Here is a 55,683-nt window from a genome sequence, read left to right on the forward strand (position 1 = left end):
GGCGGGGGCCGCGGCGGCAGGCGCGGGCGGGGCGGCCAGCGGGGCGGGCGCGGACGGGGCGGGCGCCGCGGCCTCGGCTGCCGGCAGGGCATCGGTCTCGCCCTCCGGCGTCGCCGGCACGAGAAAGGCCCAGATCAGCACCAGCCCGATCAAGAGCAACCCGAGCAGGGTAACCAGAGCCGGCGGGCCGCGCCTTCGCGCCGGCGCCATGGCGACCTTGGCGGTGCCGTGCAGGGCGCGGGCGCGCGGGCTCAGCACATGCGGCGCAGCGGTCTCGGCCGACGGGTGGCGGATGACGCTGTCAGGATCGGCGCCAGCACCGGCATCGGCATCGGCATCGGCATCGGGCCCCGGCGCGGCGGGTTCAGCGGCAGCGGGTGCCGCATCGGCAGCGGCTGGCTCGGCAGCCTCGCCGGGGACATCCGTCGCCGCCTGCCCGGCCGGGCCAGGCTGGTCGGGCGCATCGGCGGGCAGGTCATCCTCGGCCTCGGCCTCAGGGGGCGCGGGGGCGGATTCGGGCGCCCTGCTGTCCGCCGCCAGGTCGAGATCGACCCCCTGCGACCCGCTGTCCTCCCCGGCGGGTTCGTCACTGGCCTGCGGCGCTGCATCTGCCAGCGGCGCTGCATCTGCCAGCGGCGCGGCAACGGCCTGCGGCGCGGCAACGGCCTGCGGCGCCGGCCGGTCCGCGTCAAGGTGGAATTCCGGCTCGCCGCCACCATAGGCGCCGCTCTTCGGCATGGCGCGATAGCCCTGGCCCAGAAAGCCGAACTGCGCCGCAAAGTCATGCGCCTCGCGCAGCGTCTTGCGGGCCACGGCGGCGACGCGCACATCCGCGCCCTCGCCCTCCCAGTCGAAGGCCAGGTCCTCGATCGCATAGGGGGTGAGCCCGTCCAGCGCCCGCCCGACCGCCTGGCTGCGGTCGCCGCCGGGGGCCAGGTTCAGGGTGGTGTAAAGGATCTGGTCGTCGGGAATGATCAGGATCACCGGCAGTTCGACCTCGGCGCCCGCGCCCGTTGCCAGGCCGCGCAGCCGGTTGAAATCAGCCTGGAACGTGTCGGAATCGAACTCGACCGAGCCAAGGTGGCGCCAGGCCGGCAGCGCCGCGCCGCGGCCCTGCGCGCCGGCCCGGTCACGGCGCTGCAGATGCACGGCGTCCTCGCTGAAGGAGAGGGCGTATTCGGTAGCGGAATCAAGCGTCATCAGAGGCTTTGCCTTGCGGTTCCGGGCGCCGGGGCGCGTGTTCGATCAGGATGTTACCGGACTAGCCCAGAACGTGTTCGGTGAAAAGCCGAACACCTTATTGTGAGGCATCCGAATCGCGATTTCCGGCGTTTCACCGGCTCACCAGGCAACCCGGGGCCGGCACACCGCCCGCGCCCCGCTGAGGAGAAAGACCACATGCCCCGATTTCGGCCCCTTCTGACCGCCGCGACGCTGCTTGCCCTGACCACGGCCCCGCTGCTGGCCCAGGCCCAGCCCGCCAAGCCGCAGCATCAGGACATGGGGCATCAGATGATGAAACAGCGCGCCCCCTCGGCCCGGCTCAGCGTCACCGGCCAGGGCCATGCCACCGCCCAGCCCGACATGGCGATGATCACCCTGGGCGTCAGCACCCAGGCCGCCACCGCCGCCGAGGCGATGGAGGCGAACGCCAGCCAGCAGGGTGCGGTCATCGGCACGCTCAAGGCCCAGGGCATCGAGGCGCGCGACATCCAGACCTCCGGGCTGAACCTGGCGCCGCAGATGGATTTCTCGGTCCAGGGTCAGCCGCCGAAGCTGACCGGCTATGTGGCGCAAAACAGCGTCACGGTGCGGGTGCGCGACCTTGCGGGACTGGGCGCGGTGCTGGACAAGCTGGTGGCCTCTGGTGCCAACCAGATCAGCGGCATCTCGTTCCTGCGCGAGGACATGACCGCGGCCGGGGACGCCGCGCGCAGCGCCGCCGTCGCCGACGCGCGCCACCGCGCCGAGATCATGGCCGAGGCCGCCGGCATGAAGCTGGGCCGGCTGGTCGCGCTCTCGGACAGCCGCATGATCGAGGGGCCGCGCCCGATGATGGCCATGGCCGCCGAGGCACGCAGCGCCGGCACGCCGATCGAGGCCGGGGAGCTGGAGATCAGCGCCAATGTCACCGCGGTCTTTGCCATGCGCCCGGCCGGCGAGCCCGAGGCCGGACAGGATCCCGAGCCCGAGGCCGAGGCCGGCGAGGCCCCGGCGAACTGATCGGGCCAACCGAGCCAGACCTGCGGCGCGGCGGTCATGCCGCCGCGCCAGCCTTCCTCAGGCCGAGGCCGCGGCCAGCGCCTGGTCCAGATCCGCGATGATGTCGCGGGCGTCCTCGACGCCGATCGACAGGCGCACCACGTCCGGGCCGGCGCCGGCGGCGACCTTCTGCGCCTCGCTCAGCTGGCTGTGCGTGGTCGAGGCGGCATGGATGACCAGCGAACGCGCGTCGCCCAGGTTCGCGACATGGCTGAACAGCTTGAGGCTGTCGACCAGCTTCACCGCCGCCTCGTAGCCGCCCTTGACCGAGAAGGTGAACAGCGCCCCCGCGCCTTTGGGACAGACCCGGCGCGCCGTGGCGTTCCAGGGCGACGAGGCCAGCCCGGCATAGGTGACCGAGGTCACGCGCGGGTCGTTTTCCAGCCATTCCGCGACCTTCTGCGCATTCTCGACATGGCGCTGCATGCGCAGGCCCAGGGTCTCGATACCCATCAGCGTGTAATGCGCCGCCTGCGGGTTCATGGTCATGCCCAGGTCGCGCAACCCGATGGCGATGCCGTGGAAGGTATAGGCCAGCGCGCCGAAGGTCTCGTGGAACTTCAGCCCGTGATAGGCCGGCTCGGGCTGCGAGAGGCTGGGGAACCTGTCCGAGGCCGACCAGTCGAAACGCCCGGAATCGATGATGGCGCCGCCGGTCACCGTGCCGTTGCCGGTCATGTATTTCGTCAGGCTGTGCACGACGATGGTGGCGCCCAGGTCGATCGGCCGGCACAGCCAGGGCGTGGCCAGCGTATTGTCCACGATCAAGGGCAGCCCCGCCGCATCCGCGACCCCGGCCACGGCGGCGATGTCGGTGACATAGCCGCCCGGATTGCTGATCGATTCGCAGAAGATCGCCCGCGTGTCGCCGTCGATCGCCGCGCGCAGCGCCGTCAGATCGTCGAAATCGACGAATTTGCACGACCAGCCAAAACGCCGGATGGTCTGGCTGAACTGGGTGATGGTGCCGCCGTAAAGCCGGGTCGAGGCAATGATGTTGCGCCCCGGTCCCATCAGCGGGAACAGCGCCATGATCTGCGCCGCATGACCCGAGGAACAGCAGACCGCCCCCGCCCCGCCCTCGAGCGCGGCGACGCGCGCCTGCAGCGCCGCCACGGTCGGGTTGGTCAGGCGCGAATAGATGTAGCCGACCTCCTGCAGGCCGAACAGCCGCGCGGCGTGGCCGGCGTCCTGAAACACATAGGCGGTGGTCTGATAGATCGGAACCTGCCTGGCCCCGGTCGCGGGATCGGGCGCCGCGCCGGCATGGATGGCGGCGGTATCGAAACCCCATTCTTCGGACATGTGATCGTCTCCCTTGCTTCGCGCCGAAGACTGGCGCATGGGCGCGGGGATTGCCACCGCAATCGCGGCCGGTGCGACAGATTTCCCGCGCCGCAAGGCCGCTGCGGGTCAGGGGCGGGTGCCGCCCGGCTCGGCGGCCAGCGCCTTGTCCAGTTCCGGCAGGAAGCGGTTCTGGAAATCCTCGCGCACTAGGGGCCCGGCGTGGCGATAGAGGATGCGGCCCTCGCCGTCGATGATGAAGGTCTCGGGCGGCGCAGTCACCCCCCAGTCGATCGCCACCCGTCCGCGCGGATCGGTGGCCAGGGCGTGATAGGGATCGCCCCCCTCGCCCAGAAAGCCCTGGGCGGCGCGCTCGGGGTCCTTCAGATCGACGCCATAGACCGGCAGCCGGGCTGAAAGCTCCATCAGCGTCGGATGCTCGGCGCGGCAGGGCGGGCACCAGCTGGCCCAGAAGTTCACCAGCTTGACCCCCGGCTGGCGCAGCATGGCATCGGTCAGCTGCAGCTTGCCCGGCAGAGTGCTGTCGCCGACCGGCGGCGCCTCGCGCCCGACGAAGGCCGAAGGCAGCTCATCGGGGTTGCCGCGCATCAGCGCCCAGCCCGCGATGCCGGCAAAGCCGGCAAAGACCAGCACCGGCAGCACCATCATCGGCGAAATCCTAGCCACGGCGTTCCTGCTCCTCAAGCTGGCGGCGGGCGCGGGCGTTGGCCAGCACCGACTGCAGGATGATCCCGGCCAGCAGCACAAGGCTGACGCCATAGGCGGTGGCGACGGTGGTGGCGTATTTGCCCAGTTCGATCATGCGCGGTTCTCTCGTGCCAGCAGCGCGGCCAGGCGGCGGCGGCGGATCTCGGTGCGGGTGCGGATCAGCAAAAGCGCCAGGAACAGCAGGAAAAACCCCGCCATGGTCAGGTAAAGCGGATAGCGATAGACTGCCGACATGCGCTCGCCCGGGGCCAGGGACAGCGAGGCGCCCTGGTGCAACCCCTGGTTCCAGAAATTCACCGCATAGCGCGACAGGACCGCAAAGACCGAGCCGACAAGGCACAGAACGCCGGTCAGGTCGGCGGCGCTGTCGGGATTTTCCACCGCCTCCCAAAGCGCCATGTAGCCGAGGTAGAACAGGAACAGGATCAGGAACGAGGTCAGCCGCGGGTCCCATTCCCACCAGGTCCCCCACATCGGCTGGCCCCAGATCGCGCCGGTGATCAGCGCGATCAGCGTCATCACCGCGCCCACCGGCGCCGCGGCCTTGGCGGCCAGCGCGCTGACATGGTGGCGCCGGATCAGCCAGATCAGCGAGGTGACCAGCATCATCATCCAGATGTTGATCGCCATCAGCGCGGCCGGCACATGCAGGAACATGATCTTGACCGTCGCGCCCTGCTTGTAGTCCTCGGGCGTAAGGAACCCCCAGACCAGCCCGGCGACGGTGCAGACCGCCGCGCCCGCGACCGCCCATGGCAGGATCGCGCCCGAGGTGCGCATGAACTTGACGGGGTTTGCATATTCCCAGATCGACATGCGTGTTCCCTAAACCCTGCTCAGCCGCCGCTCAAGTGCGCAAAGGTCGCATTCACCGCAGATTGACCCTGAGCGCCGCCGAGGCGGCAAAGGGCATCAGCGCCAGCACCGCAAGCGAGATCGCGGCCAGAAACACCAAGGGCGTCACCGGGTCCGCCCCCGCGGCGCCGCGCCGCACCGCCTCGGCGCCAAAGATCAGCGTCGGCACGTAAAGCGGCAACACCAGCAGCGACAGCAGCAGGCCGCCGCGGCGCAGCCCGACCGTCACCGCTGCGCCGAAGGCCCCCAGCATCGACAGCGCCGGCGTGCCCAGCGCCAGCGAGGCGACCAGCCAGGGATAGGCCGGCCCCGGCAGATGCAGCAAAAGCCCCAGCACCGGGGCAAAGACCACCAGCGGCAGGCCGGTCGTCAGCCAATGCGCCAGTGCCTTCACCGCCACCGCGCCCTCCAGCGGCAGCGGCGCGGTGGCCAGCAGATCAAGGCTGCCGTCCTCGTGATCGAGGGCGAAGATGCGGTCCAGCGACAAGAGACAGGCCAGAAGCGCCCCGACCCACAGGATGCCCGGCGCGATGCGGGCCAGCGTGCCGCCCTCGGGGCCGACGCCAAAGGGGACCAGCGTGCAGACGATCAGGAAGAACACCAGCGCCAGGCCAAAGCCGCCGCCGGCGCGGGTGGCCAGGCGCAGGTCGCGAGCCAGCAGCGCCTTCATGCGAAAGCCTCGTTGAAGCCGGCGGGGCGGGCGTCGCGGCGTTCGGGCCCGGCGCGGAACGGCGTCAGGTCCAGCACCGCCGCCTCGGGCAGGCCAAGGTCGATATGGCTGGCGATCAGCGCCGCGCCCCCCCGCCCCAGATGGTCGCGCAACACCCCGGCGAACAGCGCCACCGAGGCCGTGTCCAGCGACACGGTGGGCTCGTCCAGCAGCCAGACCGGCCGGCCGGTGACCAGAAGCCGCGCCAGACCCAGCCGGCGCTTTTGTCCCGCCGACAGCGCATGCGCCGGGCGCCGCGCCAGATCGCGCAGGTTCAGCCGCTCCAGCGCCGCATCGATGTCGCGCCCGCCAAAGACCTCGGCCCAGAAGCGCAGGTTCTCGCTCACGGAGAGCGCCGATTTCAGTCCGTCGGCATGGGCGGCATAGGCCAGGCTGTCGGGCGCGGCCTCGACGCGACCCGCGACCGGCGGCTGCAGGCCCGCCAGCGTGCGCAAGAGCGTGGTCTTGCCGATGCCGTTCGGCCCGCGCAGCACCAGCGCCTGCCCGGCTGCCAGCGCAAAGCCGACACCTTCCAGCGCCCGCAGCCCGCCGCGCGCCACCGCAAGGTCATGCGCGGCCAGCAGGCTCATATCGGCAAGAGCGCGCAGGCGACGCGCCGCCCCTCGGACAGGGTGACGTTGTAGCTGCGCGCCGCCGAAGGCGTGGCCATCGGTTCAGGCATGATGCCCGCCGCCTCGAGCGCCGCGACCAGTTCGCGCGGCGGCAGCGCCACATCGGCGCCCATGCCCAGGAACAGCACATCGACCGATCCGGCCAGCGCCAGCAGCGCCGGCGCGTCGCCAAGCCCGGCCCAGTCGCGCGCCCCGCCGGCCGCGACGATCACCGCGCCGCGATGCACCCGGCCCGCGACGCGGAAGAAGCCGGGGCCGTAGCCGTCCACCGGCACGCCGCCCGCAAAGTCGCTGGGCACCAGGCTGACCATCAGGGCGCGTCCCGGAAGGCGGCGGGGATGTCGTCCATCGGGCCCTTCTCCGCGGGATCTGGCTTGGACCAGTCGCGCTTGACCCCCAGCCACAGCACGATGTTCTTCGCGACATAGATGGTGGAGTAGCAGCCGACGAACACGCCCCAGAGCATGGCAAAGACAAAGCCGCGGATCACGTCGCCGCCAAAGACCATCATCGCGCCCAGCGCCAGCGCCGTGGTCACCGCGGTCATGATGGTGCGCGACAGTGTCTCGTTGCAGGTCAGGTTCATCACGTCGAACAGCGGCATGGTCTTGAACTTGACCAGATTCTCGCGCAGCCGGTCGAACACCACCACGGTGTCGTTCACCGAATAGCCGAGCGTGGTCAAGAGCGCCGCGATGGTGGTCAGGTCGAACTTCAGCTGGAACAGCGAGAATATCCCCACCGTCAGCAGCACGTCATGGATGATCGAGATCACCGCCCCCAGCGCGAACTGCCATTCGAAGCGCAGCCAGATGTAGAACATGATGCCCAGCGTCGCGGCACCCACGGCGTAGAACGCCGTCCAGATCAGCTCTCCCGAGACCTTGGGGCCGACCGATTCGACGGCGGCGAAGCGCACCTGCGGATCGACGGCCTGCAGCGCTGCCTCGACCTCGTTCAGCTGCTCGGGCGTCACCGATCCGGTCTCGTCGGTGGTGCCGATGCGGATCATCGCCACATGCTTCGTCTCGCCAAAGCTGGGGTCGAAGACCTCGGTGATCGACACGTCGCCCAGATCCAGCGCATCCAGTGCCTGGCGATAGTCGCCGACCTCGAAGGCAGTCGGGCTTTCGGTGCGGATGGTGGTGCCGCCCTTGAAATCGATGCCGAAGTTCAGCCCCATGGTCAGGATGACCACCACCGACAGCACCATGGCCAGCGCCGAGACGCCGAAGGTCAGCCATTGCCAGCGGAAGAAGTTGAAATGCGTCTCGTCAGGGACGAGTTTCAGACGGAATGCCATTGCTCTGCTCCCTTACAGAATCAGCTCTTTGGGCTTGCGCCATTCCAGCCAGAACACGATCATCAGCCGCGTCAGGTAGATCGCGGTAAAGACCGAGGTGACCAGGCCGATGGTCAGCGTCACGGCAAAGCCCTTGACCGGGCCGGAACCCAGAAAGAACATCACCATTGCCGCGATGAAGCTGGTCACGTTGGCGTCGATGATCGCCGACATCGCCTCGTTGAAGCCGTCGTCGATGGCCTTGACCACGCGCTTGCCGCGGCGCAGTTCCTCGCGGATGCGTTCATAGATGATCACGTTGGCATCCACGGCCGTGCCCACGGTCAGCACGATGCCGGCGATGCCGGGCAGCGTCAGCGTGGCGCCGATCATCGACATCACCGACAGGATCAGGATGACGTTGATCGTCACCGCGATCGAGGCAAAGACCCCGAACAGCCCGTAGCTGGCGACCATATAGGCCACCACCGCCCCGGTGGCGATGATCGACGACAGCCGCCCGGCGTCGATGGAATCCTGGCCCAGTTCCGGGCCGATGGTGCGTTCCTCGAGGAAGGTCATCTCGGCGGGCAGCGCGCCGGCGCGCAAGAGCACCGCCAGCCGCGTCGAGGCCTCGACATCCATCGAGCCCGAGATCTGCCCCGAGCCGGTGGTGATCGCCTGCCGGATCACCGGCGCCGAGATCACCTGGTTGTCCAGCACGATGGCAAAGGGCTGGCCGATATTGGCCGAGGTATAGGCGCCAAAGCGCTTGGCCCCCGAGGGTCCAAAGCGGAAGTCCACCGCCGGCTGGCCGTTCTGGTCGAAACTGGGCCGCGCGTCGGTCAGGTCCTCGCCGGTGACCACCGGGCTTTCCTCGAGCAGGTAGAACACCCCCGGCTCGTCCATCGAGGGCAGCAGCACATTGCCCGGACCGGGCCGGGCATTGGCGTCCGTGGTGCGGCCGACGACCGGGTTGAAGGTCAGCTTGGCGGTGGTGCCGATCAGCTGCTTCAGCTCCTCGGCCGAGCCGATGCCGGGCACCTGGATCAGGATGCGGTCCTTGCCCTGGCGCATGATCGTGGGTTCGCGCGTGCCGACCTCGTCGATGCGGCGGCGGATGATCTCCAGCGACTGCTGCACGGTGCGCTCGTCGGTGGCGGCCTTTTCGGCATCCGACAGCTGCACGGTCAGGCGGTTGCCGGCGCCGGTGGCAACCTGGTCGCTTTGCCCCGCGCCGGTCAGCGAGGTGACGGGCGTGGCCAGGCCGCGGGCGATCTGCACCGCGCGCGCGATCTGGTCGGCATTGGCGATCTCGACCGCCAGCTGGCCCTCGGGCGCCTGCACGCGGCGCACGGCGCCGATCACGTCGCGCTGCGCCACCAGCGCGTCGCGCAACTCGGGCCAGAGCGCGTCCATGCGCGCCTTGTAGACCTCCTGGACATGCACCTCGCCCAGGAGATGGGCACCGCCGCGCAGATCGAGGCCGAGGTTCACCAGCCCCGAGGGCAGCCATGCCGGCCAGCCCGCGCGCGCGGCAAGATCCTCGGGCGTCTCGACGCCGCTGCGTTCGATATTGGTAACGGCGTCATTGTGCTGCTCGACCTTGCCATAGAACAGGTTGGGCATGGCATAGAGCAGGCCCAGGGCGACCACGCCCAGGATCAGCAGCCGTTTCCAGAAGGGAATGTCCAGCATGGCGGCGGCGGCCTTCAGCTGTTGGCGGCGATGGGCGCGGTGCGGTTCACCAGCCCGGTGACCGAGGAGCGCACGACGCGCACCCTGACGCCCGAGGCGACCTCGACCTCGAGCTCGGCGTCGCGCACGGCCGAGATCTTGCCGATCAGGCCGCCCTGGGTGACGACCTCATCGCCCTTCTTCAGCGCCTCGACCATGGCGCGGTGTTCGCGCACGCGCTTTTGCTGCGGGCGGATCATCAGGAAATACATGATCACGAAGATCAGGATCAGCGGCACGAAGGACATCAGGCTGCTGGCGCCCGCGGGTGCGGCGGCCTGGGCATGGGCGGGGGTCACGAACATGGATGGATCCCTTGGTCAAGCGTTCCGGGAGGTCCCCCGGCGGAATTGGCGCGCACCCTATCCGCGGGGCGGGGCGATGGCAAGAAAGCCCGCACCTGTCGCAGGCGTGGACATGCGCGCCCGGCTGTGGCAGGTCGGGCCGGACCCCTTGCGAAAAAGACGGCGACATGGAACAGGACAGGGCAGGCGCGCATCCGGCGCTGGCATATGAGGCAGGCGACCGCACCGGCATCTGCCGCCTGCTGGCGATCATGGCGGCGCTGCGCGACCCCAAAACCGGCTGCCCCTGGGACATCGAGCAGGATTTCGCCTCGATCGCCCCCTATACCATCGAGGAGGCGCATGAGGTCGCCGATGCCATCGCCCGCGAGGCCTGGCACGAGCTGCCGGGCGAGTTGGGCGATCTGCTGTTGCAGGTGATCTTTCACGCGCAGATGGCCGACGAGGCCGGCATGTTCGACTTTGCCGAGGTGGTGACGGCGATCTCGGACAAGATGATCGACCGCCATCCGCATATCTTCGCCGGCGAATCCCGCGACAAGACCGCCCAGCAGCAGATCCGCGACTGGGAGGCGATCAAGGCGCGCGAACGCGCCGCCAAGGCGGAAAAGGGCGTGCTGGACGGGGTGGCGCTGGGCCTGCCGGCGCTGACGCGCGCGGTCAAGCTGCAAAACCGCGCCGCCCGCGTCGGCTTTGACTGGCCCGGCCCGGCCGAGGTGCTGGACAAGATCCAGGAGGAAAGTCGCGAACTGGTCGAGGCGCGCGACAGCGCCGATCACGCGCATTTGACCGAGGAATTCGGCGATCTGATGTTCGTCATGGCCAATCTGGCCCGGCATCTGTCGATCGACCCGGAGGAGGCGCTGCGCGCCGCCAATGCGAAGTTCACCCACCGCTTCCGCGCCATCGAATCCGCGCTGGCCGCCCGGGGCCGGCGCCCCGAGGACAGCGATCTGGCGGAAATGGACGCGCTCTGGAATGCGGCCAAGGCGGCCGAGCGCGGCTGAGTGCTCAGGCCGCGGCCATGACCTCGGCCAAGGCCGTGTCATAGACCGCCAGCGCCTCGGCGCTGTCGCGGGCCCGCGCCGCGCCCTCGGACAGCTGCCGCCGCCAGCCGCGCGCCCCGGGACGGCCGTGAAACAGCCCCAGCATGTGGCGTGTGACCTGATGCAGCCGCCCGCCCGCCGCCAGATGCGCGGCGATGGTGTCGCGCATCGCCTGCGCCACGTCGCCGGGATGGGCAAAGGGCGGGACATTGCCCCACAGCAGGTCCGCCTGCCCCAGGATGTCCCAGGGCTGGTGATAGGCGGCGCGCCCGACCATCACCCCGTCCATGACCCGCAGATGCCCGGCCACCGCCGCCGCATCGGCGATGCCGCCGTTGATCGACAGGTGCAGATCGGGAAATTCCGCCTTCATCGCATGCACCAGCGGATAGTCCAGCGGCGGGATCTCGCGGTTCTCGCGCGGCGACAGGCCCTTGAGCCAGGCCTTGCGGGCGTGAATGGCGATGCGCCGCACGCCCGCGTCGCGCATCCGCGCCAGAAAGGCCGGCAGCACCTGTTCGGGGATCTGGTCGTCGACGCCGATGCGGCATTTCACCGTGACCTCGACCGGGCTCGCCGCAATCATCGCCGCGACGCAATCCGCGACCAGTTCCGGCCGCGTCATCAGCACGGCGCCGAAACAGCCCGACTGCACGCGGTCGCTGGGGCAGCCGACGTTCAGGTTGATCTCGGCATGGCCCCAGCCGGCGCCGATGCGCGTGGCCTCGGCCAACTCTGCCGGGTCCGAGCCGCCCAGTTGCAGCGCCAGCGGCTGCTCGCCCGCGTCGTGGTCCAGAAGCCGCGCCCGGTCGCCATGCACCAGCGCGGCCGAGGTGACCATCTCGGTGTAAAGCAGGGCGCGGCGCGACATCAGCCGGTGAAAGCGCCGGCAGTTGCTGTCGGTCCAGTCCATCATCGGTGCCACCGAAAGGCGCGCGGCCGTGGTCACGGCGCTGGCTGCCGGCCCTTGCATCCGCCTATCCCCATCATCCTGCTTGCGCGGCCCATGCCAAAGGGGCGCTGCATCGCTGCATCGCCCCGGCGCTTGCGGCTGATCCCGCAGACTGGCCCCTGCCCCGCGCCGCTGGCACGGGCATCAGGTGCGGCCGCAAGATCCTTACTTGATCTTGCCTTCCTTGTATTCGACATGCTTGCGCGCGACCGGGTCGTATTTGTTGACCGTCATCTTTTCGGTCATGGTGCGGGCGTTCTTCTTGGTGACGTAGAAATGCCCGGTCCCGGCGCTCGAGTTCAGACGGATCTTGATCGTCGTCGGCTTCGCCATGTGCTTCGCTCCTGCTGCGGGGCAAGACGCGTCCAGCGAACCCCGTGAAATCTCTTGAAGCCCGCCTTTTAGTCACCGGGCGGGCAGAGTCAACCGGGAATCGGGCGGATGGCGGCGCGGGCAGGCCGGTTTGCGCGGATGGCCTGTAAGCCGGATTCTGTTCCGGGGTTGCCCCCTTCGATGACCATTCCTCTGGCCCCGCCATTGCTGACGGGATCTGGCTGCCAACCCGGACCTGCTGGGGCGAAGGCGGCCCTGTCTTGCGACGCGCGGTCCCTATTCGGCATTGCTCCCGGTGGGGCTTGCCGTGCCGGTCCTGTTGCCAGGCCCGCGGTGGGCTCTTACCCCACCGTTTCACCCTTGCCCATGCATGCATGGGCGGTCTCTTCTCTGTGGCGCTTTCCCTGGGGTTGCCCCCGCCGGGCGTTACCCGGCACCGTGCCTTCATGGAGTCCGGACTTTCCTCGACGCAAGGCGCCGCGGTCATCCGGCCATCCGCGCAACCCGGCAGATAAGCCGCTGCGCGCCACGGGTCAAGCCGGGGCGTCGGCGCAGATCCAGACCCGCGCCGCCTCGAGCGCGTCATTGGGAAAAATCGCCACCTCGCTGGGCATCAAGGGCGCAAAGACCTTCATCGCGCCGGTGATCCAGGCGATGTCGCTGACCACCGCCACGCGCTCGAAGCTGCGCCAGTAGGTCAGGCCCAGCCGGGCGTCGTCCCAGATGGCGCCGGCGCTGTAGCGTTCGAAATCCGGGCCAAGCTGCATCAGCAGCCGCAGCTTGCCGTGGCGCGCGGCGCGGTCGCGCACCAGCGGAATCAGCCGCTCCTCATAGTCGCGCGAGGTCACCTCGCCCACGGCGCGGATGGCGATGACATTGTCGGGAAAATCCTCGAGCAGCAGATAGCCCTCGGGCTCGCGCGTGGCGGCGCCGGCCCAGAGCAGCGCCTTGTCGCGCTCGGAGGTGTCGAAATGGCGCACCCGCGCCTGCACGAACAGATCCGCCAGGCCGGGCATGAAGGACAGGCCCATGCGGTCGGTGACCACCGCGACGCGCGGCAGCACCGCGGCATGGCGGCGCAGCATCTCGAAATGCGCCTGCAGCGCCGCGAACCCGTCCCATTGCGGCACGCCCTTGAGAAACACCACCAGCCCCGGCATGTGCCCCTCGGCCGCGGCATAATCGTCGATGGCCGTGCCCAGCGCCCTGAAATCGGCGGCGGGCAGGCTGCCTTCGGGTCGCGCGATGATGACATTGCGCGTCTTGTCGATCTCGATCCCCAGCATTGCGGCAACTCCCTTGTTGCGGGCGCGGCCTGCGCACCCGGTCAGAACGGCACGTCGTCCAGGCTGTTTCCTTGGGTCGCGGGCTGGACATAACCCGCCTTGACGGTCTTGAAGCCGGTGGCGAATTCCACGGTCAGCGTGTCCTCGGCCAGGCCCATGACGGTGCCGGGGCCGAATTTCTGATGCATGACCCGGTCGCCGACGGCAAAGCTGGCGGCGGGGACGGCGTCGATGACGATGGGCCGGCGCGTCGCCCCCTGCCCGCGCGCCGCGGCGCGTTCCTGCATCCGTTTCCACCCCGGCGAGTTGTAGACATCGGCCTTCGCCGCGCGGTCATGCATGGAGGATGGCGCAAAGGGCTGCGCCGCCGCGCCATAGCCGCCGCCGTAAAGCCCCGGCGGGGTCAGAACCTCGACATGCTCTTCGGGCAGTTCGTCGATGAAGCGCGAGGGCAGGCTGGACTGCCATTGCCCATACATGCGCCGGTTGCCGGCAAAGCTGATCGTGACCAGTTCCTCGCCACGGGTGATGCCGACATAGGCCAGCCGCCGCTCCTCCTCGAGGCCCTTGGCGCCACTCTCGTCCATGCTGCGCTGGCTGGGAAACAGCCCGTCCTCCCAGCCCGGAAGAAAGACGATCGGATACTCCAGCCCCTTGGCGCCATGCAGCGTCATGATGCTGACCTGATCGCTCTGCTCGGCCGAATCGCGGTCCATGACCAGCGCCACATGTTCAAGGAAGCCCTGCAGATTGTCGAATTCCTCCAGCGCCTTGACCAGTTCCTTGAGGTTGTCCAGACGCCCCGGCGCGTCGGGCGCCTTGTCGTTTTGCCACATCGCCGTGTAGCCGGAATCGTCCAGAATCCGCTCGGCCAGTTCGACATGGTTCACATTCGGGTCGATGGCGTCGGCGTGCCAGCGGGCCATGCTTTCGCTGAACTGGCGCAGCGCCGCGCCGCCCTTGCCGCCCGGCACGCCATTGGCCACGCAGGCCGCAGCCCCCGCCAGCAGCGGCACGCCCTGCGCGCGCGCCTCGGCCTGGATGGTCTGCAGGGCCTTGTCGCCGAGGCCGCGCTTGGGGGTGTTCACGATGCGCTCGAAGGCCAGATCGTCCGAGGGGCTGACCGCCAGGCGGAAATAGGCCATGGCGTCGCGGATCTCCTGCCGCTCATAAAAGCGCGGACCGCCGATCACCCGGTAAGGCAGGCCGATGGTCATGAAACGGTCCTCGAAGGCCCGCATCTGATGGCTGGCGCGCACGAGGATGGCGATGTCGTTGAGGTTCTTGCGGCCGATGCCGCGGCGGTGGCCGCCCTGGAAGGCCTCGATCTCTTCGCCGATCCAGCGCGCCTCGGCCTCGCTGTCCCAATGCCCGATCAGGCGCACGCGCTCGCCGCCCTCGGCCTCGGTCCACAAGGTCTTGCCCAGCCGCCCCTTGTTCGACGCGATCAGCCCCGAGGCCGCGGCCAGGATATGCGCGGTCGAGCGGTAGTTCTGTTCCAGCCGGATCACCTTCGCGCCGGGAAAGTCGGTCTCGAAGCGCAGGATATTGCCGACCTCGGCACCGCGCCAGCCATAGATCGACTGGTCGTCATCGCCGACGCAGCAGATGTTCCTGTGCGCCTTGGCGAGCAGCCGCAGCCACATGTATTGCGCGGTATTGGTGTCCTGATATTCGTCCACAAGGATATAGCGGAAACGCCCCTGCCAATCGGCCAGCACATCGGGATGGGCCTGAAAGATGGTCACGCAATGCATGAGAAGATCGCCGAAATCGACGGCGTTCAGTTCCAGCAGCCGGCGCTGATAGGCCGCGTAAAGCCGGCCGCCCCAGCCGTCGAAGCTCCGCCCCTCGCCCTTGGGCAGGGCGGCGGGCGTGAGGCAGCGGTTCTTCCAGCCGTCGATCAGCCCGGCCAGCTGCCGCGCCGGCCAGCGCTTCTCGTCCAGATTCTCGGCCGAGATCAGCTGTTTCAGCAGCCGGATCTGGTCGTCGCTGTCCAGAATGGTGAAGCCGGGCCTCAGATGCAGGCTGGCGTCGCCCACCAGTTCGGCGTGACGGCGCAGGATCTTGACGCTGATCGCGTGAAAGGTGCCCAGCCAGGGCATGCCCTCGACCGTCTCGCCCAGCAGCCGGGCGATGCGATCCTTCATCTCGCGCGCCGCCTTGTTGGTGAAAGTCACCGCGAGGATCTGCCCCGGCCGCGCATGGCCCAGCGTCAGCAGATGCGCGATGCGGGTGGTCAGCGCCCGTGTCTTGCCGGTTCCGGCGCCGGCAAGCAGCAGCACCGGCCCGTCCAGCACCTCGACCGCCTCGCGCTGCGCCGGGTTCAGCCCCTCCAGATAGGGCGAGGGTCGCAGCCCCATGGCGCGCCGGGACAGCGGGGTTTTGCCGGCCAGCGGCGCGGCGGCGGCGGCCTCGAAGGCATCGGAATCGTCGAATTCGCTCATCGCCGCAGGATAGCCCCGGTTGGCGCGCGGGAAAAGCCCGCGTTCACCCCTTGTTCACGTCAGGCCCGCAGACCGGCAAAGATCGAGGGATCAAGGCTGGTCTGGGCGAAGATCTCACCCTGCGTCAGCATACTGACCGCATCGTGGGAATGCAGCGATTCCTGATGGCTGGCGATGACGCGGAAATCGCCGACGCGCGGCTCGGCAAGCAGTTCGGCGGCGAAGGCGCGCACCGCATCCTCGACAAAGATCGGATTGGCGGCGTTCAGTTCCGCGAAAGCCTGCTCGTCCTCGCGCTTGACCATGACCTGGGTTTCCGTGGGCACGGCGCGGCGGCAAAGCGCCACCATATCCTCGAACCACAGGGTCTCGCCCTGCATCACCACCGAGATGCGGGCGATGGAACGCTGCGAATGCGGCGTCGCCAGCTGCCCGCGCATCTGGCGGGCATGTTCCGACAGTTCCAGCGAACAGGGGCAGGTCGAGGAATAGACATAATCGACATGCATGATGCGCAGCCGCTGGCCGGCGCGTTCCACCAGTTCCAGCGCGATGTCGTAATATTGCCAGCCCGCAAGGCCCGAGCGCAGCGAGTCCACCCGCAGCGGATAGGACAGCCGCATCTGGATGCGGGCGTCGAAACTGTCGAGGTCGGATTTGTAATCCTCCAGCGCCGCCGCCAGCACATCCATGGAAAAGCGCTTTTCCGCATGGACATAGAAGCTGCGCATGATCCGGCTCATGTTGATGCCCTTGCGGTCGGCCTCAAGGCTGACGGTGCCGGTGACGCTGGTTTCCAGCGTGATCTCGCCGCCCGCGCGGGTCTGGTAGCGGATCGGCAGGCGAAAGTTCGAGATGCCGACATGCTGGATCGGCGCGCGCGCGCCCACGATCAGGCTGGCCGGGCCGTTCTGCAGGTCGGGCAGGCCGGCGCGGTAATCGGCATCGGCGCGGAAATCCGCCGGATATTCGCGTTTCAGCGCCGGATAGGCGCGTTCGGTCTGGACGGGGCGGGCCTCGGTCATCTGCGACCTCCGTGACTGCACGGCATCCAAGATGGGAAGCCGGGGCGGGAAACGAAAGGGGGCACCCGAAAGCCCTTCGGGTGCCGCTGGCTCAGGCCAGGGCCTGGCGGAAATCCGCGATCAGGTCGTCGGCATGTTCCAGCCCGACCGACAGGCGCAGCAGGCCCGGGGTGATGCCGAGACCGGCACGCGCCGCCTCGTCCAGGCGCTGGTGCGTGGTGGTCGCGGGATGGGTGACGATGGATTTCGCATCGCCGAGGTTGTTCGAGATCTGGAACACCCGCAGCCGGTTCATCACCCGGAACGCCGCCTGCTTGCTGCCGCAATCGGCCGCGATCATCGTGCCGCCCGAGCCCATCTGCCGCATTGCCAGATCGTGCTGGGGATGGACGGCAAGGCCCGGATGAATCACCCGCGCCACGCCCGGCGCCTGCGCCAGCGCCTGCGCCAGGCGCAGCGCGCTGTCGGCCTGGGCGCGCACGCGCAGCTCCATCGTGGCCAGGCCGTTCAGCATCAGCCACGAATTGAAGGGGCTGATCGCGCCGCCGGTATGCTTGACATAGGGCTCGGCCAGGCCGCGCACGAAGTCGCGGCTGCCGCAGATCACCCCGCCGAGGCAGCGCCCCGAGCCGTCGATATGCTTGGTCGCGGAATAGACCACGACATCTGCGCCCTGTTCGACCGCGCGGGAAAATACCGGCGTGGCAAAGACATTGTCCACCACCACCCGCGCACCCACCGCATGCGCCAGCGCCGAGACGCCTTCGATGTCCACGATCTCGAGCGTCGGGTTCGAGACCGATTCAAAGAACACCGCGCTGGTGTCGGGGCGGATGGCGGCGCGCCACTGGTCCAGGTCGGTGCCATCGACATAGCTGACCTCGACGCCGAATCGCGCCAGCAGGTCCAGAACGTAAAGGCAGGAGCCGAACAGCGCCCGCGACGAGATGATGTGATCGCCGGGCTTGGCAAAGCACATCAGCGCGCCGCTGACCGCCGCCATGCCGCTGGCGGTGGCGAAGGCGTCCTCGGTTCCTTCCAGGTCGGCGATGCGGTCCTCGAACATGCGCGAGGTCGGGTTGCCGTAGCGGGCATAGATGAATTCGTCCGGGCCGCTCTTGATGAAGCGGGCCTCGGCCTGCTCGGCGCTGTCATAGACAAAGCCCTGCGTCATGAACAGCGCCTCGGCCATCTCGCCATACTGGCTGCGGCGGATGCCGTGGTGGATGGCACGGGTGCGCGGGTGCAGGGACTTGTCGGACATGGCGGGCTCCTCTGGCGTCTTGGGCCGGGTTACGCCCGCATGCGGCGCGGCGCAAGGGCGGCGGGGCTCATTCGCCCTCGCGCGGGCGGGCGTGGCGCTCGAAGAGCCGCGCGTTCAGGACAAAGAATGCGACCATGATCGCTGGCAGGCCGAAGGTCTTGAAATTCACCCAGGCGGTGTCGGACATGGCGCGCCAGACCGCCTCGTTGGCGATGGCAAGGCCCAGAAACAGCAGCGCCATGCGCCGGGTCAGGATGCGCCAGCCGGCATCGTCCATCGGCAGGGCCTCGGACATGACCAGCTGCAGCCAGTTGCGGCGCAGCGCCATGCTGAGCGCCAGCAGCCCGGCAAAGATCAGGTAGATGATCGTCGGCTTCATCTTGAAGAAGCGCGGGTCGTTCAGCCAGACCGAGAGCCCGCCGAACACCACCACCAGCACCAGCGTGGCGATCTGCATCGGCGCCAGCCGCCCGGTCAGCCGCCACAGCGCCAGCGTCGCCACGACCAGCACCGGAATGAAGACCAGCGTGGCGACGATGAAGCCGGAATATTCGGTGCCGGCGATGGCCAGCGTCTTGTCGCGCAGCCGCATGAACACGGCAAAGAACAGGATCAGCGGTCCGAATTCCAGCCCGGCCTTCAGCCAGCCATTGATCTTGCGCGGTTGGGACATGCGGGCCTCCGGGGCGGCAGGGGATCGGGCCGCGCGCTTGGCCGGCCGGCGGCCTTGTCGCGCAACCTGCCGGCACAGGCAAGCGCGGCGCGATCAAAGCCGCGTGCGCAGGACCTCAGTCCAGACGGATCGCGGCCAGGATCGGGCCCGAGGCGCGGCGGTCGCGCGCGCCCAGCTCTTGCGCGATGATGGCGTGGCGGGTGTCGGCGGGAAAGGCGTCGCCCGCCCCGACCCCGGGTGAGACGGTCATGCGCAGGGGCGCGCGCCCGTCCCATTCCGCGATGCGCTCGGCGGCCAGCACGACATTGCGATACTCCAGCGTCAGGCCGCGGTTCTCGCCGGCAAGGATCTCGCTGCGCCGGCTGGGGGCATAGCGCACGAGGATGATCGCCACCCGGTTGGCGATCTCCGCCTGCGGCGTCAGTTCGATGCGATAGCCGCGGTCCTGCGGGCTGGAACTGACCGTGACCCGCGGAGGCTGCGCCATATGCGCCTGCAGCAGCGTCATCAGCTCGGCCGGGCGCAGGCCGATCAGCGTGTCGGTGCCGCCGACGACCATCTGCGGCGTATAGATGGCGCGCTCGCCCCAGGCATGGGTATAGGCCTGCTGGCGGCGGGTGAACTGCGGCCGCGCGAACGGATCGGCCCAGCCGAGGTAATCCCAGTAATCGACGTGCCAGGACAGCGCCAGCACGTCATCGCGCGTGGCGAGGTCGGCCAGCATCTCGTCGGCGGGCGGGCATGAGGAACAGCCCTGCGAGGTGAAGAGCTCGACCACCACCGGCGGATGGTCGATGGGGCCCAGCATGCGCTGGCGCGGCTGCGCCTCGGCGAAGGTGGCGACCGGGGCCGCGGCCTGGCTTTCGTCGGGCAGGTGCGGCATCTGCGCCGCCGGCAGGCCCGGCGCGCCCTCGGGGGCCTCGATCAGGCCGATCACCCCGTCATCGGCCGCGGCAGCCGGGGGCGGCAGCACCGCACCGGCCACCGCGCCGGCATCGGCGGGCGCGGTAGGCGCCGGCAGGTCCTGGGCCACCGCCCCCGCCGCCAGGGACAGCCAGAGCGCAAGCGCCAGCCCAAGCGCCGATGCGCCGGGGCCAATGCTGCCGAAATGCCGTGCTGCCGCCATGTTCCGCCCGTCCCGGGTGTTGTGTCGCGCCCCAGCTAACGTCCGAACTGCTGCCGCCACAAATCAAGGCTTTGTTAGCGCGCCGTGGCCCCGGTGCAGGCGTGACGCGGAATCCACGGCTTGCATTGGCGCGAAAAAAACGGCATACCATTGCATACAAATCCTGCCGCGCCCCTTGATCCGTCGCCGGAAAAGGGGCAAATGGCAGGCAGATCGCCAATCAGCCACCTTGTTCAAGGATAGGGAGCCCAGCATGCCCATTGAGACAGGAATTGATACCGCCAGGACGCGCCGCCAGCTGAAGGTCGGCGGGCAGGACTATGCCTATTACTCGATCCAGGCCGCGACCGATGCCGGGCTTGGCGATTTCTCGAAACTGCCGGCGGCGCTGAAGGTGGTGCTGGAAAACCTGCTGCGCTTTGAGGATGGCGGCCGCACGGTCAGTGTGGACGACATCAAGGCCTTTGCCGAATGGGCGCAGAAGGGCGGCCAGAACCCGCGCGAGATCGCCTATCGCCCGGCGCGCGTGTTGATGCAGGACTTTACCGGCGTGCCCGCGGTGGTGGACCTTGCCGCGATGCGCGACGGCATCAAGGCGCTGGGCGGCGACGCGCAGAAGATCAACCCGCTGAACCCGGTCGATCTGGTCATCGACCATTCGGTGATGATCGACGAATTCGGCACGCCCCGCGCCTTCGAGCGCAACGTCGAGCTGGAATACGAGCGCAACATGGAGCGCTATACCTTCCTGAAATGGGGGCAGAAGGCGTTCAACAACTTCCGCGTCGTGCCGCCCGGCACCGGCATCTGCCACCAGGTGAACCTGGAATACCTGGCCCAGACCGTCTGGACCGACACCGACCAGAAGGGCGAGACCGTCGCCTATCCCGACACGCTGGTGGGCACCGACAGCCACACCACCATGGTCAACGGCCTTGCAGTGCTGGGCTGGGGCGTGGGTGGTATCGAGGCCGAGGCCGCGATGCTGGGTCAGCCGGTGTCGATGCTGATCCCCGAGGTCGTCGGCTTCAAGATCACCGGCGCGCTGAAGGAAGGCGTCACCGCCACCGACCTGGTGCTGAAGGTCGTGGCCATGCTGCGCAAACACGGCGTGGTGGGCAAGTTCGTCGAATTCTACGGCGAGGGCCTTGACCACATGCCGCTGGCCGACCGCGCCACCATCGCCAACATGGCCCCCGAATACGGCGCCACCTGCGGCTTCTTCCCGGTCGATGACGAGACCATGCGCTACCTGCGCCAGACCGGCCGCGACGAGGCGCGCCTGGCGCTGGTCGAGGCCTATGCCAAGGAAAACGGCTTCTGGCGCAGCAAGGATTACGCGCCGGTCTATTCCTCGACCCTGGAACTGGACCAGGGCGACGTGGTGCCGGCGATCTCGGGGCCGAAACGGCCGCAGGACCATGTGCCGCTGACTGATTCGGCCCATGCCTTCCACGAATATGTCTGCACCACCCGCAACCTGCCCAAGCCCGAGCGCAAGCACACCGACAGCTGGAACGGCGAAGGCGGCGCCCCGGCGCCCGACCACCTGCCCGGCCATCGCGGCGGCTACAAGTCCGGCAAGGTCGAGGGCCAGCACTACCACCTGCATGACGGCTCGGTGGTGATCGCGGCGATCACCTCCTGCACCAATACCTCGAACCCCTATGTGCTGATCGCCGCGGGCCTGGTGGCGCGCAAGGCGCGCGCGCTTGGCCTGACCCGCAAGCCCTGGGTCAAGACTTCGCTCGCCCCCGGCTCGCAGGTGGTCGAGGAATATCTGAAGGCCGCCGGGCTGCAGGACGATCTGGACGCGCTGGGCTTCAACCTCGTGGGCTTTGGCTGCACCACCTGCATCGGCAACTCGGGGCCGCTGGCACCCGAGATCTCGAAGACGATCAACGACAGCGACCTGATCGCGGTCTCGGTCCTTTCGGGCAACCGCAACTTCGAGGGCCGCATTTCGCCCGATTGCCGCGCCAACTATCTGGCCTCGCCGCCGCTGGTCGTGGCCTATGCCATCGCCGGCGACATGAACTTCAACCTGACCCGCGACCCGATCGGCGCCGACCCGCAGGGCAAGCCGGTCTATCTGAAAGACATCTGGCCGACCTCGAAAGAGGTTTCCGATCTGGTCGAAAGCGTGGTCACGCGCAAGATGTTCCAGGAAAAATACGCCGACGTGTTCAAGGGCGACGCGCGCTGGCAGGCGGTCGAGATCACCGACAGCGAGACCTATGACTGGCCGGCCAGCTCGACCTATATCCAGAACCCGCCCTATTTCCAGGGCATGGGCAAGGAAAAGGGTGCGATCCACAATATCCACGGCGCGCGCGTGCTGGCGCTCTTGGGCGACATGATCACCACCGACCACATCTCGCCGGCCGGTTCTTTCAAGCCGACGACGCCCGCGGGCAAATACCTGACCGATCGTCAGGTCGCGCCCAAGGACTTCAACAGCTACGGTTCGCGCCGCGGCAACCATGAAGTGATGATGCGCGGCACCTTCGCCAATATCCGCATCAAGAACGAGATGCTGGAGGGCGTCGAGGGCGGCTATACCAAGGGTCCGGACGGGGCGCAGACCTCGATCTATGACGCGGCCATGGCCTACAAGGAGGCGGGCATCCCGCTGATCGTGGTGGGCGGCATCGAATACGGTGCCGGCTCCTCGCGCGACTGGGCGGCCAAGGGCACCAACTTGCTGGGTGTCAAGGCGGTCATCGCCGAGTCGTTCGAGCGCATCCACCGCTCGAACCTGGTCGGCATGGGCGTCATCCCGTTTGAGTTCACCGGCGGCGACAACCGCAAGACGCTGGCGCTGAAGGGCGACGAGGTGATCTCGATCGACGGGCTCGAAGGCGAGTTCAAGCCGCTTTCGCTGGTGCCGGCAACCATCCGCTATGCCGACGGCAGCGAGAGGGTGGTCCAGCTCAAGGCCCGCGTCGATACCGAGGTCGAGATCGAATATCTGGAAAATGGCGGCGTGCTGCATTACGTGCTGCGCAACCTGGCCAAGGCCTGATCAAGGCCCGATCCGGATGCAGGCAAAGGCCGTCCCTCCGGGGGCGGCCTTTCCGCTTGCTGCAGCGCTGCATGAGTATTTGGGGAACGAAGAAGCCCGCGGCGGCTATTCCTCGGCGCAATACCACATGGTGCCGCCCGCCGCCGCTGTCCCGATCAGCAGCGAGCCCACCGCCACCGGGGAGGCCGCAAGCCCGACCGCGGCCGCACCCGCCGCCTCCATCGTGCCCACCATCTGCCCCGAGGTTGCCGCAAGGATCGCCGCCCCCGGCTGCTGCGTCACCGCATCGAACCCGGCCACTGCCAGTTGATTGGCGTTGTGCAGCGTCGCGGTGCGGGCGGCGTTCACCCTTTCACAAAAGGTCTTGCGGCAGACAGCATTGCCTCTGCGCGGCCCGACCTGCGCACCGACATAGGTGTCGCTTGCCTTGTCCCACAAGAGGCAATAGCTGCCGTCGTCCGCCATGTCGTTGCGCCGCAGGATCTCGCGCAGGGTGACATAACCCGGGCAGGTGATCCGCCCCCAACCCGAGAGATTGCGCTCGAGCCTGCCGACATTTGCGCGAAACTCCGCGTCGCGGACATAGTTGATCTCGGTCCGCTCGCCGGCGATCGAGCTTTCGCAGGTCCAGAGCCGCTCGTCACCGAATGGCTCCTGCGCGCCCGCGGCCCAAGCGGAGGCCAGCCCGATGACGAAAGCCACAATCAGCGCGCGCATTCCGCTCTCCCTGTCACCATTGCCAGCCTGTTGTCGAGGATCGCCCGGCCTCATGCAAGACGGAGCCGGCGGGCTGAAGGGATCGTGAACGCGGCGCCCCGGGTTTTCTCCGTTCCTCAAATACTCTGCCGGGCGCAACGCGGCGCAGGGCTAGCCGGGCTTGCGAAAGAATTCGATGAAGATGCGGCCCGGCTCGACGAAGGCGACGTGATGCGGCGTGTCCTCCTCGATGACGATGCGCTCGCCGGCGGCGGCGGTGACCTCGCCCTGGCGTGGCGGCTCGAGTTCATAATGCAGCCGCCCCTCGAGCACATGGATCAGCGCCCAGGTGCCGGGCTTGACGCGATGTGCGGACTGCAGCTTGGCCGGCAGGTTCTCGTCGGTGAAATCGGGCGAACGGGCGTAGGACACCAGCCCCTCGGGCAGCGTGGCGGGAATCTGTGACATCGGCTCCTCCTGTGGCTCCTCCTGTCGGACGGTGCTGGACCGCCCCCAGCCTAGCCGCCGGCGGGGACGCAAGGCAAGGCCCGCCCCCGGCAACGAAAAAGGGCCGCCCCAGGGGGCGGCCCGCATGCCTGCCGATCCGCAGGGATCAGTTCTTGGCGTAATATTCGACGACCAGGTTCGGTTCCATCTGCACGGCATAGGGCACGTCGCCCAGCGCCGGGGTGCGCACGAAACTCGCGGTCATCTTGTGGTGGTCCACTTCCAGATAGTCCGGCACGTCACGCTCGGTCAGGGCGACGGCCTCGAGCACGATGGCCAGCTGGCGCGAACGCTCGCGGATGGCGATCACGTCGCCTTCCTTGACGCGATAGGAAGCGATGTTCACCCGCTTGCCGTTCACTTCCACATGGCCGTGGTTCACGAACTGGCGGGCGGCAAAGATGGTCGGAACGAATTTGGCGCGATAGACCACCGCATCGAGACGGCGCTCGAGCAGGCCGATCAGGTTCTCGCCGGTGTCGCCCTTGACGCGCTCGGCCTCGCCATAGATGCGGCGGAACTGCTTTTCGGTCAGATCGCCGTAATAGCCCTTGAGCTTTTGCTTGGCGCGCAGCTGCGTGCCGAAGTCCGACAGCTTCTGCTTGCGGCGCTGGCCGTGCTGGCCGGGGCCGTATTCACGCTTGTTCACCGGGGACTTGGCGCGGCCCCAGATGTTTTCGCCCATGCGGCGGTCGATCTTGTACTTGGCAGCGGTGCGTTTGGTCATCGCTGATCTCCTTCTTTGTGTTATGTTCTTCGAAGGGCGTTGTCCTTTGGCCGAGGCCCGACAGGATTCCCCTTGCGGGGTCCACCAACACCAATGAAGCGGCGCTTATAGCCGCCATCCGCGCCGAGTCAAGCACCCCTTGAGCCATGCGCGGCAACTGCTTATGTCCACGGCAGCGAACAGGAAGGGCCCGCGCAATGTTTTCGACCCCCGGCAAGTCCCCCGTGACCATCACCGCGGCCGCCGAACGGCAGATCGCACGGCTGATGGTGCAGAAATCCGTGGCCGGCCTCAGGATCGGCCTGAAGAAGGGCGGCTGCGCCGGCATGGAATACAGCATGGAACTGGCCGACACCGCCGCCCCCGGCGACGAGGTGGTGGAGCAGGGCGAGGCGCGGGTGCTGATCGCCCCCACGGCGCAGATGTTCCTGTTCGGCACCGTCATCGATTTCGAGGCGGGTATGCTGGAATCCAGCTTCCGCTTTCGCAATCCCAATGTCACCGACAGCTGCGGCTGCGGGGAATCGGTCAGCTTCTCGCTGCTGGAAGGTTCGCGCGCCGATCGCTAGCGCCGCCGTTAGCGCCGACATCCCGGCCACGGCTTGATTGCCGCGCGCCGCCGGCCTAAGCCGCTTGCAGGACCGAATGAGGGAGATGGCTGATGGCCCCGCGCAAACTTGCCGCCGGCAACTGGAAGATGAACGGAACCCTGGCCGCGCTTGCGCAGATCGAACTGCTGCTGGCCGAACAGCCCACGCCGGCCTGCGACGTGCTGATCTGCCCGCCGGCGACGCTGATCCACGCCATGGCGGCCCGCACCCAGGACCGCATCGCCATCGGCGGCCAGGACTGCCATGCGCAGGCCGCGGGCGCCCATACCGGCGATATCGCGGCGGCGCAGCTGCGCGACGCCGGCGCCAGCCATGTGATCCTTGGCCATTCCGAACGCCGCAGCGACCACGGCGAGACCGATGCCCAGGTCGCCGCGAAAGCCCGGGCCGCGCATGAGGCCGGCCTTGTCGCGGTGATCTGCCTGGGCGAGACCGAGGCCCAGCGCGACAGTGGCCAGACGCTTGCGGTGATCGCGGCGCAGCTGGCGGGATCGCTGCCCGAGGGCGCCAGTGCCGCAAACACCGTCATCGCCTATGAACCTGTCTGGGCCATCGGCACCGGCCGCACGCCGACGAACGACCAGATCGCCGAGGTGCATGCGCTGCTGCGCGAACGCCTGAGCGCCCGGCTGGCCGATGGTGCGGATGTGGCGCTGCTTTACGGCGGCTCGGTCAAGCCCGGCAACGCGGCCGAGATCTTTGCCACCCCGCATGTGAACGGCGCGCTGGTCGGCGGCGCCAGCCTGAAGGCCGCGGATTTCGCCCCGATCATCGCCGCGCTTTCCGCGGCGTGATCGCCGCAAACGGAATGCCGTTCTGCCACAAGCCTCCGGGTTGGAACGGCATTGCCGAATTGGCATGGCCCGGCCCCTTGCCAAGCCCGCCCCCGCAGGCATAGGTCAGCCCTGACTTTCGGGACGGGAAGATGGCAGAGCCGGCAATCTCATTTCAGGGCACGACGCGGCGCTATCCGCAAAAGGGTGGTGCCGGCGATGTCGTGGCGCTGCACGACATCTGGCTGGACGTGCCGCAGGGCGCGATCACCGGCATCATCGGCCGTTCGGGCGCTGGCAAATCCACGCTTCTGCGCATGGTGAACGGGCTTGAACGCCCCTCCTCGGGCAAGGTGATGGTGAACGGGCGCGACGTGGGCGCGGCCTCGGACGGGCAATTGCGCGCCATCCGGCGCGAGGTCGGGATGATCTTCCAGCATTTCAACCTGCTTTCCTCGCGCACGGTGGCGGAAAACATTGCCCTGCCGCTGGAGATCGCCGGCGAGCCGCGCCGCCTCATCACCCCCCGCGTCGCGGAGCTGATCGCGCGCGTGGGCCTTGGCGCCCAGGCCGGGCGCTATCCGGCGGAACTGTCGGGCGGGCAGAAACAGCGCGTCGGCATCGCCCGCGCCCTGGCCACCGGGCCGCGGGTGCTGCTCTCGGACGAGGCCACATCGGCGCTTGATCCCGACACCACGCGCCAGGTGCTGGACCTTTTGCAGGATATCAACCGCGACCTCGGCCTGACCATCCTCTTGATCACCCATGAAATGGCGGTGGTGCGCGACATCTGCAGCCATGTCGCGGTGATCGAGGCCGGCCGCATCGTCGAGGCGGGCGAGACCTATCAGGTCTTCTCGCGCCCCGGCCATGCCACCACGCGATCCTTCCTGCAAGGCGTGACCAGCGTCGCCATCCCGCGTTTCGTCGCCGGCATGCTGCGCGAGGCGCCCGAGGGCAAGGATGCCGAGGCAGTGATCCAGATCACCTTCACCGGCCAGCACGCCACCGATCCGATGCTGGCGCGGCTGACCGCGGAGCGCGGCGTCAGCATCAATATCCTGGCCGGCGCCATCGAGGAGATCGGCACCCAGCCCTTCGGCAGCCTGATCGTCGGCCTGCCGGCGCCGCGGCTGGCGGAATCGCGGCAATTCCTGGAAGAACACGGGCTGATGATCGAGGTGCTTGGCTATGTCGGCTAACCTGGTGGCGATCCTCTGGGGCTCGACGCTGCAGACGCTTTACATGGTGGCGATGTCGGCGCTGCTGGGCACGCTGATCGGGGCGCCGCTGGGCATCTTTCTTGCCACCTCGCGCCGGGGGGAACTGCTCTCGGCGCCGGTGCTGAACGCCGTGCTGGGGCTGGTGGTGAACGCGGCGCGCTCGACGCCGTTCATTATCCTGGTGGTGGCGATCATCCCCTTCACGCGACTGATCGCGGGCACCTCGATCGGCACCACGGCGGCGATCGTGCCGCTGACCATCGCCAGCGCCCCCTTCATCGCCCGGCTGATCGAGACCGCGATCCGCGACGTGGACGCGGGCCTGATCGAGGCTGCCCGCGCCATGGGCGCCACGCCTGGCCAGATACTGCGCAAGGTGCTGGTCCCCGAGGCCATGCCCGGCATCGTCCTGGGCCTGACGCTGGCCGTGGTCAGCCTGATCGGCTATTCCGCCATGGTCGGCGCGGTCGGCGGCGGGGGCCTGGGCGATCTGGGAATCCGCTACGGCTATCAGCGCTTCATGCCGGGGGTGATGCTGGCGGTGGTGGTCATCCTCATCGTCATGGTGCAGCTGGTCCAAAGCTGCGGCGAATGGATCGCGGCCCGTTTCGACAAGCGCGCGCCCCGCAACCGGGGCCGGTAACCACGAAAGGAACCCTCATGCGCAAATTCCGCATTGCCGCCCTGACCTCGGCCCTCGTGCTGCTGGCCGGCATGGCCGCGGCCGAGAACATCAAGGTCGGCGTCAGCGTCGGCGAACATGCCGAGATCATGGAGCAGGTCGCCAAGGTCGCCGAAGCCAGGGGGCTGAACATCGAGATCCTCGAATTCACCGATTATGTCGTGCCGAACCAGGCGCTGAACGACGGCGACCTGCAGGCGAACAGCTTTCAGCACCAGCCCTATCTGGACAACCAGATCAAGGACCGCGGCTTTGACCTGGTGGCGATCGGCAAGACCATCACCACGCCCATGGGCATCTATTCCGAAAGGCTGAAATCGCTGGACGAGCTGGCTGACGGCGCCAAGGTGGCGCTGCCCAACGACCCGACGAACGGCGGCCGGGCGCTGCTGCTGTTGCAAGACAAGGGCGTGATCGGACTGGCCGATGGCGTGGGGCTGACGCCGACGCCCTTGGACGTGACCAAGAACCCCAAGGGCCTGCAGTTCCTGGAACTGGACGCGGCGCAGCTGCCGCGCGCCCTGGCCGATGCCGATGTGGCAATCATCAACACCAATTACGCGCTGGAAGCCGGGCTGAACCCGGAAAAGGACGCCATTGCCATCGAGGCCGCCGAAAGCCCCTATGCCAATATCATCGTGGTGCGCAGCGCCGACAAGGACGCGCCCTGGGCCAAGGCGCTGGTCGAGGCCTATCACTCGCCCGAGGTGAAGAAATACATCCAGGACAAATACACCGGCGCGGTGATCCCGGCCTGGTGATCCTGTGACTTGCGGACCCTGAAACAGAACGCCCCGCAGCTTCGCGGGGCGTTTTCCCTTCCCGGGATCAGCGCCCTTCACCGGTCATGCGAACAGGCGAAAGGCGCCCTTGCGCGATCGGATCGCAGGCAGGCAGACCCGCTATTCGACCACCTCGAGGCGGTTGACATCGATGTAGCGGCCCCTGATCCCGCGCTCGACCTCGCCATGCAGGCGGACGTTGGTCTCGGGGCCCACGGTCTTGCCGCGGAAGGCGATGCGATCGATTTCGGCGGTTATCGTGCCGGTGTGATCCTTGAAGGTGTAATATTCCTCGCGCTGATGGCCGATGATGTTCCCGGTCAAGATGACCCGGGTATCCGGGCGCGCCTCTGCTGCCTCGGCAACCGTGGTTGCTTTCGTCTTGCTGGGGCCGACGAACTGGGCCAGCGCCGGCGTGCCGGCCAGGGCCGCCGCGACCGAGAAGGCAATCGCAAGCTTCTTCATTAACTACTCCCTCATTGATGATGCGCCGCCACGATCGAGCCGCGTCTGCACAGGCTGCGGGCAGGATGCGCCCTTTTCAAGCTGCCGATTGCCGCAGCTTGCACATGGGCCGCCATGCTGGCGTGGCGGACACATTTGGCGTCGCCCGGGACGCGCGTTTCCCGGCCGGCGGATCTTGCCGCGGGCCGGGAGCTGTCCGGAGCATTTCAGCCACCGGCCGGGTCCGAGGCCGCAAGCACCGCCCCCGGATTCATGATGCCCAGCGGGTCCAGCGCCGTCTTGAGCGCGCGCATCGCCGCCAGCCGGGCCGGATCGCCCCAGCGCTGCAGATCCGCGACCTTCAGCCGGCCGATGCCATGTTCGGCCGAGAACGAGCCGCCGCGCGCCACCACCATCTCATGGATCAGATGCGACAGCGCCTTGCGGCGGTCGTCGTAATCGCCGCGGCGGTGGCCCGGCGGCGGGAACAGGTTGTAATGCAGATTGCCATCGCCCAGATGGCCAAAGCAGTTGATGCGCAGCCCCTCGCCCGCCAGCGCCGCCCCCATGTCGCGGACGAAACCCGCGATCTCGGACAGCGGCAGGCTGATGTCATGGCTGGCGACGGCGCCGATGCGGCGGTTGGCCTCGGGGATGCTTTCGCGCAGATGCCAGAATCCCCCGGCCTGCTGGCCCGATTGCGCGATCACCGCGTCGCCGACCAGGCCGCGCGCCATGGCCTCGGCCAGCAGACCCTCCAGCGCCGCCTCGGGCGCCAGCCCCTCGGGCAGGCCGACCTCGATCAGCACCGACCAGGGCGCGCCCGGCAGCGGCTGGCGCAGCTCGGGCAGCACCTCGGACAGAAAGGCCAGTCCCTGGCCGGCGATCAGCTCAAAGGCGGTGACGCAGCCCGCCATGCGCGATTCTGCCAGCGCCAGCAGGGTCAGCGCCGCGCCGGGGTCGGTGACCGCGACCATGGCCGTGCCGATGCCCGCCGGCGGCAGCGCCAGTTTCAGGCTGGCGGCGGTGATGATGCCCAGGCTGCCCTCGGCGCCGATCATCAGATCGCGCAGGTCATAGCCGGTATTGTCCTTGCGCAGCCGCTTGAGGTCATGGACCACCGAGCCATCGGGCAGCACCGCCTCGATGCCCAGACACAGGGCGCGCGCCGTACCGTGGCGCAGCGCCGAGACGCCGCCGGCATTGGTGGCCAGGCAGCCGCCGATCATCGCCGTGCCCTGGCTGGCCAGCGACAGGGGAAACAGCCGCCCCGCCGCCGCCGCCGCCTCGCGCAAGCCCAGCAGCGTCATGCCGGCCTCGGCCACCGCGACATTCTCCTCGGGCCAGAGCCCGCGCAGGCCGTGCATGCGCTCCAGCGACAGGATCAGCGGCGCCGGGCCCTCGGGCATGACCTGGCCGCCGACCAGCCCGGTGCCGCCGCCGCGCGGCACGATGCCGACGCGCGCCGCGGCGCAGGCGCGCACCACCGCCGCGACCTCGGCCGTGTCCCTTGGCGCCGCCACCAGCCCGGCCCGGCCCTGCCAGCGGCCGCGCGGCTCCTCAAGATAGGCGGGGGCGAGCGGGCGCAGCACGCCTGCGGGCAGGGTCTCGGCCAGACGGGCATCGGCGGGGTTCAGCATCAGCCCGCCCCGGTCTTGCCGCGCCGGTCGTGGCGCAGGTTGGCGTAAAGCACATGGTTGCGCCAGCGGCCAGCGATCTGCAGATAGCTTTGCGCCACGCCCTCGTATTTGAAGCCCGACTGTTCCAGCACCCCGCGCGAAGGCGTGTTCTCGGGCAGGCAGGCGGCCTCGATGCGGCTGAGGTCCATCTCGGCGAAGGCGTGGCGGACCAGCACCGCCAGCGCCTCGCGCATGTAGCCCTGGCGGGCAAAGCGCCGGCCGATCCAGTAGCCGATGGTGCAGGATTGCGCCGGGCCGCGGCGGATGTTGTCCAGCGTCACCGCCCCCAGAAGACTGCCGTCGCGGCGGATCAGGAACAGGGGCAGCGCCGTGCCGTTGCGGCTGGCGCGCTGCGCCCAGTAGACGCGGTTGGTAAAGCTGCGCCGGGCCAGATGGTCGGCAGCCCAGACCGGCTCCCACGGGGACAGGAAGTCGCGGCTGTCCACCCGCAGTTCCGTCCAGGCGGTGAAATCCGCATGCACGGGCAAGCGCAGCACCATCCGCTCGGTCTCAAGGCGCAGCGGACGGTGGCGGGCAAAGAGCATCAGGCGGCCAGCCTCTCCAGCAGGGCCTCGCGCGTGGGGGCGGCCTCGACTGGGCCGTAAAGCGCCAGGGCCGGGCGCGCCGAGGCCAGCAGCCGCTGGGCATGGGCGCGGATCTCGGCCAGGCTGACCGCGTCGATGCGTTCGGCCACCTCGGTCGGGTCGGGCACCCTGCCCCAGATCGCCAGCGAGCGCGCCATGCGTTCAGCCTGCCCGGTCGGACTTTCCAGCCCCATCAGCAGCCCGGCCTTCAGCTGCGCGCGGGCACGGGCCACCTCGGCCTCGGTCATGTCCTCGGCCGAGCGCTTCATCTCGTCGATGGTGACATTGGCCAGATCGGCGATCTGCTCGCCCGAAGTGCCGGCATAGATCGTCACCATGCCGGTGTCGTCATGAAATCCCGATTGCGCGAAGATGGAATAGCACAGGCCCCGCTCTTCGCGCAGCTTCTGAAACAGCCGCGAGGACATGCCGCCCCCAAGCGCCGAGGTCCAGATCTGCGCCGCGTAGAAATCCGGTGCCTGATAGCCCGGCCCCTCGAAGGCCAGGGCGAAATGCGCCTGTTCCAGGTCCTTGACGCGCCGCGCCTCGGCGCCCTGCCAGCAGGCGGGCTCGCGCGCGGTCAGGGCGCGGGCCGGCAGCTGGCCAAAGATCGCCTCGACCTGGCGCAGGATGCGGTCATGATCCACGGCGCCGGCGGCGGCGACGATCATGCGCTCGGGGCCGTAATGTTCGGCGATGAAGCCGGTGAGGTCGGCGCGGGTGAAATGGCTGATGCGCTCGGCCGGGCCGAGGATGGTGCGGCCCATGGGCTGGTCGGGATAGGCGGCCTCCTGCAGCCAGTCGAAGATCACGTCGTCGGGCGTGTCCAGCGACTGGCCGATCTCTTGCAGGATGACGCCGCGCTCGACCTCGATCTCGCGCTGGTCGAACACCGGGTTCAGCACGATGTCGGAAATCACCTCCAGCGCCAGCGCCACGTCGCCCGCCAGCACCCGCACATAATAGCTGGTCACATCGCGCGAGGTATAGGCGTTGATATAGCCGCCGACATTCTCGATCTGCTCGACGATCTGCAGCGCGCTGCGGCTGGCGGTGCCCTTGAAGGCCATGTGTTCAAGGAAATGCGCGATGCCGTTCTGCTCGGCGCGTTCGTCGCGGCAGCCGGCATTGACCCAGACGCCGACGGCGGCGGAATGCAGCCCGGCCATGTCGCGGGTGACGACGCGCAACCCGTTCGGCAGCGTGCTGATACGGGTCTCGCTCATGCGCGCCTCCGGTCATGGATCAGCGCCTTGATCGCCGCCGGGTCATTGGCGACATGGGTCAGGCGCTCGGGGCGGGTGAAAAGTTCGGCCATATGCGCCGGCAAGGCCGGGCGCAGGCCGATGGCCGCCTCGACCGCATCGGGGAACTTGGCGGGATGCGCGGTCGAGAGCGTGATCATCGGCACGCCGGGGCGCAGGTTCTCGCGCGCGAGTTTCACGGCGACGGCGGTATGCGGGCAGATCACCTCGCCGGTCTCGCGGTGGATGGTGGCGATGGTCTCGCCGGTCTCGGCCTCGGAGACGCGGCCGGACTTGTAGGTGGCCATCAGCCCGTGCAGCACGCCGGCGCGGATCGAGAAGCCGCCCTCTGACCGCAGCTCCTCCATCAGCCGCGAGACCTCGGCGCCGTCGCGGCCGCAGGCGAGCCACAGCGCGCGCTCGAAGTTCGAGCTGACCTGGATGTCCATGGACGGGCTGATCGAGGGCCGCACCGTGCCGACCCGGTATTCGCCCTCGCTCAGCGCCCGGTGCAGGATGTCGTTCTGGTTCGTCGCCACCCAGAGCTTGCCGATCTGCAGCCCCATGCTGCGCGCGATGGCACCGGCAAGGACATCGCCGAAATTGCCGGTGGGCACGGTGAAATCCACCGGCCGCAGCGGCGCCCCCAGGCTGGCGGCGGCGGTGAAGTAATAGACGATCTGCGCCAGCACCCGCGCCCAGTTGATCGAATTGACCCCGGCAAGGCCCACGCCGTCGCGAAACTCATGGTCGTTGAACAGGTCCTTGAGCCGCGCCTGGCAGTCGTCGAACGTGCCCTCGACCGCCAGCGCATGCACGTTCGCGTCCGCGGGCGTGGTCATCTGCCGACGCTGCACCTCGCTGACGCGCCCGTGCGGATACATGATGAACACATCGACATTGGGCAAACCGCGAAAGGCCTCGATCGCCGCCGAGCCGGTATCGCCCGAGGTGGCGCCGAGGATCGTCACCCGCTGCCCCGAACGCGCCAGCGCCAGCTGGAACAGCTGGCCGATCAGCTGCATGGCGAAATCCTTGAAGGCCAGGGTGGGGCCGTGAAACAGTTCCAGCAGGTGATGGCCCGGCGCCAGCTGCACCAGCGGCGCGCGCGCGACATGGTCGAATCCGGCATAGGCGCGGGCAATCGCGGCGGACAGTTCGGCATCCGTCAGGCAATCGCCGACAAAGGGGCGGATGACGCGCTGCGCCACCTGTTCATAGGGCAGACCGTCCAGCCGGGCGATTTCCGCGATCGAGAACATCGGCAGCGCCTCGGGCAGGTAAAGTCCGCCGTCGCGCGCCAGCCCGGTCAGCATCGCCTGTTCGAAGTCGAGGACCGGAGCCTGCCCCCGCGTGGAAACGTAACGCATCGTATACCCCTAGAATTGCCGCTGTCTGATACGCCAGATCAGCGCCACTGTCATCCCTGCCCAGGCGGCGGCGATCAGGAACCATTGCACGGCATAGCTGAGGTGGTTGTTGGGGATGCCCAGCGCCGAGACCGGCAGCGGCTGCACCCCCTGCGCGTCGCCGCGCAACTCGGCGGCGACGACCAGCACCGGCTCGGTGCCAAGCTGCTTGGCCATCGCCGGCACGTCGCGGGCGAACCAGATGTTCGCCTCCAGATTCGGCGCCGGCGTGGCGCTGCCGCGCTCGTCGGGCCAGTGCAGGTTTCCCGCGACCTGCAGATCGACCGGCGGGCGCGGGTCGCGCTTGTGGTCCTGATCGACAAAGCCGCGGTCCAGCAGGATCCGCCGGCCGTCCTCGGTCACGAAGCCCGAGATCACCTGATAGCCGCCGCCCGATTCGCGCGTGCCCGAGAGCACGTCGATCTCGTCGCCGGTGGTGCGGCCGGCGACCAGCACCGGCATGAATTTCATCCCCGGATCGACCTGCGCCGGCAGCGGTTGCGGCACCCCCTCGATGCGGCGCTGGATCTCGGCGATCTGCGCCTGTTTCCAGTCCAGTCGCCGCAGCTGCCACATGCCCAGCGAGACCAGGATGGCGCAGCCGACCACGCCCAGGATCAGCGGGAACAGATATCGGCGCATGCGGTCTCCGACGGAAATGGCGCGGATGTTCTGCCGCCCGCGCCCTCGTCAGGCGGTGCGGGTCAGCGTCCCCAGATATAGATCACCACGAACAGGAACAGCCAGACCACATCGACGAAATGCCAGTACCAGGCCGCGGCCTCGAAGCCGACATGCTGCTCCTGCGTCATCTGGCCCTTCATCATGCGCACCAGGCAGACGAACAGGAACACCGTGCCGATGATGACATGGAAGCCGTGAAAGCCGGTGGCCATGAAGAATGTGCCGGCATAGACCGTATCGGCAAGGCCGAAGGCGGCGTGGCTGTATTCGAAGGCCTGCAGCGCGGTGAATGCGAGGCCAAGGATCACCGCCACGGCCAGGCCGCGGATCGTGGTCTTGCGGTCGCCGTCATGGACGAAGGCATGGTGCGCCCAGGTCACCGCGACACCGGACAAGAGCAGGATCAGCGTGTTGATCAGCGGCAAGTGCCAGGGGTCGAAGGTCACGATGCCCTCGGGCGGCCAGACGCCGTCCTTGATCGGGCTCTCGGGCCCCATTGGATAAAGCGCGTTCTTGATGAAGGCCCAGAACCAGGCGACGAAGAACATCACCTCGGACATGATGAACAGGATGAAGCCGTATTGCAGGCTGATGCGCACCACGGGCGTATGCTCGCCGGCGTCGCCCTCATGCACGACATCGGACCACCAGCCGAACATGACGTAAAGCACGCCGGCAAAGCCGATCAGGAACAGCCAGGGCGCGCCGGTCTTCATCCACAGCACGCCGCCGGTCAGCATGACGAAGGCCGCGATGGCACCGAGGAACGGCCAGATCGACGGAGGCAGGATCTGATAGTCGTGGTTCTTTGCTTGGGCCATGGCTGCGTATCCGGCTGTTGCTGGTTCTTGTCGGTCAGTTTACGGGCGGCGCCGCCTGCAGGTCCAGCGCCGCCTGTCGGGGCGCCGGCGCATCGGTCCGGTGGAAGGTATAGGACAGGGTGATGTCGCGGATGCGGCCGGCATCGCGGTCCTTGACCAGGGCGGCATCGACAAAGAAGGTCACCGGCATCTCGACGCGCTCGCCGGGTTGCAGGGTCTGCTCGGTAAAGCAGAAACATTCGATCTTGTTGAAGAAATACCCGGCGGCATCGGGGGCGACATTATAGCTGGCGGCGCCGGTGATCGGCTGGTCGCTGTTGTTGACCGCCTCGTAGAAGGCGATGGCATTCTCGCCGATGCGCAGGTTCATCTCGCGCTGCAGTGGGCGAAAGCTCCAGTCGAGGTTCGGATCGACGTTGGAATCGAAGCGCACGCGCACCATCTCGTCGAGGACGACATCCGAGGGCGCCTCGGCGACATTGGGGGTGCCGGCAAAGCCGGTGACGCGGCAGAACCAGGAATAGAACGGCACCGCCGCCCAGGCGGCCGCACCCATGAACAGCACCACGCCCAGCAGCATGGCGACGATGCGCCGGTTCGCGCCGCTCATCGGCTGACCTCCGCGGCGGGCGTGCCGGGCGCGGCAAGCGGCGCCGTTTCGGCGGGCGGGTTCGGGTCGGGCGGCAGCACCGAGGCGCGCGGGCGATGATCATAGCCCTGCATCATGTCGCCGCGGGTGATCTTGACCACCGAAAGCCCGAAGATCAGCGCGACAAAGCCCAGAAGCACCAGCAAAAGCCCGATGTTGCGGCTGCGCCGGCGGCGGTGCAATTCATGTTCGACCCGCGGCAGCATCACCATCCCCCGACCCCGTGCTGCACCAAGAGCGCCAGGAAATGCAGGAACAGATAGAGCAGCGACAGCCGGAAATAGCGCTTCTCGACCAGATAGCCGTCGGCCTGCGCCGCCGCCTCGTCGCGCATCATGACGCGCCAGCCACCCAGGATGAACAGCAGGTTCAGCACCAGCGCGACCGCCAGATAGACGGGCCCGCCGACCGAAGTCAGGCCAAGCCCCAGCGCGAAGGGCGCCAGCACCAGCGCATAGGCGAAGATGTGGCGCCGCGCCACCTTGCGGCCATGCGTGACCGTCAGCATCGGCACGCCGGCGCGGGAATAGTCGTCCTTCATGAACAGCGCCAGCGCCCAGAAATGCGGCGGCGTCCAGAAGAAGATCAGCGCGAACATCAAGAGCGATTCGATGCCGATGCCGCCGGTGGCGCAGGCCCAGCCGATCATCGGCGGAAAGGCCCCGGCAGCGCCGCCGATGACGATGTTCTGCGGCGTCGAGCGTTTCAGCCAGATCGTATAGACCACGGCATAGAAGAAGATGGTGAAGGCCAGGAATCCCGCCGCGAACCAGTTCGCCGCCAGCCCCAGCATCATCACTGACAGGCCCGACAGCGCCAGGCCCAGGGCAAGCGCCTCGTCGGGGGCGACGCGGCCCGAGGGGATCGGGCGCGCGCGCGTGCGCTTCATCACCGCGTCGATGTCGGCGTCATACCACATGTTGAGCGCGCCCGAGGCGCCGCCACCCAGCGCGATGAACAGCACCGCACAGAAAGCAACAAAAGGGTTGACCGGCTCGGGCGCGATCCACAGCCCGACGAAGGCGGTGAACACCACCAGCGACATGACGCGCGGCTTCAGCAGCGCGACGTAATCGCGGAATTCCGCCTCGGCCGCGCCCTCATATGCGTTGATGTCCGCCACGGCCGGCCCTTACCTGGCCTGCGCCAGCCGCACCGGCTGCGCCGGCAGCAGGCCCGAGGCGTCGGCCGAGAACTGTTCCTTGGCGCCGGCAAGCCAGGCGTCGTATTTCTCCTGGCTGACGGCCTTGACCACGATCGGCATATAGGCGTGGTTGATGCCGCACAGTTCCGAGCACTGGCCGAAATAGACCCCCTCCTGATCGACCGAGAACCAGAGCTGCGCGATGCGCCCGGGCACCGCGTCCTGTTTGACGGCAAAGGCCGGCACGGTCCAGGCGTGGATCACGTCGGTGGCGGTGACCTGCACCAGCACCTTCTTGCCCACCGGCACCACCACCGGATTGTCGGCGGCCAGCAGGTATTCGCTTTCCTCGTAGCCGGCGTCGGCCAGGTCGGCCTTGTCCAGCAGCAGCGCGTCAAAGGCGATGCCGTCGTCGGGATATTCATAGGACCAGTACCACTGGTGGCCAATGGCCTTGATCACCAGGTCGGGGTCGTTGGGCATCTCCTGGCTGCGGAACAGGATCGGCAGCGAGAAGGCGCCGATCGCCACCAGGATCAGCACCGGCACCAGCGTCCAGGTCACCTCGAGCGGGGTGTTGTGGGTAAAGCGCGCCGGCACCGGATTGCTGCGGCTGTTGAAGCGGATAATGCAGTAAAGCATCAGCAGGCAGACCAGCGCCGTCACCGCGGTGATGATGACCAGCACGAAATAGTCCAGCCATTGCTGGTCATGCGCCAGCGGGCTCGAGGCCGGCTGAAAACCCATGGCGCCGTTCACCGGCTTGCCGATCACCGGCAGGTCGCGCAGCATGTCCTGCGCCAGCGCCGGCGCGGCCAGGATCGCCGCCAGTCCAAGGCCCGTTACCGCCACGCCCCCGCGGCGCTTCGTCGCATTTGCCATCTTGCCATCCCGTTGCATACACTGCTGTCGGCGGACCCCTGTCCTGCGGCCTGCCCGACCCTGTTTCCCAACCAGAACCATATCTTGTCCCGACGGGCAAGCCATTGCTATCGACTTCCGGGCAAAAACCCCCTAGGCGAAGGCTGCAGCCAAGGACGGTTCCATGACAGACGCCTTCTCTCCGTTTCAGACCCTGCTGGACCGCGACCGCGCGCTGGCCATCCTGCGCGAGGCGCTGGCGGGGGCCGAGGATGGCGAGCTGTTTTTGGAACGCGCGCGCGCCGAGGCGCTGGTTCTGGACGACGGCCGGCTGCGTACCGCCAGCTATGACGCCGAGCAGGGATTCGGCCTGCGCGCCGTGCAGGGCGAGGTCACCGGCTATGCCCATTCGACCGAGATCACCGAGGCGGCGCTGAAGGATGCCGCCCGCACCGTGCGTCTGGCGGTCGGCGCCGGCGGCGCCAGGCTGGCCTTGCCCCCCTCGGGGCCGACGCCGCCGCTTTACGCCGCCATCGACCCGGCCGCCGGCGTCAGCTTTGCCGCGCGCGTGGCGCTTTTGCGCGAGATCGACGATTTCGCCCGCGGGCTGGATCCACGGGTGGTGCAGGTCTCGGCCAGCATCACCACCTCGGTGCAGGAGGTGGCGATCCTGCGCCCGGAGGGCGGGCTCGCCTGCGACACCCGGCCGATGGCGCGGCTGAACGTGGCGGTGATCGTCGAATCGAACAGCCGGCGCGAATCGGGCAATGCCGGCGGCGGCGGACGCGTGGCGCTGGACGGGATCGTGGCGCCCGGCCACTGGCAGGCGCTAGTGCACGAGGCGCTGCGCATCGCCCTGGTCAACCTGCGCTCGGTTCCCGCACCCGCGGGGGTGATGGACGTGGTGCTGGGCCCCGGCTGGCCCGGCATCCTGCTGCACGAGGCGGTGGGCCACGGGCTGGAGGGCGATTTCAACCGCAAGGGCCATTCGGCCTTTGCCGGGCTTCTGGGCCGGCGCGTCGCCGCCCCCGGCGTCACGGTGATCGACGACGGCACCATCCCGGATCGGCGCGGCTCGATCAGCGTCGATGACGAAGGCACGCCGCCCGGCCGCAACGTGCTGATCGAGGACGGCATCCTGACCGGCTATATGCAGGACCGCCAGAACGCCCGACTGATGGGCGTTCAGGCGACCGGCAACGGCCGGCGGCAAAGCTATGCCCATGCGCCCATGCCGCGGATGACCAATACCTTCATGCTGGCCGGTCCCGACGATCCCGAGGCGATTCTGGCCGGGCTCGAGGACGGGATCCATGCCGTGGGCTTTGGCGGCGGCCAGGTGGACATCACCAATGGCAAGTTCGTGTTTTCCTGCACCGAGGCCTATCGGGTCAGGAACGGCCGGGTGGGCGATCCGATCCGCGGCGCGACGCTGATCGGCGACGGCGCCACCGCGCTGCAGCAGATCCGCGCCATCGGCAACGACCTGGCGCTGGACCCGGGGGTCGGCAATTGCGGCAAGCAGGGGCAGTGGGTGCCGGTGGGCGTGGGCCTGCCGACGCTGCGCATCGGCGGGCTGACCATCGGCGGCTCGGCCGCCTGATCCCTGTGCATCTGGGGCTGGTCGCGGCCGGTCCTGTCCGGCTAACCCATTCTTAACCATTGCCGTGCCATGACTGTCCCTGCGGATGAGGCAAAGGCAGGGACATGACGGCAGGACCGCGCTCTTTCGACCCCCACCACACCCCCCACCGTCCGAAGGGGGACGGGCTGGCCGCCCTGCGCCTCATCCGCTCGCGCCGCGTGGGTCCGGCGACATTCCACCGGCTGATCGCCGAACACGGCAGCGCCGGGGCGGCGCTGGCCGCCCTGCCCGGCATCGCCCGCGCCGCCGGGATCGAGGATTACGCCCCCTGCCCGCTGTCCCGGGCCGAGGCGGAACTGGCCGCCGGCCAGCGCGCCGGCGCCCGGCTGCTGCTGTGGGACGATCCCGACTATCCGGCGCGGCTGCGCGACATCCCCGAGGCACCGGCGCTGCTGTGGCTGCGCGGCGACATGGCGGCGCTGCAGGCGCTGCCGGTCGCGGTCATCGGCGCGCGCAACGCCTCGTCGCTGGGGCTGCGCATGGCGCGTGGCATGGCGGCGGGGCTCACGCAGGCCGGCGCGGTGGTGATCGCGGGGCTCGCGCGCGGCATCGACACCGTAGCGCATGAGGCGGCCCTGCCGGGTGGCACCATCGCCGTCCTCGCCGGCGGCATCGACATGATCTATCCCGCCGAGAATGCCGGCCTCGCCGAGGCGATCTGCGAGCAGGGCCTGCTGGTCTCGGAACAGCCGCCGGGGACCGAGGCCGTGGCCCGGCATTTCCCGGCCCGCAACCGCATCGTCTCGGGCCTGTCGCAGGGCGTGGTGGTGGTCGAGGCGGCGCATCGTTCGGGCAGCCTGATCACTGCGCGCTGCGCGCTGGACCAGGGACGCGAGGTGATGGCGGTGCCCGGCCACCCGATGGATGCCCGCGCCGCCGGCTGCAATGCGCTGATCCGCGACGGCGCGCTGCTGGTCAGGAACTCTGCCGATGTACTGGCGCAGCTTCAGCCCGATGCCACCGACCGTATCGCGACCACCCGGGCGCCACGGCCTGCGCCCGCGCCGCCGCCACCGGCGATGACGCGCCGGCTTGCCGATCTTGCGCAGGACGGGCGACGCGCGCTGGCCGCGGTCATTTCGACACCCGTGGCCCCGGGCGGGCCGGCGAACCTCGAGGGGCGGATCCTCGCCCGGCTCAACCCCGCCCCGACCGAGGAGAACATGCTGATCCGCGATCTGGGCGTGCCCGCCGCGACCCTGGCCCCGGCCATCCTGGCACTGGAACTGGCGGGGCGCATCCAGCGCGTCGCCGGCGGCCGGCTGGCGCTGGCGGGCGGCTGAGCGCCCGCGCCATGGCATTGCATCCGCCGCCGCAGGGGCGGCGGGCCGGATCAGCCCAGCAAGTCCTGATAACCGCGCCGGGCCGCCAGATACAGCTCGAACGGAAAGCGGATCGGCACCCCTTCAAGCGCGGCAGCGAGCATTTCCAGATGCGCGTCGAAACCGGCGCAGGCCTTGGCGATGTCCTCGCCCGCGGGCAGGCGCAGGGTCAGCACCAATTCGGTGCCGCCCTCGACGGGCGCCAGCGCCCAGTGCAGCGGCCGCTCGGGCTGCTCGCCGCTGCTCCAGGAATAGGCCAGCAGGCGCGGCGCCTCGATCTCTAGCACCGTGCTGTCGATCACCACGCCGCTGTCGCCGAAATCGACATGCACGCGGCCGCCCTGGCGCGGCTCGATCGTGCCGGGGGCCAGCCATTGGCCGATGCCCTGTTCCTCGGTCAGCAGGCGCCAGACCGTTTCCGGCGGATGCGGCAGGCGGCGTTCCAGCCTGCCCTCAAACCCGTCATCCAGGCGCCGGATCCGGCCCAGCGAAAGGGTGTCTTCAGTCATCTGTCTGCTCCTGAACAGCCGTCAGCACCGTTATTCGCCCGCCCGCCGCGAAGGTAAAGGGCCCTGCGGCAAAATGCCCGGCGCTAGACGGCCGGCGCCGCCGGGCTGCCGCGCACCTGCCAGGCCAGCAGCACCAGCGCCCCGCCCTCGGCGATCAGGCCAAGGCCCAGCGCCCCGCCGATCAGCCACAACCCGGATGCGGGCAGTGCCACCCAGAGCAGGATCGCCAGAACGATCTCGAACACGCCGCCGCCCAGCACCCAGGTCCAGCGCTCAAGCGGGCGCACCGACAGCGCAAAGACCACGCGCGAGATGCCCTGCACCATCAGCAGCACCACAAGCAGCATCGAGATCGTCAGCAGATTGTCCGCCGGGCTGCCAAGGAACAGCACGCCCACCACCACGAACAGCACCGCCGACACGATATGCAGCGGAAACGCCTGGGATGAGCGCGAGCCGATCAGGCTGGCCCCCTGCAGGGCGCCGACAAAGATCAGCAGCCAGCCCAGAAAGCCGTTTGCCGCGGTGGAATAGATCAGCGGAAAGATCACCGCGATGATCCCGGTCAGCGCAATCAGCCCGCCCTGCGCCATGTACCATAGCGAGTAGCGCTGGAACTGCAGTTGCACGGCATCCCGAAGGATCTGCGAGGCGGCGGTGATTGAATATGACATGCTACGATCCGGCTATGGTTGACGATGAGGCTGCTTGCCCTGCCCGGGCGCAGATTAGCGCAAGCCGGATGCCTGTCGCAAGGCCGCCCTGCCCCGGGCGCGCTCAGGGTTCGGGGGCGTAGCCGGCCGGCCAGAGCCTTGCGAAGGCCATGACCGCCAGTGCCGCCAGCAACCCCAGGATGGCAAAGGTCTGCGCCATGCCCAGGGTTGCGCCCAGCCAGCCCGCCAGCGGATAGGCCAGCAGCAATAGCCCGTTCGCCAGCGACATCTGCGCGGCGATCAGCATCTGCAGATCGGCCGGCCGCGCCAGCCGCCGGATCAGATAGGTCGCCGGCGTCAGCGCGATCGCCCCGCTGAACCCCAGCCCCAGCCACAGCGTCAGCAGTGCCGGCAGCCAGGTCTGCAGCGTCCCGGCCAGCAGGCAGCCGAACAGCACGACCCCGCCCGCAAGCATGATCGAGCGGTCGTCCACGCGCGCATGCAGCAGCGGCAGGATGGCCGCGCCCAGGACCGCGCCGAGGCCGAAGATGCCGAAGGCCAGCGCCACCGCGTCGCGATCCAGGTCGAACTTGCCCTGCACCAGCACCACGGTATTGACCATGACCATGGCCGAGGCCAGCGCCACCGCGACATCCATCGCCACCAGCGCGCGAAAGGCCGGAACCGACAGGAACAGCCGTGGCCCGCGCCGCAGCCGGTCATAAAGCCCGATGCCGACCGAACGGGCATTCGCCGCCGCCGGCAGCCGCGCCGCCCCGACCAGCAGCGCCGAGCCGAGAAAGGCCAGCGCCGTGACGATGATCGCCGCCCGCGGCGAGAGCAGCAGCAGCAGCGCCGCCGCCACCATCGGGCTGAGCGGTCCCTCGAGTTCGCTGGCAATGCGCGAGCGCGCCAGCGAGCGGGTGTAATCCTCTTCGCTGCCCAGCAGATAGGGCACCGCCGCCATATAGGTCAGCGAGAAGGTGGCCGAGGCCGCGGTAAAGGCAAAGACCAGGGCATAAAGCTGCCAGACCTCGGTGACGAAGGCCAGAAGCCCCAGCGATACCGCCCGGATCAGGTCCAGCGTGATCATCGCCGCCTTGCGCGGCAGGCGGTGCAGCAGCGCCGTCAGCAGCGGCGCCACCAGCACATAGCCCGCCATCTTCAGCGACAGCGCCGTGCCGATGACCGCGCCCGAATCCTCGCCGGCCAGGTCGAAGGCCACCAGCGCCAGCGCCACCGTGGCGACGCCGGTCGCCAGCAGCGCCGCGACATAGCCGGCGAACAGCCGGTAATAGCTGCGCTTGTCGCTGACGCCGGACCAGGCGATACCCGGTCCCGCATCCGCCTCATAGCCGGCCTCGGCGGCGACGACTCTGCGGCTACGCATCGCGGGCAGCGTCGCGGTGCAGCATGGTATAGAGCGTCGGCAGGAACACCAGCGTCAGCAGCGTCGCCACCAGCAGCCCGCCCATGATCGCAAAGGCCATCGGCCCCCAGAACAGGGTCGGCGCGATCGGCATCAGCCCCAGCACCGTCGAGAGCGCCGTCAGCAGCAGCGGCCGGAAGCGGCCGGTCGCCGCCGTGACCACCGCATCCTGCACCGAAAGCCCGGCCGCGCGCTCATCCCCGATCTGGGTGATCAGGATCACCGCGTTCTTGGCGATCATGCCGATCAGCGCCAGGATGCCCAGGATCGCCACGAAGCCCAGCGGCCGGTCGAACAGCAGCAGCGCCGCCACCACACCGATCAGCCCCAGCGGCAAGAGCGCCAGCACCATACCGGTGTCGCGGAAATCCTTCAGCTGCACCATCAGCAGCGTGATCATCAGAAAGATCATCACCGGGATCACCGCAAAGACCGAAGCCTGGCTTTCGGCGCTGGTCTCGACCGTGCCGCCGACCTGCACCTCATAGCCCGGCGCCAGCCCGGCGTCGAAGGCGGCGATGTCGTCCTTCAGCGCCGCCACGATCGCCTCGGGGGTGGCGCCGGGAGCGGCGTCGGCCAGCACCGTCAGCGTCGGCAGGCGGTCGCGGCGCCACAGGAAGGGCTGCTCCTGATCGTAGGAGATGGTCGCGAACTGCCCCAGCGCCACCGTCCTGCCGCCCGGCACCGGCACCTGCAGAGTCGAGAGCCCGTCCAGCGTCACCTGCTGGCTTTCGTCGGCGCGCGCCATGATCGGGATCAGGTAGATGTCGTCGCGCAGCTGCGACACGGTGGTGCCCGAGACTGCCGTGTTCAGGATCGAGGCCAGCTGCGCGCTGGTCAGGCCCAGGCGGCGGGCGCGGTCCTGATCGACCTCGATGCGCAGCTGGCGGGCGGGCTCGATCCAGTCGAAATGCACGTGGCGCGCGTCGGGGTTGGCGGCGATGATCCCGGCCAGATCCAGCGCCCGGGCGCGCAGCACCTCGAGATCGGGACCGACCAGCCGGTATTGCACCGGCCAGCCGATCGGCGGCCCCAGCTCCAGCGGGCTGACCCGGCTGACCGCCTCGGGGAATGCGGTGGCCAGCCAGTCCTCAAGCTGGATTTCAAGCCGGTCGCGCGCCGCATTGTCCCGGGCCATGATCACGATCTGCGAATGGTGGTCGGCCGGCGGCTGGATCGCCAGCGGCAGATAGAACCGGATGACGTTGCGCCCGACATAAGAGGTGTAGAACTGCGCCTCGCCGCTGGCCTCGATCCGTTCCTCGATGCGCCGGATCGCGTCCTCGCTGGCAAAGATCGAGGTCGAGCTGGGCAGCTGGAAATCGACGATCAGCTCGTTGCGGTCCGAGGGCGGAAAGAATTGCCGGTCCACCAGCCGCAACCCGCCCAGCGCCACCGCGAACAGCGCCACGGTCACCGCGATGGTCAGCCAGCGCGCGCGGATGGCAAGGGCCAGGAAGGACTGATAGGCGCGCAGCACCGGTCCCGGCCCGGCCTCGGCCGCGCCCGGCGCCGGGGCCTTCAGCAGCACCGAGCCGAGGATCGGGGTGAACAGCACCGCCACGAACCACGAGGCGATCAGCGCAATCCCCACCACCAGAAACAGCGAGATGGTGTATTCGCCGGCCTGGCTTTGCGCGAATCCGATCGGCACGAAGCCGACGATGGTGATCAGCGTGCCGGTCAGCATCGGCGCCGCCAGGGTGGAATAGGCGTATGTCGCGGCCTTGCCGATGCTATCTCCCAGCGCCAGGCGGCGCAGCATGGCATCGACCGTGGTCATCGCATCGTCCACCAGCAGCGCCAGCGCGATGATCAGCGCCCCCAGCGACACCCGGTGCAGGTCGATGTCCAGCACCTGCATGACCAGAAACACCACCGCCAGCGTCAGCGGAATGGCGATGGCCACCACCGATCCCGGCCGCATGCCGAGGGACAGGAAGCTGACGACCAGGATGATCGCCACCGCCTGCCACAGCGAAGTGGTGAAATCGCCGATCGCCTGATCCACCACCTGCGGCTGGTCCGAGATCTGGATCGCCTCGATGCCCACCGGCAGATCGGCCTCGATGCCCGCCATCGCCCTGGTGATCTCGCCGCCCAGTTCCAGGATGTCGCCGCCCTCGGCCATCGAGATCGCCAGCGCGATCGCGCGCTGGCCGTTGATGCGCAACAGCGGCTGCGGCGGATCGACCAGCGTGCGCCGCACCGTGGCGATGTCGCCCAGACGGATCATGCGGCCATTGGCAGAAAGCGACACGTTCAGCAGGTCGGCATCGCTCTGGAACGCGCCCGAGACGCGGATAGCGATGTTTTCCTCGCCCGTGGTCAACACCCCCGCCGGGCGCACCACGTTCTGCGCCGCGATGGCGGCAAAGATCTGGCCATAGTCCAGCCCCATGGCCGCGACGCGGTCGGGCTGGAATTCCAGCATGATGCGCTCGTCCTGGGTGCCGATCCATTCGATCTTGGAAATGCCCTCGACCTTGCGCAGAAGCTCTGACCGCACCATGTCGACATTGTCGCGCAGGTCGCGTTCGGAAAACCCGTCGGCGGTAAAGCCGTAGATGATGCCGAAGACATCGCCGAAATTGTCGTTGAAGAACGGGCCCAGCACGCCTTGCGGCAGGGTGTGGCGGATGTCGCCGATGCCGTTGCGCACCTCCTGCCAGACATCGGGCACCTGCTCGGGCGGGAAGGTGCCCTGCAGTTCGACATAGATGGTGACGATGCCCGGCCGGGTGATCGAGCGCAGCGCGTCCAGCCCGGTGGTCTCCTCGAGCCGGCGCTCCAGCCGGTCGGCCAGCTGGGTCTGGGTTTCCTCCATGGAGGCGCCGGGCCAGACGGCGGTGACCAGCATGGTCTTGATGGTGAAGGACGGGTCCTCGTCCCGACCAAGGCTGACGAAGGCCAGCGCCCCGGCGATCACCGAGACGATCATCAGATAGATGGTCAGATGGCGGCTTTTCAGCGCCCAGTCCGACAGGTTCGGGCCGATCATTGCACCACCCGCACCGCTTGGCCCGGACGCAGCGCCTGCACGCCGGCGGTCACCACGATGTCGCCGGGGGCCAGCCCGTCGGCCACCACCACCGAGGCCGGCAGATAGCTGTCCACCACGATGTCATGCAGCGCGACGGTATTGCTGGCGGGATCGACCAGCCAGACCGCCGGGCCGAGGTTGCTGCTGGTCAGGGCGCTGGCCGGGATCTCGATCACCTCGCCCTCGCCGAACAGCGCCGTGCCGGTCACCGTCGAGCCCAGGCGCAGTTCCGTCGGCGGGTCGATCAGGCCGACGCGCACGCGGAAGGTGCCGGTCACCAGATCGGCGCGCGGCGCCACCTCGCGGATGCGGCCCTTGGTGCTGATCGCGGAGTTCTGCGACAGCGCCACCGTCACCTCGGGATCGATGGGGCTGGCCTCGAGCGTGGCGGCCGGCACGTCGAAAACCGCGTCCAGCCCGCCGTCGCGGGCGATCTGCACGATCATGCGCCCGGGCTGCACCACCTCGCCCGGCTCGGCGCCAACAACGGTCACCCGGCCGGGGGCGTCGGCATGCAGCTCGGTGTCGTTCAGCCGGCGCTTGGCGATCAGATATTGCGCGCGCGCGGCATCGGCCTGGGCGGTGGCATTGGTCAGCGTGGTCTCGGCGCGGTCGAAGGCAGCGCGTGCGGCGATGCCGCGGTCGTAAAGCTGGCGCTGGCGGCTGAAATTGGTCTCGGCCTCTTTCAGCTGGCCCTCGGCGGCGGTCAGGTTCGCCTCGGCGGCGCGCAAGCCGTTCTCCTCGTCCGAGGGATCGAGCCGGGCGATCACCTGCCCCGGCTCAAGCTGGTCGCCCACCGAGGCCAGACGCTCGATCATGCGCCCGCCGATGCGAAAGCCCAGATCGGCCTGGGCCTGGCTTTCGATCACCCCGGCCAGGGACACGGTATTGCCGGCGCGGGTCTGGGTCACGGTGATGCTGCGCACCGGGCGCGCCTGCGCCTCGGGCTTGGGCGCGTCATCGTCCTTGCAGGCGGCAAGCGAGGCAAAAAGCCCGACGGCAAGTGTCAGGCGAAGCGCGGTGCGAAGCGGGCGCCCGCGCGAGGAAATCATCGTCATAGCATTGAAAAGGCGCAATTGTTTGATCCCGGGCGGGCTGATGGGTCAGCGTTTCGGCCATGGGATACATGATTGCGCCCCCCACCGGCAGGGGGGGCGCAAAATTTATTGTGCCTGCGGTCAGCTGGGGCCCAGCGGCAGGCCCACCATGTTCCAGACCACCAGCAGCAGCGTCCACAGCACCATCAGCACCGTGGCATAGGGCAGCATCAGGGCGATGATCGTGCCCATGCCGGCATCCTTCTGGTATTTCTGCGCAAAACCCACCATCACCGCCAGATAGACGTTCAGCGGCGTGACCGAGTTCAGCGGACTGTCGCCGACACGATAGGCCGCCATCACCAGGTCCGGGTCGCCGCCAAGGCGCATGAACAGCGGGATGAACACCGGCGCAAGGATCGCCCATTTCGCCAGCGCCCCGGTCAGGATGATGTCGATGAGCGCCACCACCAGCACGAACAGGATGATGTAGCTGGTCGCGCCCAGGTTCGTCGTCTGCAGGAAGTCCGCGAGGTTCACCGCCAGCACCGTGGCGAGATTGGTGAAGTTGAAGAAGGCGATGAAGTTCGCGATCACGAACAGCAGGAAGATCATCCCGGCGAGGTTGGACCAGGTCTTGACCACCAGCCCGATCGCCGCGGTGACATTGGCGATGGTGCCGGCGCCGCGGCCATAGGCATAGCCCACGACCAGAAACAGCAGGCTGATCAGCACGATCAGGCCGGTCATGAAGGGCGATCCGGCCATGATGCCGCCGGTCACCTGGTTGCGCAGGATGCCGTAAGGGATCGGCGGCGCGGTCAGCGCGCCCACCACCAGCACAAAGCCCAAGAGCGCCCGGCCGGCGTATTTCAGCCCGCGCTGTTCGGCCTCGGACAGGTCTACCCCGCCCTCGACCTCGACGCCGCCCTCATAGCTGCCCAGCCGCGGCTCGACGAAACGCTCGGTCAGGATGGTGACGATGATCGCCATGAGGATCGAGGAGACGATCATGAAGAACAGGTTGCCCACGTCGCTGATGGCGGCGTTCGGGTTCACCATGTGGATGGCGTCATTGGCCACCGCGACCAGCAGCGCGTCGGTCGGCGTGACAAAGACGTTGACCAGAAACACCGACGCCACGCCGCCGAAGGCCGCGGCCAGGCCCGCCAGCGGGTGCCGGCCCATGCTGTGGAAGGCCGCGGCGCCCAGCGGCACCAGCACCAGATAGCCCGCATCCGCCGCGATCGACGACAGCACCCCCACGAAGACGATGATGAAGGTGAACAGGCTGGTCGGTGCGATGGCGACGATCTTGCGCACCAGCGTGGCGATCAGGCCCGATTCCTCGGCGACGCCGACGCCGATCATCGCCACCAGGATCACCCCCACCCCGGCAAAGCCGAGAAAGTTGGGCACCGGCGTCGTCACCATGAAGCGGATGCCGTCCGGGGACAGCAGGCTGCGCACCGCGGTCGTCCGCTCGACGATGTCGCCCACGGCGGCGTCATAGCCCTCGTAGGTGACCGATGTGCCCAGCATGGCAAAGATCGCCGAAAGCACGATCACGATGCCGATCAGATAGAAGAAGATGATGGCGGGATGCGGGACCTTGTTGCCCACCCGCTCGATGGTGCCCAGAAAGCCCGACATGCCCTGCTTGTCGGCGCCCCCCGGTTCTCCGGATTTGCTTGCCATATGTCTTGAAGCCCCCTCATTTACGCGCTGCCGACCGCCGGCCGCAGCATTTTTCACACACGCTTTTCCCTTGCGGGAACACGCAGGCAGTCGTGCAGTCACGGCGCGAGTTGCGCAGTCTTGCGGCAGCGGCGAAAACCCGCGCTGCTTCCTGAGGCGCGGAGTCCCGGTCTTGTGGCCGTGTGCGGCCACCCGGCCCTAAAAGCGTAACATGGCAGGGTTTTTCGGGGCAAGTAACAGAAATGCAACGCGGCGCGCGCCGGTTTGCCGCGGGCGGCTGCGGCGCAAAGAGGGTTGCCCAGCCGGGGAGTTTCCGACAATGTGCCGGCGAATTTGGCTGCCGAGGAACTGTGCGTGGGCGATATCTGGACCGTTTTTGCAATCATCGCCGCGATCGTCGTGCTGTTCATCTGGGACCGGCTGCCGGTCATCGTCGTCTGCATCGGCGCCGGGCTGGCCCTGTGGGCCACGGGCATCCTGACCCTGAACCAGGCGATGGCGGGCTTTGGCGATCCGGCAGTGATCTTCATCGCCGCGCTGTTCGTCGTCTCGGCCGGGCTTGAGGTGTCCGGGGTCACCGCCTGGGCCGGGCAGCTGCTGATCAACCAGGCGGGGGAAAGCCGCACCAGGCTGATCGTGCTGATGATGGGCTTTGTCGGCATCCTGTCGGGGCTGATCAGCGTGAACGGCGCGGTGGCCTCGCTCTTGCCGGTGGTGATCGTGATGGCGATCCGGCTGGGACGCTCGCCCTCGCAACTGCTGATGCCGCTGGTGTTTGGCGCCCATGCCGGATCCAAGCTGATGCTGACCGGCAGCCCGGTGAACGTGCTGCTCCTCGAGGCGTCGGAAAACGCCGGCGGTCCAGGCTTCAGCTATTTCGAATTTGCCCTGGCGGGGGTTCCGGCGGTGCTGGGCTGCATCGCCATCGTGGTGCTGTTTGGCGAAAAGCTGTTGCCGCACCGCACCAGCGAGACCCTGCCCCCCGACCTCAGCCGCCATGCCATGACCCTGGTCGAGCAATATCGCCTGTCCAGCGACGTGCACCAGCTGCGGGTGCGCGGCGATTCGGATTTCATCGGCATCGCCCGCGCCGAGATGTCCTCGATCATCAACGACGGGCTGACCTTCGTCACGCTGAAGGACAGGACCGGCCAGCCGATCCGCAGCGACAAGGTGACGGCCAATGACATGATCGTGGTCAAGGGCTCTGCCGACTCGGCCGCGGCGCTTGCCAATGCGCACAAGCTGAGCCTGTGCGAGGACGTGTCCACGGGCCAGGTGCGCGACCAGCTGTTCAACCGCGATTCGGGCCTGGCCGAGGTGCTGGTGCCGCCGCGCTCGCCGCTGATCGGCCGGCGGTTCTTTCCCGGCATGGTCACGGAAAGCGGTGACCTGATCGTGCTGGCGATCCAGCGCCAGGACCAGGACCTTGCCCCCGGGCTGCCGCTGGCCGCCGGCGACACCATGCTGCTGCAGGGCACCTGGAACGCGCTGGACCAGCGCCTGCACCCGGCCGAGGTGCTGGTGGTCGATTCCCCCGATCTGGTGCGCCGGCAGGCGGTGCCGATGGGGCAAGGCGCGCATATCGTGCTGGCGGCGCTGGCGATCATGGTGGTCCTGCTGGCCACCGGCCTGGTGCCGCCGGCGGCGGCGGGGCTGCTTGCCGCCGGCATCATCCTGGTCTCGGGCGTGCTGACGGTGGAGGGGGTCTATCGCTCGATCAACTGGACCACCGTCATTCTGGTCGGCGCGCTGATGCCGCTGTCGACCGCGATGCAGAAAACCGGCGCGGCGCAATATCTGGCCGACAATCTGGTGGCGCTGGTCGGCGATTCCGGCCCCTATGCGCTGCTGGCGGGGCTCTTCGTGTTCTCGGCCATCCTCGGGCAGGTGATCTCGAACACCGCGACCTCGCTGATCGTCATTCCGATCGCGATCGTGGCCTCGAGGGAAATGGGCATCTCATTCCAGCCGGTGCTGATGTGCGTGGGCGTCGCCTGCGCCGGCGCCTTCCTGACCCCGGTCGCCACCGCCACCAACCTGATGGTGATGGAGCCCGGCGCCTACAGGTTCGGCGACTACTGGAAGCTCGGCCTGCCGATGCTGATCTGGTTCTTTGTCATCGCGGTCTTTGTCGTGCCGATGATCTGGCCGTTCTGAGCCGCGCCCTTCGCCCTGGCCGGCCGGCCGGGGTTCACCCCCCACAAAGAGGTTTTGCGATGTCCGATCTTGAGAAGGTTCTAGCCCATATCGACGCCGACCTCGACAACGCGCTGGACCGGCTGTTCCAGACCGTGCGGCTGAAGTCGATCTCGACCGACCCGGCCTATGCCGCCGAGACGCGCGCCTGCGCCGAATGGCACAGCCGCGATCTGGCCGCGATCGGCTTTCGTTCCGAGGTCCGCGACACCCCCGGCCACCCGATCGTGCTGGCCAAGAACCATGACGCCGCGGGCACGAAGGTGCTGTTTTACGGGCATTACGACGTGCAGCCGGCCGATCCGCTGGAGCTGTGGGAGGACGACCCGTTCGAGCCGAAAATCGTCACCCTGGCCGACGGCAGCCGGGAAATCCGCGGCCGCGGCGCCTCGGACGACAAGGGCCAGATGATGACCTTCATCGAGGCCTGCCGCGCCTGGAAGGTGGTCACCGGCAAGCTGCCGGTCCCGATCACCATCCTGCTTGAGGGCGAGGAGGAATCCGGCGGCCCCAGCCTGCCCGGCTTTCTGGACGCCACCCGCGAGGAACTGCTGGCCGATATCGCGATGATCTGCGACACCAACATGTGGGACAAGGAAACCCCGGCGATCACCACCAGCCTGCGCGGGCTTTGCGCCGAGGAAATCCATGTGCATGCCGCCAGCCGCGACCTGCATTCGGGGTTCTACGGCTCGGCCGCGGCAAACCCGAATCATGTGCTGGCCCGCATTATCGCCGATCTGCGCGACGCCGACGGCCGCGTGCTGATCCCCGGTTTCTACGAGGGCGTGCCGGAACTGCCGCAGGCGCTGCGCGAAAGCTGGGACAAGCTCGACTTCTCGGAATCGGAATTCCTGGGCGAGGTCGGCCTGTCGGTCCCGGCCGGTGAAAAGGGCCGCAGCGTGCTGGAACAGACCTGGTCGCGCCCGACCTGCGAAGTGAACGGCATGCACGGCGGCTATATCGGCGACGGGTTCAAGACGGTGATCCCGGCGGTGGCCTCGGCCAAGATCAGCTTCCGGCTGGTGTTCGACCAGGACCCGCACAAGATCCGCGCCGCCTTCCGCGAATACGTCAAGGCGCGCGTGCCGGCCGATTGCCGGGTCGAGTTCACCGAATTCGGCTCGGGCAGCGCGGTCAGCTTTGATGTCAGCGGGCCGGCCTTCCAGCGCACGCAGCAGGCCATGTCGGACGAATGGGGCAAGGAGGCGGCCTTTGTCGGCGGCGGCGGCTCGATCCCGGTCGCGACGATGATCCGGGAAAAGCTGGGCATGGAGGTGGTGATGGCGGGGTTCGGCCTGTCCGACGACCGTATCCACAGCCCGAACGAGAAATACAGCCTGACCAGCTTCCACAAGGGCATCCGCTCATGGGCACGGGTGCTGGCGCAGCTGTGACAGGCCGGTGACGGCGCCGGCGCATCCGGGGCTGGAACAGCGCTTCGGCCGGCTTACACCGGCCGAGGCGAAGCTGGTCGCCAATATCGGCATCGGCCTGCTGGACCGGCTGGGCGAGACCCCCCTGCCCGAAGCCGAGGACACGCATCTGCATGTGCGGGCCGAACTGATCCGGCATCTGCTGCTGGGCGGGCCCGACGCGCCGCGCATGCATGAAAAGGGCCTGCGGCTGTCGGGTGCGCGCATTATCGGCACGCTGGACCTTGAGGGCTGCCGCATTCCCGCCGACATCGGCCTGCTCGACTGCGTGTTCGAGGCGGTGCCGGTGCTGCGTTCGGCGGTGATCGACACGATTTCCTTCGACGGCTCGCAACTGCCCGGGCTTGCGGCCGAGCGGCTGGACGCGCGGGGCGACCTGCTGGCGCGCGGGGTGCGCATCGACGGGCCGGTGGCGCTGCGCGGCGCGCACATCGGCGGCGATCTGAACCTCGACGGTGCCGAACTGACCCGTGCCGGCAACCGCATGCTGGTCGCCGACCGCATCTCGGTCCGGGGCAGCGCGCTGTTTCGCGGCGCCCGGCTGCGCGGCACGCTGGCGCTGGCCGGGGCGCGCATCGGCGACGACCTGGACCTGCGCGGCGCCCGGCTGGAACGCGAGGGCGCCGCGGCGCTGGACGCGGGCGGGGTGCAGGTCGGTGGCGATCTGGTGCTGCGCCTGGCCGAGGTGCAGGGCCAGATCGATCTGGTGGGCGCGCAGGTCAAGGGCGATGCGGAATGCTCGGGCCTGGTGGTCACCGCCCCCGGCGAGATCGCGCTGAACCTCGGCCGCAGCCAGGTCGAGGGCGCGTTCTTTCTGCGCCAGGAGGCGCGGATCGGCGGCACGCTCAGTCTGAACGGCGCCACGCTGGGCTCGATCGTCGATGACGCGGCAAGCTGGCCGGCGCCGGGCGACCTGGCGCTGAACCGCTGCCGCTATGGCGGTTTCCTGGGCGCCCCGGTCGAGGCCGAGGATCGGCTCGACTGGCTCGCGCGCCAGGACGCTGGCCGCTGGGGCGAGGATTTCTGGCCGCAGCCCTATGAACATCTGGCCCGCGTGCTGGCCGAGATGGGGCATCAGGACGATGCGCGCGCCGTGCTGATCGAAAAGGAGCGGCTGCAGCGCCGGACCCGGATCCGCCGCGCCTCGCGCTGGACGCGCAAGGCCCTGTTGTGGAGCAGCGACCGTCTGCTGTGGCTGACCACCGTCTATGGCCGGCGGCCGCTGGTGGCGATGGTCTGGCTCTTGCTGTTCTGGGGCCTCGGCGGCGGCATCTATGCCTGGCTCGACCGCCATCACCACATCCGCCCCAATGTGCCGGTGGTGCTGCGTTCGCCCGAATGGGTGCTGTGTGGCGCCACGGCGGACCAGCAGGTGGGGCTGGCATCGCTTGGGCAGGTGCGGCCGGGGCTGGCCGAGCCGGGCCAGTCGCAACTGGCCTGCTATCGCGCCCGGCCCGAGGCCGCGGCCTATCCGAAGTTCAGCCCGCTGATGCTGTCGGCGGATATGATCCTGCCCGGGGTGGACAGCGGCCAGAAGGCCACCTGGTCGCCCGACACCCGCAGCTGGCCGGGCTATCTGGCCAAGCTATTCGCCTATTTCCAGGCCATGGCCGGGCTGGTGCTGGGGCTGCTGGCGGTGGCGGGATTCACCGGCATCGTGCGATCGGAGTGAGGCGGCCTGATGAGGCACCGTCTCAGCCCAGCGCATAGCCGGTGCCGCGCACGGTGCGCACCGGATCATCGCCGCCGCGCGCCATCAACGCCTTGCGCAGCCGCCCGACATGCACATCGATGGTGCGGCTGTCCACATGGATGTCGCGGCCCCAGACCCGGTCCAGCAGCTGCTCGCGCGTCCAGACCCTGCCGGGCCGCTCCATCAGCGTCGAGAGCAGGCGGAACTCGGTCGGGCCCAGATGCAGCGCATGGCCGGCGCGGAACACGCGATGCTCGGCCGCGTCGAGGATGATGTCGGCAAAGCTCAGCCGCTCGCCCATGGTGGCGGGGCGGCTGCGGCGCAGCTGCGTGCGCAGGCGCGCCATCAGCTCGACCACGGAATAGGGTTTCACCACATAATCGTCGGCACCGGTTTCAAGGCCGCGCACCCGGTCCATCTCCTCCGAGCGGGCCGAGAGCATGACCACCGGGATCTGGCGGGTGCGGGGGTCGGCCTTGACGCGGCGGCAGATCTCGATGCCGCTGACCCGGGGCAGCATCCAGTCC

General features: G+C 68.4%; 52 protein-coding genes, 1 other RNA gene and 1 pseudogene (1 of these 54 only partly in view). 13 read left to right on the forward strand and 41 right to left on the reverse strand.

The genetic code is table 11. The features are described from left to right. A pseudogene (locus WMK75_RS02385) lies at positions 1 to 1,200 on the reverse strand (hypothetical protein); the annotation flags it as partial. Between the two features lie 198 nt (positions 1,201 to 1,398). Between WMK75_RS02385 and WMK75_RS02390 the strand changes: the two are divergent. Continuing rightward, complete coding sequence (locus WMK75_RS02390) at positions 1,399 to 2,223, forward strand: SIMPL domain-containing protein (RefSeq protein WP_347266060.1); 825 nt, start codon at positions 1,399 to 1,401, stop codon at positions 2,221 to 2,223. A 57-nt stretch (positions 2,224 to 2,280) separates the two neighbouring features. Here WMK75_RS02390 and WMK75_RS02395 read toward each other — a convergent pair whose 3' ends face one another. The 10 genes from WMK75_RS02395 to yajC form a co-directional block, all read right to left on the reverse strand. Then, positions 2,281 to 3,567, reverse strand: a complete 1,287-nt coding sequence (locus WMK75_RS02395; protein ID WP_347266061.1) for an O-acetylhomoserine aminocarboxypropyltransferase/cysteine synthase family protein — start codon at positions 3,565 to 3,567, stop codon at positions 2,281 to 2,283. Between the two features lie 108 nt (positions 3,568 to 3,675). Then, entirely contained in the window at positions 3,676 to 4,212 is a 537-nt protein-coding gene (locus tag WMK75_RS02400) for a DsbE family thiol:disulfide interchange protein (protein ID WP_347266176.1), read from the reverse strand. 13 nt (positions 4,213 to 4,225) lie between these two features. Continuing rightward, positions 4,226 to 4,369, reverse strand: a complete 144-nt coding sequence (ccmD, locus tag WMK75_RS02405; RefSeq protein WP_347266062.1) for a heme exporter protein CcmD — start codon at positions 4,367 to 4,369, stop codon at positions 4,226 to 4,228. Further along, a complete protein-coding gene (locus tag WMK75_RS02410; RefSeq protein WP_347266063.1) occupies positions 4,366 to 5,091 on the reverse strand; it encodes a heme ABC transporter permease in 726 nt (241 codons plus the stop codon). The genes ccmD and WMK75_RS02410 overlap by 4 nt, the downstream gene beginning before the upstream one ends. A 52-nt stretch (positions 5,092 to 5,143) precedes the next feature. After that, positions 5,144 to 5,800 carry a heme exporter protein CcmB gene (gene ccmB, locus WMK75_RS02415; RefSeq protein WP_347266064.1) on the reverse strand — a complete coding sequence of 219 codons (657 nt, stop codon included), beginning with the start codon at positions 5,798 to 5,800 and terminating at the stop codon, positions 5,144 to 5,146. Next, entirely contained in the window at positions 5,797 to 6,429 is a 633-nt protein-coding gene (gene ccmA / locus WMK75_RS02420; RefSeq protein ID WP_347266065.1) for a heme ABC exporter ATP-binding protein CcmA, read from the reverse strand. Before ccmA ends, ccmB begins: the two co-directional genes overlap by 4 nt. Continuing rightward, positions 6,426 to 6,782, reverse strand: a complete 357-nt coding sequence (locus WMK75_RS02425; protein ID WP_347266066.1) for an Mth938-like domain-containing protein — start codon at positions 6,780 to 6,782, stop codon at positions 6,426 to 6,428. Before WMK75_RS02425 ends, ccmA begins: the two co-directional genes overlap by 4 nt. Then, positions 6,782 to 7,774, reverse strand: coding sequence for a protein translocase subunit SecF (gene secF, locus WMK75_RS02430; RefSeq protein ID WP_347266067.1), 993 nt, complete (start codon positions 7,772 to 7,774; stop codon positions 6,782 to 6,784). Before secF ends, WMK75_RS02425 begins: the two co-directional genes overlap by 1 nt. A gap of 12 nt (positions 7,775 to 7,786) precedes the next feature. Continuing rightward, positions 7,787 to 9,451, reverse strand: a complete 1,665-nt coding sequence (secD, locus tag WMK75_RS02435; protein ID WP_347266068.1) for a protein translocase subunit SecD — start codon at positions 9,449 to 9,451, stop codon at positions 7,787 to 7,789. 14 nt (positions 9,452 to 9,465) lie between these two features. Continuing rightward, complete coding sequence (yajC, locus tag WMK75_RS02440; protein WP_347266069.1) at positions 9,466 to 9,795, reverse strand: preprotein translocase subunit YajC; 330 nt, start codon at positions 9,793 to 9,795, stop codon at positions 9,466 to 9,468. Between the two features lie 167 nt (positions 9,796 to 9,962). Between yajC and mazG the strand changes: the two genes are divergently transcribed. Further along, the gene (gene mazG / locus WMK75_RS02445; RefSeq protein WP_347266070.1) at positions 9,963 to 10,802 is read left to right on the forward strand and encodes a nucleoside triphosphate pyrophosphohydrolase; all 840 of its coding nucleotides are present in this window, start codon (positions 9,963 to 9,965) and stop codon (positions 10,800 to 10,802) included. A gap of 4 nt (positions 10,803 to 10,806) precedes the next feature. On the opposite strand, the gene dusA is transcribed toward mazG, so the two are convergent. The 9 genes from dusA to WMK75_RS02490 all read right to left on the reverse strand — a co-directional run bounded on the left by dusA (position 10,807) and on the right by WMK75_RS02490 (position 19,947). Further along, positions 10,807 to 11,814: a tRNA dihydrouridine(20/20a) synthase DusA gene (gene dusA / locus WMK75_RS02450; RefSeq protein ID WP_347266071.1), complete on the reverse strand. Its 1,008-nt coding sequence runs from the start codon at positions 11,812 to 11,814 to the stop codon at positions 10,807 to 10,809. Between the two features lie 144 nt (positions 11,815 to 11,958). Continuing rightward, entirely contained in the window at positions 11,959 to 12,126 is a 168-nt protein-coding gene (gene rpmG / locus WMK75_RS02455) for a 50S ribosomal protein L33 (protein ID WP_017999830.1), read from the reverse strand. 130 nt (positions 12,127 to 12,256) lie between these two features. Next, positions 12,257 to 12,625, reverse strand: an RNA gene (rnpB, locus tag WMK75_RS02460) — RNase P RNA component class A. A gap of 34 nt (positions 12,626 to 12,659) precedes the next feature. Then, positions 12,660 to 13,412, reverse strand: a complete 753-nt coding sequence (locus tag WMK75_RS02465) for an STAS/SEC14 domain-containing protein (RefSeq protein WP_347266072.1) — start codon at positions 13,410 to 13,412, stop codon at positions 12,660 to 12,662. A gap of 41 nt (positions 13,413 to 13,453) precedes the next feature. Continuing rightward, the gene (locus WMK75_RS02470; RefSeq protein ID WP_347266073.1) at positions 13,454 to 15,859 is read right to left on the reverse strand and encodes a UvrD-helicase domain-containing protein; all 2,406 of its coding nucleotides are present in this window, start codon (positions 15,857 to 15,859) and stop codon (positions 13,454 to 13,456) included. A 59-nt stretch (positions 15,860 to 15,918) separates the two neighbouring features. Then, positions 15,919 to 16,884 (reverse strand): GTP cyclohydrolase FolE2, encoded by a 966-nt coding sequence (gene folE2, locus WMK75_RS02475; protein ID WP_347266074.1) that lies wholly within the window; start codon positions 16,882 to 16,884, stop codon positions 15,919 to 15,921. A gap of 91 nt (positions 16,885 to 16,975) precedes the next feature. Then, positions 16,976 to 18,148: an O-succinylhomoserine sulfhydrylase gene (gene metZ / locus WMK75_RS02480; protein ID WP_347266075.1), complete on the reverse strand. Its 1,173-nt coding sequence runs from the start codon at positions 18,146 to 18,148 to the stop codon at positions 16,976 to 16,978. Positions 18,149 to 18,215: 67 nt separating this feature from the next. Continuing rightward, a complete protein-coding gene (locus WMK75_RS02485; protein ID WP_347266076.1) occupies positions 18,216 to 18,821 on the reverse strand; it encodes an inner membrane-spanning protein YciB in 606 nt (201 codons plus the stop codon). A 115-nt stretch (positions 18,822 to 18,936) separates the two neighbouring features. Beyond that, a complete protein-coding gene (locus WMK75_RS02490; protein WP_347266077.1) occupies positions 18,937 to 19,947 on the reverse strand; it encodes a DUF1223 domain-containing protein in 1,011 nt (336 codons plus the stop codon). A gap of 253 nt (positions 19,948 to 20,200) precedes the next feature. Here WMK75_RS02490 and acnA point away from each other — a divergent pair, with 253 nt between their 5' ends. Then, on the forward strand, positions 20,201 to 22,972 hold the full coding sequence (gene acnA, locus WMK75_RS02495; RefSeq protein WP_347266078.1) for an aconitate hydratase AcnA: 2,772 nt from the start codon (positions 20,201 to 20,203) through the stop codon (positions 22,970 to 22,972). Between the two features lie 105 nt (positions 22,973 to 23,077). Here the strand turns inward: acnA and WMK75_RS02500 are convergent, their stop codons facing one another. The 3 genes from WMK75_RS02500 to rpsD form a co-directional block, all read right to left on the reverse strand. After that, entirely contained in the window at positions 23,078 to 23,689 is a 612-nt protein-coding gene (locus WMK75_RS02500; protein ID WP_347266079.1) for a hypothetical protein, read from the reverse strand. A 150-nt stretch (positions 23,690 to 23,839) separates the two neighbouring features. Continuing rightward, positions 23,840 to 24,136, reverse strand: coding sequence for a DUF1971 domain-containing protein (locus WMK75_RS02505; RefSeq protein WP_347266080.1), 297 nt, complete (start codon positions 24,134 to 24,136; stop codon positions 23,840 to 23,842). 145 nt (positions 24,137 to 24,281) lie between these two features. Further along, positions 24,282 to 24,902 carry a 30S ribosomal protein S4 gene (rpsD, locus tag WMK75_RS02510; protein ID WP_347266081.1) on the reverse strand — a complete coding sequence of 207 codons (621 nt, stop codon included), beginning with the start codon at positions 24,900 to 24,902 and terminating at the stop codon, positions 24,282 to 24,284. A 197-nt stretch (positions 24,903 to 25,099) separates the two neighbouring features. Here rpsD and WMK75_RS02515 point away from each other — a divergent pair, with 197 nt between their 5' ends. The 5 genes from WMK75_RS02515 (at position 25,100) to WMK75_RS02535 (ending at position 28,952) form a co-directional block, all read left to right on the forward strand. Continuing rightward, positions 25,100 to 25,471: an iron-sulfur cluster assembly accessory protein gene (locus WMK75_RS02515; RefSeq protein ID WP_347266082.1), complete on the forward strand. Its 372-nt coding sequence runs from the start codon at positions 25,100 to 25,102 to the stop codon at positions 25,469 to 25,471. 92 nt (positions 25,472 to 25,563) lie between these two features. Next, complete coding sequence (tpiA, locus tag WMK75_RS02520) at positions 25,564 to 26,307, forward strand: triose-phosphate isomerase (RefSeq protein WP_347266083.1); 744 nt, start codon at positions 25,564 to 25,566, stop codon at positions 26,305 to 26,307. Positions 26,308 to 26,438: 131 nt separating this feature from the next. Further along, positions 26,439 to 27,488, forward strand: coding sequence for an ATP-binding cassette domain-containing protein (locus tag WMK75_RS02525; RefSeq protein WP_347266084.1), 1,050 nt, complete (start codon positions 26,439 to 26,441; stop codon positions 27,486 to 27,488). Then, complete coding sequence (locus WMK75_RS02530) at positions 27,478 to 28,152, forward strand: methionine ABC transporter permease (protein ID WP_347266085.1); 675 nt, start codon at positions 27,478 to 27,480, stop codon at positions 28,150 to 28,152. Before WMK75_RS02525 ends, WMK75_RS02530 begins: the two co-directional genes overlap by 11 nt. Before the next feature lie 17 nt (positions 28,153 to 28,169). Then, complete coding sequence (locus WMK75_RS02535; protein ID WP_347266086.1) at positions 28,170 to 28,952, forward strand: MetQ/NlpA family ABC transporter substrate-binding protein; 783 nt, start codon at positions 28,170 to 28,172, stop codon at positions 28,950 to 28,952. Positions 28,953 to 29,093: 141 nt separating this feature from the next. Here WMK75_RS02535 and WMK75_RS02540 read toward each other — a convergent pair whose 3' ends face one another. From WMK75_RS02540 to coxB, 11 genes are all read right to left on the reverse strand, one after another. Further along, a complete protein-coding gene (locus tag WMK75_RS02540; protein ID WP_347266087.1) occupies positions 29,094 to 29,438 on the reverse strand; it encodes a NirD/YgiW/YdeI family stress tolerance protein in 345 nt (114 codons plus the stop codon). A gap of 206 nt (positions 29,439 to 29,644) precedes the next feature. After that, positions 29,645 to 31,057, reverse strand: a complete 1,413-nt coding sequence (locus tag WMK75_RS02545; RefSeq protein ID WP_347266088.1) for an FAD-binding oxidoreductase — start codon at positions 31,055 to 31,057, stop codon at positions 29,645 to 29,647. Then, positions 31,057 to 31,641 (reverse strand): GNAT family protein, encoded by a 585-nt coding sequence (locus WMK75_RS02550; protein ID WP_347266089.1) that lies wholly within the window; start codon positions 31,639 to 31,641, stop codon positions 31,057 to 31,059. Before WMK75_RS02550 ends, WMK75_RS02545 begins: the two co-directional genes overlap by 1 nt. Further along, positions 31,641 to 32,906, reverse strand: a complete 1,266-nt coding sequence (locus WMK75_RS02555; RefSeq protein WP_347266090.1) for a pitrilysin family protein — start codon at positions 32,904 to 32,906, stop codon at positions 31,641 to 31,643. Before WMK75_RS02555 ends, WMK75_RS02550 begins: the two co-directional genes overlap by 1 nt. After that, positions 32,903 to 34,294 carry a threonine synthase gene (gene thrC / locus WMK75_RS02560; RefSeq protein WP_347266091.1) on the reverse strand — a complete coding sequence of 464 codons (1,392 nt, stop codon included), beginning with the start codon at positions 34,292 to 34,294 and terminating at the stop codon, positions 32,903 to 32,905. The genes WMK75_RS02555 and thrC overlap by 4 nt, the downstream gene beginning before the upstream one ends. Positions 34,295 to 34,303: 9 nt before the next feature. Further along, positions 34,304 to 34,975: an SURF1 family protein gene (locus WMK75_RS02565; protein WP_347266092.1), complete on the reverse strand. Its 672-nt coding sequence runs from the start codon at positions 34,973 to 34,975 to the stop codon at positions 34,304 to 34,306. Positions 34,976 to 35,037: 62 nt separating this feature from the next. After that, positions 35,038 to 35,838 carry a cytochrome c oxidase subunit 3 gene (locus WMK75_RS02570; RefSeq protein WP_347266093.1) on the reverse strand — a complete coding sequence of 267 codons (801 nt, stop codon included), beginning with the start codon at positions 35,836 to 35,838 and terminating at the stop codon, positions 35,038 to 35,040. Positions 35,839 to 35,872: 34 nt separating this feature from the next. Continuing rightward, the gene (locus tag WMK75_RS02575; RefSeq protein WP_347266094.1) at positions 35,873 to 36,448 is read right to left on the reverse strand and encodes a cytochrome c oxidase assembly protein; all 576 of its coding nucleotides are present in this window, start codon (positions 36,446 to 36,448) and stop codon (positions 35,873 to 35,875) included. Next, positions 36,445 to 36,699: a hypothetical protein gene (locus WMK75_RS02580; RefSeq protein WP_347266095.1), complete on the reverse strand. Its 255-nt coding sequence runs from the start codon at positions 36,697 to 36,699 to the stop codon at positions 36,445 to 36,447. Before WMK75_RS02580 ends, WMK75_RS02575 begins: the two co-directional genes overlap by 4 nt. Continuing rightward, complete coding sequence (cyoE, locus tag WMK75_RS02585) at positions 36,693 to 37,610, reverse strand: heme o synthase (protein WP_347266096.1); 918 nt, start codon at positions 37,608 to 37,610, stop codon at positions 36,693 to 36,695. The genes WMK75_RS02580 and cyoE overlap by 7 nt, the downstream gene beginning before the upstream one ends. Positions 37,611 to 37,619: 9 nt before the next feature. Then, positions 37,620 to 38,513, reverse strand: a complete 894-nt coding sequence (gene coxB, locus WMK75_RS02590) for a cytochrome c oxidase subunit II (RefSeq protein ID WP_347266097.1) — start codon at positions 38,511 to 38,513, stop codon at positions 37,620 to 37,622. 163 nt (positions 38,514 to 38,676) lie between these two features. Between coxB and tldD the strand changes: the two genes are divergently transcribed. Continuing rightward, positions 38,677 to 40,095: a metalloprotease TldD gene (tldD, locus tag WMK75_RS02595; protein WP_347266098.1), complete on the forward strand. Its 1,419-nt coding sequence runs from the start codon at positions 38,677 to 38,679 to the stop codon at positions 40,093 to 40,095. Between the two features lie 104 nt (positions 40,096 to 40,199). Next, positions 40,200 to 41,420 carry a DNA-processing protein DprA gene (gene dprA / locus WMK75_RS02600; RefSeq protein ID WP_347266099.1) on the forward strand — a complete coding sequence of 407 codons (1,221 nt, stop codon included), beginning with the start codon at positions 40,200 to 40,202 and terminating at the stop codon, positions 41,418 to 41,420. Positions 41,421 to 41,470: 50 nt separating this feature from the next. On the opposite strand, the gene WMK75_RS02605 is transcribed toward dprA, so the two are convergent. From WMK75_RS02605 to WMK75_RS02630, 6 genes are all read right to left on the reverse strand, one after another. Then, positions 41,471 to 41,968: an SRPBCC family protein gene (locus WMK75_RS02605; RefSeq protein ID WP_347266100.1), complete on the reverse strand. Its 498-nt coding sequence runs from the start codon at positions 41,966 to 41,968 to the stop codon at positions 41,471 to 41,473. Between the two features lie 83 nt (positions 41,969 to 42,051). Further along, positions 42,052 to 42,642, reverse strand: coding sequence for a DUF308 domain-containing protein (locus WMK75_RS02610; RefSeq protein ID WP_347266101.1), 591 nt, complete (start codon positions 42,640 to 42,642; stop codon positions 42,052 to 42,054). Between the two features lie 103 nt (positions 42,643 to 42,745). After that, complete coding sequence (locus WMK75_RS02615; protein ID WP_347266102.1) at positions 42,746 to 44,011, reverse strand: MFS transporter; 1,266 nt, start codon at positions 44,009 to 44,011, stop codon at positions 42,746 to 42,748. Next, the gene (locus tag WMK75_RS02620) at positions 44,004 to 47,051 is read right to left on the reverse strand and encodes an efflux RND transporter permease subunit (RefSeq protein ID WP_347266103.1); all 3,048 of its coding nucleotides are present in this window, start codon (positions 47,049 to 47,051) and stop codon (positions 44,004 to 44,006) included. The genes WMK75_RS02615 and WMK75_RS02620 overlap by 8 nt, the downstream gene beginning before the upstream one ends. After that, the gene (locus tag WMK75_RS02625; protein WP_347266104.1) at positions 47,048 to 48,145 is read right to left on the reverse strand and encodes an efflux RND transporter periplasmic adaptor subunit; all 1,098 of its coding nucleotides are present in this window, start codon (positions 48,143 to 48,145) and stop codon (positions 47,048 to 47,050) included. Before WMK75_RS02625 ends, WMK75_RS02620 begins: the two co-directional genes overlap by 4 nt. Before the next feature lie 126 nt (positions 48,146 to 48,271). Then, positions 48,272 to 49,828 (reverse strand): AbgT family transporter, encoded by a 1,557-nt coding sequence (locus tag WMK75_RS02630; protein ID WP_347266105.1) that lies wholly within the window; start codon positions 49,826 to 49,828, stop codon positions 48,272 to 48,274. Between the two features lie 354 nt (positions 49,829 to 50,182). Here WMK75_RS02630 and WMK75_RS02635 point away from each other — a divergent pair, with 354 nt between their 5' ends. Genes WMK75_RS02635 through WMK75_RS02645 form a run of 3 tightly spaced genes read left to right on the forward strand, consistent with a single transcriptional unit; the run spans position 50,183 to position 55,135 of the window. Further along, on the forward strand, positions 50,183 to 51,988 hold the full coding sequence (locus WMK75_RS02635; protein ID WP_347266106.1) for an SLC13 family permease: 1,806 nt from the start codon (positions 50,183 to 50,185) through the stop codon (positions 51,986 to 51,988). A gap of 59 nt (positions 51,989 to 52,047) precedes the next feature. Further along, entirely contained in the window at positions 52,048 to 53,424 is a 1,377-nt protein-coding gene (locus tag WMK75_RS02640; protein ID WP_347266107.1) for a M20/M25/M40 family metallo-hydrolase, read from the forward strand. Between the two features lie 7 nt (positions 53,425 to 53,431). Next, positions 53,432 to 55,135, forward strand: a complete 1,704-nt coding sequence (locus tag WMK75_RS02645; protein ID WP_347266108.1) for a hypothetical protein — start codon at positions 53,432 to 53,434, stop codon at positions 55,133 to 55,135. 22 nt (positions 55,136 to 55,157) lie between these two features. Here WMK75_RS02645 and phoB read toward each other — a convergent pair whose 3' ends face one another. Continuing rightward, positions 55,158 to 55,683 carry the 3' portion of a phosphate regulon transcriptional regulator PhoB gene (gene phoB / locus WMK75_RS02650; protein ID WP_347266109.1) on the reverse strand. The gene runs 164 nt beyond the window's last position, so only the last 526 of its 690 coding nucleotides appear in the window; its start codon lies beyond the right edge, outside the window — the gene reads right to left on this strand; its stop codon occupies positions 55,158 to 55,160.

Source organism: Paracoccus sp. (in: a-proteobacteria) (assembly GCF_039808215.1).
GTDB lineage: Bacteria > Pseudomonadota > Alphaproteobacteria > Rhodobacterales > Rhodobacteraceae > Paracoccus.

Coding starts and splice junctions, on each gene's coding strand:
- WMK75_RS02390 (WP_347266060.1), top strand. CDS start 1,399: ATGCCCCGATTTCGGCCCCTTCTGACCGCCGCGACGCTGCTTGCCCTG.
- WMK75_RS02395 (WP_347266061.1), bottom strand. CDS start 3,567: ATGTCCGAAGAATGGGGTTTCGATACCGCCGCCATCCATGCCGGCGCG.
- WMK75_RS02400 (WP_347266176.1), bottom strand. CDS start 4,212: ATGGTGCTGCCGGTGCTGGTCTTTGCCGGCTTTGCCGGCATCGCGGGC.
- ccmD (WP_347266062.1), bottom strand. CDS start 4,369: ATGATCGAACTGGGCAAATACGCCACCACCGTCGCCACCGCCTATGGC.
- WMK75_RS02410 (WP_347266063.1), bottom strand. CDS start 5,091: ATGTCGATCTGGGAATATGCAAACCCCGTCAAGTTCATGCGCACCTCG.
- ccmB (WP_347266064.1), bottom strand. CDS start 5,800: ATGAAGGCGCTGCTGGCTCGCGACCTGCGCCTGGCCACCCGCGCCGGC.
- ccmA (WP_347266065.1), bottom strand. CDS start 6,429: ATGAGCCTGCTGGCCGCGCATGACCTTGCGGTGGCGCGCGGCGGGCTG.
- WMK75_RS02425 (WP_347266066.1), bottom strand. CDS start 6,782: ATGGTCAGCCTGGTGCCCAGCGACTTTGCGGGCGGCGTGCCGGTGGAC.
- secF (WP_347266067.1), bottom strand. CDS start 7,774: ATGGCATTCCGTCTGAAACTCGTCCCTGACGAGACGCATTTCAACTTC.
- secD (WP_347266068.1), bottom strand. CDS start 9,451: ATGCTGGACATTCCCTTCTGGAAACGGCTGCTGATCCTGGGCGTGGTC.
- yajC (WP_347266069.1), bottom strand. CDS start 9,795: ATGTTCGTGACCCCCGCCCATGCCCAGGCCGCCGCACCCGCGGGCGCC.
- mazG (WP_347266070.1), top strand. CDS start 9,963: ATGGAACAGGACAGGGCAGGCGCGCATCCGGCGCTGGCATATGAGGCA.
- dusA (WP_347266071.1), bottom strand. CDS start 11,814: ATGCAAGGGCCGGCAGCCAGCGCCGTGACCACGGCCGCGCGCCTTTCG.
- rpmG (WP_017999830.1), bottom strand. CDS start 12,126: ATGGCGAAGCCGACGACGATCAAGATCCGTCTGAACTCGAGCGCCGGG.
- WMK75_RS02465 (WP_347266072.1), bottom strand. CDS start 13,412: ATGCTGGGGATCGAGATCGACAAGACGCGCAATGTCATCATCGCGCGA.
- WMK75_RS02470 (WP_347266073.1), bottom strand. CDS start 15,859: ATGAGCGAATTCGACGATTCCGATGCCTTCGAGGCCGCCGCCGCCGCG.
- folE2 (WP_347266074.1), bottom strand. CDS start 16,884: ATGACCGAGGCCCGCCCCGTCCAGACCGAACGCGCCTATCCGGCGCTG.
- metZ (WP_347266075.1), bottom strand. CDS start 18,148: ATGTCCGACAAGTCCCTGCACCCGCGCACCCGTGCCATCCACCACGGC.
- WMK75_RS02485 (WP_347266076.1), bottom strand. CDS start 18,821: ATGTCCCAACCGCGCAAGATCAATGGCTGGCTGAAGGCCGGGCTGGAA.
- WMK75_RS02490 (WP_347266077.1), bottom strand. CDS start 19,947: ATGGCGGCAGCACGGCATTTCGGCAGCATTGGCCCCGGCGCATCGGCG.
- acnA (WP_347266078.1), top strand. CDS start 20,201: ATGCCCATTGAGACAGGAATTGATACCGCCAGGACGCGCCGCCAGCTG.
- WMK75_RS02500 (WP_347266079.1), bottom strand. CDS start 23,689: ATGCGCGCGCTGATTGTGGCTTTCGTCATCGGGCTGGCCTCCGCTTGG.
- WMK75_RS02505 (WP_347266080.1), bottom strand. CDS start 24,136: ATGTCACAGATTCCCGCCACGCTGCCCGAGGGGCTGGTGTCCTACGCC.
- rpsD (WP_347266081.1), bottom strand. CDS start 24,902: ATGACCAAACGCACCGCTGCCAAGTACAAGATCGACCGCCGCATGGGC.
- WMK75_RS02515 (WP_347266082.1), top strand. CDS start 25,100: ATGTTTTCGACCCCCGGCAAGTCCCCCGTGACCATCACCGCGGCCGCC.
- tpiA (WP_347266083.1), top strand. CDS start 25,564: ATGGCCCCGCGCAAACTTGCCGCCGGCAACTGGAAGATGAACGGAACC.
- WMK75_RS02525 (WP_347266084.1), top strand. CDS start 26,439: ATGGCAGAGCCGGCAATCTCATTTCAGGGCACGACGCGGCGCTATCCG.
- WMK75_RS02530 (WP_347266085.1), top strand. CDS start 27,478: ATGTCGGCTAACCTGGTGGCGATCCTCTGGGGCTCGACGCTGCAGACG.
- WMK75_RS02535 (WP_347266086.1), top strand. CDS start 28,170: ATGCGCAAATTCCGCATTGCCGCCCTGACCTCGGCCCTCGTGCTGCTG.
- WMK75_RS02540 (WP_347266087.1), bottom strand. CDS start 29,438: ATGAAGAAGCTTGCGATTGCCTTCTCGGTCGCGGCGGCCCTGGCCGGC.
- WMK75_RS02545 (WP_347266088.1), bottom strand. CDS start 31,057: ATGCTGAACCCCGCCGATGCCCGTCTGGCCGAGACCCTGCCCGCAGGC.
- WMK75_RS02550 (WP_347266089.1), bottom strand. CDS start 31,641: ATGCTCTTTGCCCGCCACCGTCCGCTGCGCCTTGAGACCGAGCGGATG.
- WMK75_RS02555 (WP_347266090.1), bottom strand. CDS start 32,906: ATGAGCGAGACCCGTATCAGCACGCTGCCGAACGGGTTGCGCGTCGTC.
- thrC (WP_347266091.1), bottom strand. CDS start 34,294: ATGCGTTACGTTTCCACGCGGGGGCAGGCTCCGGTCCTCGACTTCGAA.
- WMK75_RS02565 (WP_347266092.1), bottom strand. CDS start 34,975: ATGCGCCGATATCTGTTCCCGCTGATCCTGGGCGTGGTCGGCTGCGCC.
- WMK75_RS02570 (WP_347266093.1), bottom strand. CDS start 35,838: ATGGCCCAAGCAAAGAACCACGACTATCAGATCCTGCCTCCGTCGATC.
- WMK75_RS02575 (WP_347266094.1), bottom strand. CDS start 36,448: ATGAGCGGCGCGAACCGGCGCATCGTCGCCATGCTGCTGGGCGTGGTG.
- WMK75_RS02580 (WP_347266095.1), bottom strand. CDS start 36,699: ATGGTGATGCTGCCGCGGGTCGAACATGAATTGCACCGCCGCCGGCGC.
- coxB (WP_347266097.1), bottom strand. CDS start 38,513: ATGGCAAATGCGACGAAGCGCCGCGGGGGCGTGGCGGTAACGGGCCTT.
- tldD (WP_347266098.1), top strand. CDS start 38,677: ATGACAGACGCCTTCTCTCCGTTTCAGACCCTGCTGGACCGCGACCGC.
- dprA (WP_347266099.1), top strand. CDS start 40,200: ATGACGGCAGGACCGCGCTCTTTCGACCCCCACCACACCCCCCACCGT.
- WMK75_RS02605 (WP_347266100.1), bottom strand. CDS start 41,968: ATGACTGAAGACACCCTTTCGCTGGGCCGGATCCGGCGCCTGGATGAC.
- WMK75_RS02610 (WP_347266101.1), bottom strand. CDS start 42,642: ATGTCATATTCAATCACCGCCGCCTCGCAGATCCTTCGGGATGCCGTG.
- WMK75_RS02615 (WP_347266102.1), bottom strand. CDS start 44,011: ATGCGTAGCCGCAGAGTCGTCGCCGCCGAGGCCGGCTATGAGGCGGAT.
- WMK75_RS02620 (WP_347266103.1), bottom strand. CDS start 47,051: ATGATCGGCCCGAACCTGTCGGACTGGGCGCTGAAAAGCCGCCATCTG.
- WMK75_RS02625 (WP_347266104.1), bottom strand. CDS start 48,145: ATGATTTCCTCGCGCGGGCGCCCGCTTCGCACCGCGCTTCGCCTGACA.
- WMK75_RS02630 (WP_347266105.1), bottom strand. CDS start 49,828: ATGGCAAGCAAATCCGGAGAACCGGGGGGCGCCGACAAGCAGGGCATG.
- WMK75_RS02640 (WP_347266107.1), top strand. CDS start 52,048: ATGTCCGATCTTGAGAAGGTTCTAGCCCATATCGACGCCGACCTCGAC.